Source organism: Streptomyces diastaticus subsp. diastaticus, from assembly GCF_011170125.1.
GTDB classification, from domain to species: Bacteria; Actinomycetota; Actinomycetes; order Streptomycetales; family Streptomycetaceae; genus Streptomyces; species Streptomyces diastaticus.
This window is the reverse complement of sequence record NZ_BLLN01000002.1, coordinates 169,563-225,352: the sequence shown is the minus strand read 5'-3', so window position 1 is coordinate 225,352 and position 55,790 is coordinate 169,563. Positions and strand designations below refer to the sequence as shown.

The following is a 55,790-nucleotide window of genomic DNA, read 5'->3' as shown; positions in this document are numbered from 1 at the left end:
CGTGAAGGACCTCCTCCCGCTGCTGGAGAAGGTCATGCAGTCGGGCAAGCCGCTGCTGATCATCGCCGAGGACGTCGAGGGCGAGGCCCTGTCGACCCTGGTGGTCAACAAGATCCGCGGCACCTTCAAGTCCGTCGCCGTCAAGGCCCCGGGCTTCGGTGACCGCCGCAAGGCCATGCTCGGCGACATCGCCATCCTCACGGGCGGCACGGTCATCTCCGAGGAGGTCGGCCTCAAGCTCGAGAACGCCGGCCTGGACCTGCTGGGCCGCGCCCGCAAGGTCGTCATCACCAAGGACGAGACCACCATCGTCGACGGTGCCGGCGACAGCGACCAGGTCAACGGCCGCGTCGCGCAGATCCGCGCCGAGATCGAGAACAGCGACTCGGACTACGACCGCGAGAAGCTCCAGGAGCGTCTGGCGAAGCTGGCCGGCGGCGTGGCCGTCATCAAGGCCGGCGCCGCCACCGAGGTGGAGCTGAAGGAGCGCAAGCACCGCATCGAGGACGCGGTGCGCAACGCCAAGGCCGCCGTCGAGGAGGGCATCGTCGCCGGTGGTGGCGTGGCTCTGCTCCAGGCGTCCTCGGTCTTCGAGAAGCTGGAGCTCGAGGGCGACGAGGCCACCGGTGCCGCCGCCGTCAAGCTGGCCCTGGAGGCCCCGCTCAAGCAGATCGCCGTCAACGGTGGTCTGGAGGGCGGCGTGGTCGTGGAGAAGGTGCGCAACCTCGCCATCGGTCACGGCCTGAACGCCGCGACCGGCGAGTACGTCGACATGATCGCCGAGGGCATCCTCGACCCGGCCAAGGTGACGCGTTCCGCGCTCCAGAACGCCGCGTCGATCGCCGCCCTCTTCCTCACCACCGAGGCCGTCATCGCCGACAAGCCGGAGAAGGCCGCCGCGGCTGCCCCGGGTGGCATGCCCGGCGGTGACATGGACTTCTGACCGGACCCGTATCCGGTCGGCCCGTCCGACACCACGCCCACCGGGGCGGTGTCCCTCCTCGGAGGGACACCGCCCCGGTGGCGTTGTCCGGCCCGCGGCCGGGATCGCCTCCGGCACCCGCGATGTGCGAGGGTGGACCCGGCCTCACGGCCAAGGGAACGTTCGAGAGAAAGGAGCGCGGTCATGTCCTCGAAGCGTCGCCGCAAGAAGAAGGCTCGCCGCAAGAACGGCGCCAACCACGGCAGCAGGCCGCAGTCCTGACTTCCGTGCGGCGGAGCTGAGGCCGGGGGAGACCCCTGAAGAGCCCGGCCCCGCCGGCACGCCCCCGTCACACCGCCACAGGCGGCAGGCGGGGGCGTCGTGTTTCTCAGCAGGGGCCGTCCTCGGCGGAGACGTGCAGGATCGACCGGTCGGCGGCCGTGTCGTGGCCCTCGTACACGTGGAGGCAGTACACGGCGGAGGTGCCGGAGCCGGTCACCGTGTAGGCGGTGCGGTCGGGGCCGGTGCCGCGGTGGACGGAGGCGCCGATGAACGGGGTGCCCGGCTGCCGGTCGACGGCGTCCTCCAGGGACCAGGCGTAGCCGAGGTCGGAGTTGTGGACGTGCGGGGCCCGGTTCATCTCCTCGGCGGCACCGTAGACCGCGCTCCGCAGTTCCTCGCGGCTCCAGCTCCCGCTGTCGTGGAGATGGAGGATGACACCGAGCGCGACGAGCGGCGCCAGCACCATCAGGGCGAGGCCGACCGGATTGCGGTGGTTGTAGACGTACCGGGCCCCGCCCAGGGCGGGCTTGAAGACCGGCTCGTACGGCTCGTCCGCCTCGTCGGGGCCGGTGCCGGGGCGGGTCGTGGTCATGGCGACCATCCTGCGGTACGCGGGTGTGCGGGGGCCCGGCGGGGGTGCGCGGGGTGGCTGTCCAACGCGCCGCGCGCGCCGTCGCCACCCCCCGGTGTGCCCGCCGCTACCCCCGGATGTGGGGAGGAGCGCCACTGTCGGGGGCCTCGGCGCGTTGAACACGCTGTGTGGGCAATCTCACTACAGAGCGTGGACGATGGAGAGGGAGTGAGCGCCGTGAACGGCACGGAGGCGCACGGCAGGAACACCGACCGGGTGGGGGCCGCCCAGGAGGCGGTGGACCGGCTCCGCGCCGGGCTGGCGGAGGCCGGGATCGTCCTGCCGTCGCTGCGGCTGGAGCCGGTGTCGAGCGCGGGGAACGACCCCGCGCCCCTCGTCGACCTCGGGCGGTGCAACGTCGAGACCGCCGACCGGCTCAGCTCCGTCCTGGAGGGGGCCCGGCAGCGATGAGCGACGACGATGCCTGTTGTGCGGACCGTGAGGAGCCGGAGGTGCCCGAGGTCGACCTGGTGGTCGGCGCCTTCGCCGTCGACGCGCGGGACGGCCGCCTCGGCCGGGTCATGGGCAGCGAGGGCCCGTACATCCAGCTCCGGCCGCCCGGCGGCGGCAAGGAGTGGGACTGCCCGCCGCGCGCGGTCCGGGCGGCCGACCGCAAGGAGGTGCTGCGCGCCAAGGTCCGGGAGGTCAACTGGGAGGGGCGGCTGCCCTGAACCGGCCGGGCACCGGTCACGGGGGACCGGCGCGCACGCACTCCGCGACTCCGCCCCGCGAGGTTCCCCGGGGAAGGGGTGAGCAGTGTGCCGCCGGTACGGGCGGTCCGCCCGGCACCGGCCGCGCGTGGCGGGAAGAGGCCGTGGGGAGCGGCGTCCGGGGGTCCCTCCCGGCGGCCGGGCGGGCCGGGTCGCGCCGGCCCCCGTGGACCGGCGAAGCCCGTCAGCCGTCCTGCCCGGCCTGCGGGCCGGATGCCGGGCGGGGCCGCCACCGCCTCCGGTCCGTGTGCCGTGCGTAGGGCTGGGGGTCCGGGTAGGTGACCAGTTCCAGGGTGCTGCCCCAGGGGGTGCGGAGGTAGGCGAAGCGGTTGGCGGGGCCCGCCTCCGGACCGGGGAGCGGGTGGGGCGGGGCGAGGGGGCGGGCGCCCGCGGCGACGGCGCGGGCGCGGGCGGCGTCGAGGTCGTCGACGTACAGGGCGAGGTGCTGCCAGCCGAGGTCGCTGGGGAGGGCGGGGGAGCGGCCGGGCGGCTCGTAGGCGAAGAGTTCGAGGCCCGGGCCGTCGGGGAGGGCCATCATGCGGATGGCGAGCTGGCGGGTGCCGGGCGGGACGCCGAGGCGCTGCTCGGTCTCCGGGCCGCCGACCGGTCCCTGGCCGGCCGGGAGCGTGTCGTACAGCACCTCGGCGCCGAGCGCGTCGACCAGGAAGCGGGTGGCGGCCTCCAGGTCGGGGACGGTGACGCCGACGTGGTCGATTCCTCGTACGGTCATCGCGCCATGATCCGGCGCCGGGGCGCGGCGGGGGCGGTGCCGCGCCGGGGAGCCCTCAGGCGGCGCGCGTCGCCGGCCGCGCCGGCGCGCCCCGCTCAGGCGCAGGTCGCCCGCACCGGGACGTTCTCCGCCGGGTGTGCCGGGTGTGCCGGGTTCCGGGTCCCGGGGACGGTGCGAGACCGCCGGGCAGGCGCATCGGGCGGAGATCGATCCCGGCGGACGGCCGGCGGCTCGCCGGCGAGCCGCCAGGTGCCCGGAGTCGAAAGCCGAGGGGCGGGGCGGAGGTGTGGTCGGGGGCTCGGGCAGGGCGGACGGCCCGCACCCGTCGGTGCGGGCCGCCCGCCGTGCGGGTTCAGCTGCTCGGCGCGGGGGCCGGTGCCGTGGCCGGGGGCGTTCCCGGGTGGCGGCCGGAGGGGTCGGCCGTGCCCTGGGGGCCGGGTCCCCCGGGCGTGCCGGCGGGCGCGTCGGCGGGCTCCGCCTCGGCGCGGGCCTCGCCGGACTCCCCGGCGTCGACGTCGGCGTCGAGGTCGGCCAGCATCTGCTTGCTGAAGCCGAAGAAGTACGTGGCGAGGAAGCCGACCAGGTAACCGGTGAGCAGACCGCCGCCGTAGACGGCGACGAGCAGGCCGAGGCTCTGGTTGCCCGCGAGGAGCGGGAAGAGGGCCCAGCCGGACGGGCCGATCGCGGTGGAGCCGACGGTGTCGCCGAGCATCGAGAAGGCGCCGATGAAGGCGCCGCCCGCCGCACCGCCCACGCAGGCGGTGATGAAGGGGCGGCCCAGCGGCAGCGAGACGCCGTAGATCAGCGGCTCGCCGACGCCGAGGATGCCCGCGGGCATCGCCGAGCGGATGGTCCGGCGCAGCGAGGCGTTGCGGCGCAGCCGCAGGTAGACGGCGACGGCGCAGCCGACCTGCCCGGCGCCGGCCATGGCGAGGATCGGCAGCAGCGCGGTGTAGCCCTGCGACTCGATCAGCGTGGTGTGGATGGGGATGAGCGCCTGGTGCAGGCCGAGCATGACCAGGGGCAGGAAGAGGCCGCCCAGCACGAGGCCGGCGAAGGCGCCGGTGTTCTCCAGCAGCCAGTCGGCGCCGGTGCCGATCCCGGAGGCGATCTGCCCGGCGACGAACATCAGGCCGAAGACGGTGACCAGACCGGCGACGAGCACCGTGACGGTCGGCGTGACCAGCACGTCCACCGCCTCCGGCACCCGGCGCCGGCACCACCGCTCGACGTACACCGCGAGGACCGCAGCGCCCAGCGCGCCCAGCACGCCGCCCTGCCCGGGTGAGAGCCGCGAGCCGAGGACCTCGACGTCGCCGACACCCGGGAAGACGATGATCGAGGCGACGGCCCCGCCCAGGATCGGTGTCCCGCCGAACTCCTTCGCCGTGTTGTAGCCGACGAAGACCGCGATGAGCGCCATGAAGCCCGAGGCGAGCGCGCCGAGCGCCGGGGTCACGCCCGGGGCCCAGCCGAGGTTGGTCAGCAGGCCGTTGACGCCCGCGACGATGCCGCAGCCGATCAGGGCCGGGATCAGCGGCACGAAGATGTTGGCGATGCGGCGCAGGAACAGCTTGAGCGGGGTGGCGTTGCGCGCCTTGCGGGCCGCCTTGAGCTCGGCGCCGCGCGCGGCCAGCTCCTCGGCGGTCACCGGGTGCGGCTCGGGAGCGGCGGCGGGCGCGGCTCCGGCGGCGGACCCGGGGGCGGGCGCGGCCGCTCGCTCCTCCTCCACCAGCGCCTCGAACTCCGGCGTGACCCGGGCGACCGTCCCGGGCCCGAGGACGACCTGGTACGTGTCGTCCTCGACCACGCCCATCACGCCGGGCACGGCCTTCAGCGCCTCGTCCTGGACGAGCGAGCGGTCCGCCAGGCCCAGCCGCAGCCGGGTCATGCAGTGGACGACGGTGGTGACGTTGGCGGCGCCGCCGACGAGCGGGAGGATCGCGGCGGCGAGGGCGCGGTTCTTGTTCTCAGCCATGGTGCGTGCTGCCTTGCTGTGCGGGGGTGGGGCGGTGGTGCGGTCAGGTGGTGCCGGGCCGGGCGGCGGCGAGCGCGTCGCGCAGATGGCCCCTGGCGTCGGTGAGCAGGCGGTCGGCGGTGGCGGCGTCGACGTCGCCGAGGAGGGTGAGGATGGCGTTCTTCACCTCGCCGCCGGTGGCGGTCAGCGCCGCCTCGATCTCCTCGTCCCCGGCGCCGGTGGCCAGCGCGACGATGCGGCGCGAGCGGGCCCGCAGCTTCTCGTTGGAGGCGCGCACGTCGACCATGAGGTTCCCGTACGTCTTGCCGAGCCGGATCATGGTGAGCGTCGAGATCATGTTGAGCACCAGCTTCTGCGCGGTGCCGGACTTCAGCCGGGTCGAGCCGGTCAGCAGCTCCGGCCCCACCACGACCTCGACGCCGTGGTCGGCGGCGGCCGCCAGCGCGCTGCCCGCGTTGCAGGAGAGACCGACGGTGAGCGCGCCCGCCCGCCGGGCGTACGTCACGGCGCCGACCGCGTACGGCGTGCGGCCCGAGGCGGAGATCCCGACCACCGTGTCGTCGGCGGTCAGCGCCAGCTCGGCCAGGTCCTCGGCGGCCAGTTCGGCGCTGTCCTCGGCGCCCTCGACGGAGGTGACCAGGGCACGGGGGCCGCCCGCGATGAGGCCGACGACCTCGGCGGGGTCGGTGTTGAAGGTGGGCGGGCACTCGCTCGCGTCCAGCACGCCGAGCCGCCCGGCCGTACCCGCGCCCGCGTAGACGAGCCGTCCGCCGCGCGCCATCCGCTCCGCGATCCGGTCGATGGCGGCGGCGATCCCGGGCAGCGCGGCGGCGACGGCGGCGGGCACCGTGGCGTCCTCCGCGTTCATGGTGCGGGCGATGTCCAGGGTGGGGAGCCGGTCGATCTCGGCCAGCTCGGGCCGGAACGCCTCGGTGGTCAGCGTCTCCAGTTGGGCACGGAGACCGCCGTCGGACGAGGCGTCTTCACGGGCGGTGGTGTCGGTCATCGGGCGGGCTCTTTCGGTGCGGTGTACGGGGTTCCGGGCGGGAGCGACGGGCGGTACGCGGTCAGCGGCGTCCGGAACGCGGGTCGTGGCGGTGCGCCAGCGCCTCGTACGAGGCGGACAGCGCGGGCGCCGCCGTCTCGTAGGTGCGCTGGGCGACGCCGACGAAGAGACAGTCGACGACGAGGAGCTGGCTGGTCCGCGAGGACATCGCGGCCGGCCGCAGCTCGCTCTCGCGCGCCGTGGAGGTGGTGAGCAGGTGGTCGGCGTACTGGGACACGGCGCCGTCGGGCCGCCCGGTCACCGCGATCGTGGTGGCGCCCCGCTCGAAGGCGGTGCGCAGCGGCTCGATCACGTCGCCGGTCGTACCGGAGTGGGTGATGGCGATCGCCACGTCACGCGGGCGCAGCTGCACGGCGTTGGTCACCGCGAGGTGCGGATCGGCGTGGGCGTGGGCGATCAGACCTATCCGCAGCAGCTTCTGCGCCAGGTCCTGCGCGACGAGGCCGGAGGCGCCGATGCCGTAGATGTCGATGCGCCGGGCCCCCGCGAGCGCGTCCACGCACGCCGCGAGCTGCGCGGTGTCGAGCCCGGCGGCGGTGTCGGCGAGGGTCTGCTGCTCGTCGTGGGCGAGCTTGGCGACCACCTCGGCCAGCGAGTCGTCCACCGCGATGTCGGCGGTGACGGCCGGGGACTGGCCCGACTCCTGCTGCGCGGCGAGTCCCGCCAGCGCGAGCCGGAGGTCCCGGTAGCCCGGGTACCCGAGCAGCCGGGCGGTCCGCACCACGGTCGCCTCGCTGGTCCCGGTCAGCTCCGCGAGCCCGGTCACGGTCAGGGCGGAACACCCCGCCGGGTCCCCGGCCACCGCCTCCGCGACGCGCTGCATCGACCGGGTCATGGACGGCGCCAACGTCCTGACCTTGGCCGCGAGCGCCGCAGGAGCGGGCGGCGATCCCTGCCCGAAACTTTCCTTCACGTTACTGGTCACCTCTGAAAGGTATTTTCAGGGCTGGGGTTTGGCAAGGGGTGGCGGCGCTCCGGGCACGGCGACGGCCCGCCGGACCGCCCGGGAGGCGGGGTGGCCCGGCGCGGGAGCCCCCACGCGCGGGGCGACGCCGGACGGTGCGGCGGCCACGCGGGAGCGGGCGGGACAGCCGAGGGCCCCTCGCTGGCCCGTCCGGACCGGGCCCGGGCCCCCGCCTCGTCCTCTCCCCGCGCGGCGCCGGCCGGCGAGGGCGCCGGGCCGCCGAGTGCCGTCGGCCGCGCCGGGATCCGGGCGGCCCGGTGTGCCGGGTGGCGTACCGGGGGAAGGGCTGGACGAGCGTCGCGCGGCGAGGCGATCCCGCCTCCGGTCACGAAGGGACCCAGCATGTCCACCCCTCACCCGCCTCTGCCCACCGTCACCCGTCTCGGCTCCGTCAGCGTCGTCCGGCACGGGGAGAGCACGGCGAACGTGCGGTACGCGCGGGCCAAGGAGAGCGGGGACGTGTCGGTGCCGGAGGGGCGGACCGAGGACACGCCGTTGACGGAGCGGGGGGAGCGGCAGGCGGCCCGGTTCGGCATGTGGCTGGCCGGCGCGATCGGGGCGGGGAACGGGCCCGGGCTGGTGGTGTGTTCGCCGTACGTGAGGGCGCGGCGGACCTGGGAGATCGCGGCCGGGGTCTGCGAGGAGCGGGGGCGGGCGGTGCCGCCGGTGGTGTACGAGGAGCGGGTGCGGGACCGGGAGAACGGGGTGTTCGCCCTGCACTCGGCGCCCGCGTGGCGGGCGGCCGATCCGCGAGAGTGGGCGCGGCGGGAGCAGAGCGAGGAGTGGACGTACCGGCCACCGGGTGGCGAGTCGCTGGCGGACGTGGCGCTGCGGGTGCGGGGGCTGCTCGGTGACCTGGACGCGGTGGCGGCGGGGCGGCGGGTGCTGATCGTCGCGCACGACGCGGTCGCGGTGGCCGTGGCGTACGTGCTGGAAGGGCTCGGTGCGCCGGTGCCCGACCGGCCCCAGGTGGCCAACGCCTCCGTCTCCGCCTGGCACAACGAGGGCGGCCGGCTGGTGCCGGGGGTGTGGAACGGCACCGGCCACCTCTAGAAGGCGGCTGCACCTCCCGCACGGCGCCCGCGGCGCCCGGCACGCACGCTCGCCGCACCGGCCGAAGGCCCGAGTGGCTCCGCCACCAGGACCGGCGGCCGGCAGGCCGGGAGCCCGCACCGGCCACGGCGGGCACCGCACAGGAGGTCAGGACACCCCCCCGGCCGAACCCGCCGAGCCGTGCCGGATTCCGCTGGTCCCCGGGGGCCCGGTCAGCTCTCGAGCGTGAACGCGAGGTCGTCGTAGCGACGTTCCGCGATCTCCTCGGGTGTGCCCGAGATGTAGGTGATGAGGTCGTCGCCGGAGACCGTGCCCCACGGGACGGCCACGAGGAGTACGTCCCCACGGTCCTCCAGCGGGTCGTGCCAGGCGGGGGAGTGGCCGCCGAGCTGGACGTCGTGGCCCCACCCCACGTCGACCAGCGACTCCACCTGCTCGATCAGGCGGTCCACGAGCCCGGCCCGCCCCTCGTCCCCCTCGGCGTAGTCGGCCGCTTCCGCCACGTGCGACCGGTCGAGCCAGCGGGGGCAGGTGGTTCCCGGTACGGCGTAGAGCGGGAAGGGTCCACGGCGCGTCTGGTCGTCGTCCCGCTCCGGGCGGTGGCGTTCGACGGTTTCCGTGCCCGTCGGCACGTGGAGGAAGAAGCCCCCGTCGTCCGTGGTCTCGGTCAGGACCGCCACGTGGCCCTCGGTGGGGAAGTCGACGTCGAGGACGCCGGTGGGCAGGGCGGCGCAGTCCAGGGTCAGCACGTGCGGGACGTAGTCGGGGACGTCCACGCCCTGCGGTATCCGGGCGGGGCCGCCCACCCGGGCGGCCGGACGGGCGTCCTTGCGCAGCTCTTCCGGCAGCGCCTCGTACGGGCAGAGGTGGACGCAGGGGCGCAGCAGGCGGGCGAACCCCTCGGTCACCGGATCGGGCAGGCCGAGGGCCCGCCCGGCATCGCGGACGGCATCGCGGACGGCTTCGTGCGTGGTCGCAGTCATGGTCGTCACCGTGCCATGCCCCGCCGACAACGCCCGTGCCGCGAGGGACAATGGGCCCATGAACGACATGGCGCGGACGGAACAGGCCCTGCACACCGCCCGGGCGGCGCTCCTCGCCGACCTCGGCGCGCGCTCCGCCGAGGAGGCCGACCTGGTCGAGGACGCGGTGGCCGGGCGGCGCTGGTGGGTCGAGCAGTGGCCGGAGGGCGCCGCGTACGTCACCGGGCTGGTCGCGCAGGACGTGCAGGACGCCCTGCTGGAGCGGGTCGGGCGCTGGCCGGTCTGCCCGGTCTGCGGGGACGAGGACCCGCACGCGCTGGACGTCGAGCCGGAGCTGGGCGAGGACCCGCACTGGGTGTGCGGCAAGGCCGGGGCCGTGATCGCGCCGGTCGGCTCGCTCGGCGGCGCCACGGGCTGACGCGGCGCCCGTGATCTACATCGACCCGCCGGCCTGGCCCGGCCACGGCCGCCTCTGGTCGCACCTGGTCAGCGACGTCTCCTACGAGGAGCTGCACGCCTTCGCGGCCCGGCTCGGGGTGCCGCCGCGCGCCTTCGAACGGGACCACTACGATCTGCCCGCCCACCGGTACGACGAGGCGGTGCGGGCCGGGGCCGCCGAGGTCTCCAGCCGCGAGGTGGTGGTGCTGCTGACCCGGGCGGGGCTGCGGCGGCGCAAGCGCTGGGGCGGCGCCCGGTAGCCGCCCGGCCCGGGCGGTGCCGCTCCCGGTGCGGGCGGTGGTGAGGCGGGGAGGCGACGAGGCACCGCGTCCCCAGGCCGAGAAGGGGCGGGACTCGGGGGCAAGGACAGTGCCCGGCGCCCCTGGCAGGCTTCCCTCTGCGCCCGGCGGGGGGCCGGGTCGCGGCGCGGCGCATCGGCGCCTCCCGGCGGGAGACGGGGAGGGGCCGGGGAGGGGCCGGGGCCAGGGCGCCGGCCGGAGCCCTGCTCACCCGCCCAGGTGCGCGCACTCCCGGCTGTCGTCCCCGCTGCGGCAGCCGGCCACGCCCGGCGCCGCCGGTGGCGGTTGGTCACGGGCGGCCCCGCGGGCCTCCAGGGTGGCGCCGACGAGGGCGGCGCCGATCAGCGAGGCGGCCATGAGCCCCTGTGTGACGGCCACGCCCCACTCCCGGCGGCGGCCCGAGGCGAACGCCGCCGCGCCCGCGCAGAGTCCGATCGCGGCGAGGGCGAGCAGGTAGGGGGTGGGGGAGACCTCGGGGGCGGGCGTCCCGGTGTCGAGGTGGAGGGCGGCGCCGAACCAGAACAGCAGCACGGCCGCCGCCGACGCCGTCTCCAGCACGACCAGCCCGAGCGCCACTCCGAACTGGGCGAGCGGGCCCAGCGGCGCATGGCCGGCGGGCCGGGCCGGAACGCCGCCGGACTGCGGTGAACTCGGTTTCATGACCAGTACCTTGGCGTGCCGGAGGGACGCGCGCACGAGTAGTGGTACTCAGCGCGCGCGGCCCGGCCCGGAGCCATCGGTGTCATCAGCCCCGCCGTTCGTACCGCAGGTCCACACCCTCGCCCAGGTCCTGGAGGACCGGAGGGTCGGCCAGGAGGAAACCGGCGCGGCGCAGGACGCCTTGGGAAGCCTGGTTGCCGGGGTCGACGCGGGCCCGCAGGGTGGGGGAGCCGGGCTGGCCCAGGCCCCACACGGCGAGGGCGCGCAGGGCGGCGGTGGCGTGGCCGTGGCCGCGCGCCCGCTCCTGGAGGCCGTAGCCGACCTCGGCGCTGCCCGTCCCGTCCGGCGGCCCGTGGAACCCGACCGTGCCGAGCGCCCGCTCGTCGTGGCGGCGGACGACCACGAAGGTGCCCCAGGCGGGCCGGTGCGTGCCGCGGGCGTAGGCCCGCGCCACCATCGCCCCCGCCGCGCGGCTGCCCTCGTCGGGGTCGCCGCCGAGCCAGGTGTGGCCGGCCGCGCCGCCGACGGCCAGGTCCATCGCGGCGGCCGGGGAGAGCTCGCGCAGCTCCAGCACGTCCGCGCCGTCCTCGACGGGGAGGACGATCGCGTTGTGCCAGTGCCAGGCGGTGACCCGGGGCCGTGCCGGGAGGTCGCCGCGGCCGGTCGCCCACAGCAGGGTACGGGCCGGGTCGGGGCCCGGCTGGACGTGCGGGAAGAGATGGGCCAGCAACGACCGGCTGAGCCGGGACGGCGGCAGCCAGTGGTCCACCCCGAGCCCGCGCGCGATGTCGTAGGTGTGCAGCAGCACCTCGGCGACGCCCATCCCCGCGAAGCCCGTCCGGTCCCCGGCCCCGTAGGCGAACGAGTGCCAGCCGCGCACCCCCGGCGGGGTGGTACGGACCACCGCCGAGAGCAGGCCGCCGGTCGCGGTGACGACGCCCACCGCGTCCTCGTTGCTCAGCCCCTCGTCGAGGGTGATGCCGTAGCCGACGTACCCGGAGGTGGCACGGCCGGTCAACTGCCCCGCGTAGGCGATGAGATCGTCCGCGACGTGCTCGACGGTGCACCGCACCGACCACTCCAGGGAGCCCGCCGGCACCGCCCAGTCGCGGTCCGCGACCGACCGCAGCAGCTCCGCGCACTCCGCGACCGCCTCGTCCACCTGATCCGCGCCCATCTCCAGCATGGACCGAGCGTAGGCGCCGCACCCGCGCCCTGCAGCGGTTTCACGCGGTGCCCGGCACCGGCGCGGCCTGCTGGTCGGGCGCGGACCGGCGGCGCGAGCGGGCCGCGACCCGGCTGCGCCCGCGGCCCCGGCCGCCGCCCTTGCCGAGCCGCAGCGCGAGCGCGACCGAGGCGATGCCGACCAGCAGCATGGCCGCGCCGGCCCAGGCCGTCGACGGGTAGCCGAGACCCGCGTCGATGACGGTGCCGCCGAGCCAGGGGCCGCCGGTGTTGCCGAGGTTGAAGGCGGCCGTGGTGGTGGCACCGGCCAGCGTGGGGGCGGCGCCCGCGACGTTGAACATGCGGGCGTTGAGCGCCGGGGCGGTGTAGAAGGCGGAGAGGCCCAGCAGGAAGGAGAGGGTGACGGCGAAGGCGGCCGTGGAGGCCAGCAGGGCCAGCGCGGTGAGGAAGACGGCGGAGGCCGCCATCCCGCTCAGCAGCACGCCGAACAGGTGCGCGTCGGCCACCCGCCCGCCGATCGCCGTGCCCACCAGCGCGCCCGCGCCGAAGAGCGCCAGCACCCAGGGCACCGACGACTCCGCCAGCCCCGCCACATCGGTGAGCAGCGGCGCCATGTAGCTGAAGGCGCAGAAGACGCCGCCCGCCGCGAAGGCCGTGGCGATGATCGCCAGCCAGACCTGCCGGTCGGCGTAGATCGCCAACTCCTCGCGCAGCACCGGCTTCTCGGCCGGACGCGGAAGATGCGGAACCCGCGCCACGACTCCGACCAGAGCCACCGCCGAGGCCGCCGCCACCGCCCAGAAGGCGGAACGCCAGCCGAGCTGGTCGCCGAGGAAGGCGCCCATCGGCACCCCGAGGACGTTGGCGACGGAGAGCCCGCCGATCATCACGGCCATCGCCCGCGCCCGCGAGGTGACCGGCACCATCGCGATGGCCACGGCCGCGCCGACCGCCCAGAACCCGGCGCAGGCCAGCGCGCTCACCACCCGGGAGGCGAACAGCACGGCGTACGAGGGTGCGAGGGCGCCCGCGACCTGGCCGAGGCCGAAGACGGTGATGAGCGCGACCAGCGTCAGCCGCCGAGGCAGCCGGAGCGTCGCCACCGCCAGCAGCGGCGCCCCCACCACCATGCCGACGGCGAACGCCGATATCAGCAGCCCCGCCTGCGGAATGGTGACGTCCATGTCGCGTGCTATCGGAGGCAGCAGCCCCGACAGCATGAACTCGCTGGTGCCGAGGGCGAAGACGGCGAGGCCGAGGACGTAGACGGCCAGAGGCATGGGCTCGCGGGAGGGGCGCGCGGCCTTCTCCGGGGCGGCGGCCGGCCGCGGCGCGGCGTCCGAGGCGGCGCCGGCGGGGTCGAGGGAGGCGGGGTCGGGCTCGCGATGCTGCTCAGCTGAATCGGACACGTGGGGGCAACGGCCTTCAGGGGAACGGCATTCCCCGGCTCACGCGCCCCCGGACCGGCGACACGGACGACCCGCGGCTCTCGGCCGCTGCGGACAGGGGCCTCCGCAGCCCGGGCCTGAACGGCAGACGGGGAGGGAGGAGAGTGGTCCGGGGCCCGGCGCGCCCGGCCGGCAGGTGCGTGGTGACCGGGCACGTCCCGACTCCCGGGCCGAGGCGAGGGCGGCGGCGCTGAAGGGCCGCGTCCGCGGTGACTGCGAGGTTCTGACGAGTTTCGTCGACGGCTGCGGCGCCGACGCCCACAACCCCAGAACCGGCAGACACCACGGTGGGAGCGGCGACACACAGGGCGAGACCACACGCGGTGCCATCGCCCGCGTCGGCGGTGGCCGGTGGATCACCCGGGTGTGCACGACACGCCAGGGAGGCTCTCCTCCTGCGCGGTGCCCGCGGTGCCCGCGGTGCCCGCGGTGAGAGCGCGTGCCGGGCGCCGGGGGCGCCGTTCCGGGTGCGAAGACCCCTGGCCCGCCCGGCCTCTCACATCACCAGCAGGTCCAGTTCCGTCCGCAGGTTCTGACGGGCCTGCTCCTCCCAGTGCCGGTGGCCGTACTCGGTGCGGAACAGGGCGGGGCGCTCCAGCATCTGGAGGAGCAGCTCGGCGCGGACCGCCCGGAAGGTCTCGCCCTCGACGAAGCCGTACTCGGAACGCACCGCCGAGGCGTACGCGGCGTACTCCTCGGGACTGCCGGCCAGCACCCCGAGGTCGGCGTCGCACAGGACGGCGCCGTTGCCGTCGGCGTCGGCCGGGTCGTGGCCGACGGTGAGGCGGACGAGGCGGACCACCTCGGCGACCTGGCGGTCGGCGAGGCCGAGTTCGCGCAGGGCGCGCTCGGCGAGGCGGGCGCTGCGCTCCTCGTTGTTGTCCCGCTCGGGCAGGTAGACGGCGTCGTGGAACCAGCCGGCGAGGCGGACCAGCTCGATGTCCTCGGCGTAGGAGTGCCCGGCGAGCAGGTCGATCCGGTCGAGCACCGCCGCCAGGTGCCCCACCGTGTGGTACGCGCGCTGCGGCTCGCTCCACCGGGCGAGCAGGTTCCCGGCGTACGGCTCGGGAGGCGGCCCCGCCCCGTCCGGCCCGCGTACGGCGTCGACGGTGGCCACCCAGCGGGCGACCAGGGCGGAGCGGGGATCGGCGGCCGGGGTGGTCCCGGCGGGTACGGAGGCCATGGCTCCATTGTGGCCGCCCCGCGGGCGCGGCGGCGGGGCGAGGCGTGCCCCGGCGCGGTCTCTGTTCCGGAGTCCGTCTGCCGTGGCGGCGTGGCGGCGCGTAGGGTGGTGCATTGGACTAGACCTATCGCGCCGCTTGCGGCACCCGGTGGTAGGCGACGTCCGCATTGTTCATACTTGAGTGGCTCCGCTGCTCAAGTCGGTCGTACGTCAACTTGTTCGTCATCTTGTGGTCCGTCATCGGCACAGGCATCGGTGGTCGCCGGAACCGGCGGTCGGAATAGGGGTCACCCATGAGCAAGCGCGCCCTCCTGGAGGTGATCGCCCTCGATGCGCGGGACGCCGTCGCGGCGGCCGAAGGCGGAGCCGACCGGCTGGAACTCGTCACCGACATGGCCGCCGACGGCCTCACCCCCTCCCTCGCCACCTTCCGCGAGGTCAGGGCCGCCGTCCCGCTGCCCGTCCGGGTGATGCTCCGCGCCTCCGACGGCTTCTCCGCCGGTACCCCCGCCGATCTGCTCGCCCTCACCGACACCGCCCGTGCCCTGCGCGACGCGGGCGCCGACGAGTTCGTCTTCGGCTTCCTCGACGAGACCGGCGGCCCCGACCTGCGGGCCCTCGACGCCCTCCTCGCCGTGCTCCACGACACGGCCGCCCCGGCCCCGGCCCGCTGGACCTTCCACCGCGCCATCGACCGGGCCGCCTCCCGCGAATCCCTCCGCAAGCACCTCGTCGACCTGCCCGGCCTCGACACCTACCTCACCGCCGGTTCCCCCGACGGCGTCACCGACGGCCTCCCCACCCTCCTCACCGAGGCCGCCCGCACCCACTCCGCCGAACCGGGGTACGAGCCCGTCCTCATGGTCGGCGGCGGCCTCCACCTCAGCCACGTCCCCCGGCTCCTCGGCGCCGGGATCACCGCCTTCCACATCGGCGGGGCGGCACGGCCGCAGGGATGGGCGGGGCCGGTGGCGGCTTCGGCGGTGGGCGAGTGGCGGGGGGAGCTCGGAGAGTGAGGCCGGCGCGAAGAGGCGAAGCCGCGGGCCGGACGGTGCGGCCCCGGACGGCTTGGCCGCGTCCCCGCGGAGGCGGCCACCCGTGAGGTGACCGCCGTGCTCGGCTACCCCAGCGTCTCCGCCAGCACCCGGGCCGCGTCCGCCACGAGGCCGTCGTCGCGGACGGCGTCCTCCTCGGGCTGGGTGGTGAGGACGGTCAGGACGATCGGGGAGCGGCCGGGGGGCCAGGTGACGCCCGCGTCGTTGTTGGTGCCGTGGCGGCCGGCGCCCGTCTTGTCGCCGAGGGTCCACTCCTTCGGCAGGCCCGCGCGGAAGCGGCCGCCGCTCGTGGTGTTGGCGAGGAGCCAGCCGGTCAGCAGGCGGCGGTCGCGCGGGTTCAGGGCGTCGCCGAGGACGAGACGGCCATAAGTTCCGGTGATGGCGCGCGGCGAGGTGGTGTCGGTGACGCGGCCGGGCTCGGCCGAGTTCAGCTCCGGCTCCCACCGGTCGAGCCGGGTGACGCGGTCGCCGAGCGAGCGGGCGAACCGGGTGACGGCGGTGGGCCCGCCCAGCTCGCGCAGGACGAGGTTGGCGGCGCAGTTGTCGGAGGCGGTGATCGAGACCTCGCACAACTCCTCGACGGTCATGCCGTTGGCCAGGTTCTCCTCCTTGCCCGTCTCGGGGGCTCCGCCGGCCCGCTCGACGTCCTTCGCCGTGTAGAAGATCCGGCGGGACAGGAACTCCCCGTCCCGGTCGAGGTCGCGCAGGACGGCGGCCGACGACAGCGTCTTGAACACCGAACACATCGGGAACAGCTCGTCCGCCCGGTACGCGACCGTCCGCCCGCTCCCGCTGTCGTACGCGTACACGCCGAGCCGCGCCCCGCTGGCCCGCTCCAGGCCGGCGAGCCGCCGGACGGCGTCGGAGGCGGCACCGTGGCCGCGCCCTGCGGAGGAGGCGTGCGCGGTACCGGGGACGAGTGTGGCGGCGGCGAGGGCGGCGCCCGCTGTGGCGGTCAGCAGGGTGCGGCGGGAGGGACGGGAGGTGCTGGGGCGCACAGGGTGGTTCCTCTCGATCAGGGCGTGAGGGGGGGCTCCGTACAGGGACGCCATGACCGAGGCCGCTGGTTTCACCGGGCTCGGCCGGGCACCTGGTGGCGCCGGAGGGACCGACCGCATCCGGCCCGTCCTCCCTCGTGCGGCCACCACTCCAGGACGGTAGCCCTCCTCCGGCCCGACGAGCCCGCCACCGCGCCACCGCGCCACCCCCGTCCTCCTCGACGACCGGGCCGGCATGACGACCGGGGCAGGGCCCCGTCCCCGCGCCCGAGGGGCGTGGCCCGGCCGTGGTGGCTCGCGACGGGGGTCCTTCAGTCCGGCGTCGTCACCGCCCCAGTTCCCGCGGCAGTTCTCCCTCATGCACCACGGTCAGCCCGGACACGGCGCGCGTGAGTGCCACGTACAACCGCCGCAACCCCGCTCCCCGGGTCGGCTCCGCCTCCACCACACCCCCTGGCTCGCCCAACACCACGTAGTCGTACTCCAGACCCTTGGCGAGTGAAGCCGGGACCAGGGTCAGCCGGGCGTCCGCCCGTGTCTCGTCGCCCGGTGCCAGCGGCGCCAGGCCGGCCCCCACCAGGGCCTCGCGGGTGGCCTCCACCAGGGGGTCGGGGACGAGCAGCCCCGTCGAGCCCTCGTGGGTGAGCGCGTCGTGGCACGCCTCCACCAGACCCGGCAGCAGGGCACCCGGCTCCGTCCGCACCAGGCGCAGCGACCCCGGCGACTCGCGGACCGAGCGGACCTCCCTCAGGCCGGGGGCGATGGCGGGGAGCAGCCGGGAGGCGTAGGCGATGACCTCGCGGGGGACGCGGAAGCCGGCGGTCAGTTCTTCCACGTGGGCCTCGGGTTTGCCGAGGTGGCGGAGGGCTTCCGGCCAGGCGGGGGTGGCCCAGGCGGTGGTGCCCTGGGCGAGGTCGCCGAGGACGGTGGCGGAGCCGGTGGAGCAGCGGCGGCCGACGGCGCGGTACTGCATGGGGGAGAGGTCCTGGGCCTCGTCCAGGACGACGTGGCCCAGCGACGGGGTGCGTTCGACCAGGTCGCGGGCCTCGTCGATGAGGACGGCGTCGGCGGGGGACCAGCGGGCCGACTTCACGCCGCGGTAGGGCTTGGGCCAGAGCAGGGCGGTGCGTTCCTCCTCGGTGAGCAGGTCCGCGGAGTGGGCGCGGAGGAAGTCGGCGTCGCCGAGGAGGCGCACGACCAGCTTGGCCGGGTCGACGGGCGGCCACACCTCCTTGACCAGGGCTTTCACGGCGCGGTCGCGGGCCACGGCGTTCTGGACGCGGTCGTCGGGGGCCTCCCCGGCCTGTTCCATGCGGAGCAGCACGGCGTGCGCGATGCGCTGGGGGAGGGCCTCGCGGGCGGCGCCGTAGCGGATGTCGCGGGCGAGGAGTTCCTCGATCATCACGGTGATCTCGTCGGCGGGTACGCGCCAGCGGCGCGAGCCGCGCACCACGACGAGGGGTTCGGTGGGACGGCCCACGTGGGAGCGCAGGGCGCGGCGCAGCACCTCGGCCATGCGGGCGTCGCCCTTGACGACCGCGGTCGGCGCCGGGTCGGTGGCGGTCACCGGCACGTGGGCGACGAGGGTCTCGACGGTGGCCTGCCGCACGGTCAGCTCGCCGAGGGCGGGGAGCACCTGCTCGATGTAGCGGAGGAAGGAGTCGTTCGGCCCGATGACGAGGGTGCCGGTGCGGGCCAGCCGCTCGCGGTGCGCGTACAGCAGGTAGGCGACGCGGTGCAGGCCGACGGCGGTCTTGCCGGTGCCGGGGCCGCCCTGGACGCAGACGGTGCCGGAGAGGCCGGCGCGGACGATCTCGTCCTGCTCGGGCTGGATGGTGGCGACGATGTCGCGCATCGGGCCGACACGCGGGCGTTCGATCTCCTGCTGGAGCAGGCGGCTGGTGCGCTCCCCGCCGTCGCCCCCGGCGGTCAGGTCCTCGTCCTCGTACGCGGTGATGTCGCCGCCGGTGCAGCCGAAGCGGCGGCGCAGCGCGACGTCCAGCGGGTTGGTGCGGGACGCCTGGTAGAAGGGCTGGGAGACGGGGGCGCGCCAGTCGATGACCATGGGGTCGCCGGCCGGGTCGTGGACGTGGCGGCGGCCGATGTAGAAGCGTTCGGCGCGGTACGGGCCCTCGGCGGTACCGCTCGCCTCGTCGGCGGCGACCTGGCGGACGTAGTCGAGGCGGCCGAAGAAGAGCGGGGTGTGCGCGAGGTCGGCGAGGGAGTCGATCCGCTCCTCGATCCGGGCGTTCAGGACGGCGGCGTTGACCCAGTTCGCCGTGACGTCGGTGAGGTCGAGCGATTCGACGTCCTCGCGCATGGCCCGCAGCGAGGCCCGGGAGGCGGCCAGATGGGCGCGTTCGCGGGCGAGCGGGTCGCCGTCGGACGGGACGCCGGCGGAGTGCGGGGTGCCGGGAGCGGTCTCGGGGGTGTCGTGCGGCGTGAGCACGGGCGCTTGCCTCCGTGGTGCGGTCTTCGTACGGACATCGTGCGGGCACGCGGGCGGGGCGCACCGGGCCCGGACGAGGTCGGGGGCGGGTGCGCGGCGGGGCGTACCGGGTGTGTGAGGGTCGGTCCGCCACGACGGGCGGTCACTTCACGACGCGCCGGCCGGTTTCCGTCCGGCCGACGGCGCTCCCCCGAAGGGGAGGCGGGCAAGGCGGCAGATTGTAGGCGGGAGGAGGGGGCGGGGGCCAATGGATTGCCCGGCGGCCCCGCGCGGGCGGTCCGTGCGCCCGCTCGCCGCGTCCCTCCCCGCGACCGGCGCCCCCGGCCGAGCCCGCGCCCGAGGCCCTGGAGGACGACCGGTCACCGGCCCGGCCGGAACCGTGCGGGCCCGCTTGCCGGGGCGCGACGATCCACTAATGTCGCGCGGGTGACACACCTGGCAGTGATCAAAAGGTCACCCGGTGTACGACTGGCGGCCGGTGTGCTGGCGCTCTCGTTCACCGCGTTCGTCGCCCTGTGCCTGATCCAGCACATCGCGATGGCGGACACCCTCGTCTACCGCGCCGAGGGCCGGGCCGTCGTCAACGGCAGCGACCTCTATGGCTTCACCGTCACCGAGTGGGAACTGCCCGCGACCTACCCGCCGTTCGCGGCGATCCTCTTCGTGCCGACGACCTGGCTGCCGATACCCGCGCTGAAGGTCTGCTTCATCCTCGGCAACACCGCGCTGCTCGCCCTCCTGGTCCACCTCTCCTGCCGCCTCGCCGCACGCCCCACCCGCGCCCCGTTCCTGCTGCTCGCGGTGGCGGTGGGGATCTGGCTGGAGCCGGTCTTCCAGACGCTGTTGTTCGGCCAGATCAACCTGGCGATCGTCTGCCTCGTCGTGTGGGACCTGACCCGCCCGGCCGGAGCCCTCGGCAAGGGGTTCGCCCTCGGCGTCGCCACCGGCGTGAAGCTGACCCCGGGCATCTTCATCGTCCACCTGCTGCTCACCGGGCGGGTCCGCGAGGGCCTGACCGCGCTGGCCTCGTTCTCCGGCACGGTGCTGCTGGGCGCGCTGGTCCTGCCGTCGGCCACCGTCGACTTCTTCACCCGCCGCCTCTACGAGACGGGCCGCGTCGGCCTCGCCTGGATCGTCGACAACCAGTCCCTGCAGGGCCTGATCGCCCGCGCGCTGCACACCGAACACCCGGGCCCGGCCTGGGCCGTGCCGACCGCCTTCGTCGGCCTCGCCGGGCTGTGGCTGGCCCGCCGGCTCGGTGGCGGGGGGCCGTGGCCGGTCCTGGTGACGGCGGTGACCGGGCTGCTCGTCTCGCCGATCAGCTGGTCGCACCACTGGGTGTGGTGCGTGCCGCTCCTCGTCGTCCTGCTGACGCGCGGGAACCGTCTGCTCGCCGCCGCCCTCACCGTGCTGTTCCTCGCCCGCCCGCACTGGATCCTGCCGCACCAGGGCGACCTGGACCTCCATTTCCCGTGGTGGCAGCAGCCGTTGGGCGCGCCCTACCCCGTCCTGGGCCTCGGCCTGCTCGCGGCCGCCACCTGGGCGGCGTACGGGTGGCGGCGGTACGGCGACAGCGGGCCGCGCGTACCCCGGCAGGGCGGCCGGGGTGTGGGCGGCGGCGCCGGGGAGCCCGTGGGGGACCGGGCGGGTTAGGGGTCGGGGCGCCGCTCCCGGCCCGGGCCGGCCGGCCCTCCAGGGCCTGTTGCGCGGGTCCCCTCCCCGCCTCGGTCGAGCGACGGGATCCCGGGCGCCAGGAGTACCAGCGACCCGGCGGCGCCCGTCAGACCGTGCCCGTCAGCGCGTTCTCCAGGAGGATCTCCGCGGCTGCCCGCGCGTGCCGGCCGTAGGCCGGCTCGCCCAGCACCATGGCGCGGCTGGCGGCACCGTCCGCGAGGGTCACGAGTTGCTCGGCGAGGAGGGCGGGCTCGCGGCAGCCCAGTTCCGTCACCAGGCCGGTCACCAGCCGCACCATCAGCAGTTTCTGTTCGCGGGCGTAGGCGTGGACCGCGTCCTGCGGGTCGGGGAACTCCACGGCGGCGTCGATGAACGGGCATCCGCGCACGGGATCCGTACCGGCCGGAGGCGGGTCGAACAGGGCGAGGACGCGCTCCCTGGCGGGAATGTCCTCGCGCGCCAGGGCACCTTCCAGGGTGCGCCCCGTCGAGGAGAGGTCCTCGAGGTGGGCGAGGACCAGCTCGTCCTTGGTCCTGAAGTGCGCGTAGAGGGTCCGCTTGGAGACCGGCGCCCGCTCCGCGATCTGCTCCATGCCGGTCGCGTTGATCCCCTGGGCCGCGAACAGCCCGGCCGCGGCGGCCAGGATGCGCTCCCGCCCTCCGCGGCCCTGCCGTCGAGTCGCCGTCGCCGTCGTGGTCATGGCGTGAGTATACGTTCTCGTTTACTTCGGAGGGGGAGGCTGGTTATAGTGCGTCTCCAGGTAAACGTCTCCGTTTACTTCAGTGATCTGAGGAGAGTGCCATGAACGGACCGGTCTTCACCCCGACGCGCACGAGCGAGGCGCCCGCCGGCGGGACGCGGACGGGCGGGGCGCGAACGCCGGAGTACACCGAGCAGCTGATCCGCGGGCGCCGCGCGATCCGCGCGTTCCGGCCCGACCCGGTACCCGAGGAGACTCTGCGCGGGATCTTCTCCCTGGCCGGCGCCGCGCCGTCCAACTCCAACGCGCAGCCGTGGCGGGTCGAGGTGGTGAGCGGCGCCCGGCGAGACCGCCTGGCCGACGCCCTGCGAACGGCCCACGCCGAGCGGCGCGTCACGGCCGACTACCCCTACTCCGAAAGCATGTACGCCCCCGTCCACCAGGAACGGCGGGCGGCCTTCGGCGCCGGCCTGTACGGAGCACTGGGCATCGGACCCGACGACCACCCGGCCCGCGCGGCCTACGACGCGGAGAGCCTGGGCTTCTACGGGGCGCCCCACGCCGCGTTCCTGTTCGTCACCGGCGACGGCGGGCCACGACTGGCCGCCGACGCCGGCGCCTACCTGCAGACGCTGCTGCTGGCCATGACCGGCTACGGCGTGGCCAGCTGCCCGCAGGGCCTCCTCAGCTTCCACGCCGACACCGTCCGCGGCCAACTCGGTGTGGACGAAGGGAAGCTGCTCGTGGGTGTCTCCTTCGGCTACGCCGACGAGAGCGCGCCGGTGAACCGAGTGGCGTCCGGTCGCGCGGCCTTGGAGGCAACCACCACGTTCCACGCCTAGGGCCGGCCCCGAAGGCGCTGGTCACCGGCCCGGACCCGGTCCGGTGCGCGGGCGCCCGCGACTCGTGCGAGGCGCGCGGACGCGTCTACCGCGGACTCCCCGTCCGGCCGGCCCTCTCAGCCTTCCCCCGCGCCCTCGGCTGCGGCGCGGGCCAACTGTGCACCGGCGCCCCCGTCGAACTCAGCTCCAGATACCGGCGTACCGTCGCCCGGTCGTCCGAGCCGAGCGCCCGGTGGGTCCGCCGCTGCCAGTGGGCGCCGGAGCGCCCGGTCAGTACGCGCCCCTCCACCACCCCCAGCCACCGCTGCACCTCGTCCTCGGAGACCCCGGCGCCGGCCAGTCCGGCGGCCGCGCGGGGCAGCAGGGCGCGGACGAGGTCGCGGGCGGCGAGGCGGATGGGGGCGGCCTTGCCCGCGGGCCACCAGAGGCGGGCGGCCATGCCGTCGCGGGCGGCGGTGTAGAAGTTCTCCCGGGCGAGGGCGAAGGGGAGTTCGCCGCCGGGCTCGCGGGCGGCGCGGTCGAGGACGAGGCCGGTCAGCAGGGCGGTGTTGGCGACCATGTCGGCGGGGGTCGGCCCGGAGGGCAGGGCCCGCAGCTCGATGCGCAGGTGACCGTCGCCGGCCGGGTCGTACACCGGGCGGTTCCACCACCACAGCGTGCCCAGGTGCAGGCGCAGCTCGTCCAGGGCGGGCGGGCCGCCCGGTCGCAGCGGCCGGTCCCAGTCGCCGTCCGAGCAGAGCGGGACCAGCGGCGTGTACCGGCGTACCGCCTCCTCGACCAGCTCCCGCACGCCCCCGCGCAGCCACCCGTGGCCGAAGCCGGAGCGCCGGTCGGCGGCGGCGACGCGGCGCCGGTGCTGGCCGAAGGCCTGCTCGTACCAGGGGATGCGGGACTCGTCCCAGGCCCGTCTGCCCAGCAGCAGCGGCGAGTTGGCGGCGACGGCGAGGACGGGGGCGATCATGAGCTGGGCGGCGTTGTGGACGCGGGTGAACTCCTCGGGCCGTACGGTCAGGTGGACCTGCCAGGAGCTGGCGGCGCCCTGCGCGCAGAAGGTGTCGGAGCGCATCCGCAACCGCTGCTCCCCGCTGACCCGCAGCCCGCGCCCGGCCCGCCCGAGGGCGTCGTCGATCACCGCGTAGCGGCCGCGCGGCGACATGTTGCGCCGGGTCAGGTCACCCGGGCGCAGGGTCGGCAGCAGGCCCGCGCAGTACGGCTCGGCGCCGAACGGGACGCCCGCCCGGCGGACCGTCTCCAGCAGGGCTTCGGCCTCTTCGTGCAGGGCGGTGAAGGGGCGGGGGCGTAAGGGGACGGGGGTGAGGTTGGCCTCCAGGTTGTAGCGGTTGACCTCCAGGACGAGGCGGGGGTCGGCGGCGACGCGGCGGACCTCCTCGTTCCGGGGGACGGGCACGCCGTCGCGCGTCACGAGGAACATCTCCAGCTCCGCGCCGAGCGTCGGCTCCCCGGTGCCGAACCCGGGCGAGGTGAGGAGCCCGTCGAGGAGGCCGAGCGAGGCCCGCAGCCGCGCCCCGAACCGTTCCCTGTCCTCGTCGGTGAAGTCGCGCTGGGGAAGATCACGTCCCATGGCCTGCTCCCGGCTGTCGTCAGGGCCGGCACAGGGCTGCCGCCGGGACCGGCCGTCGTCTGGGGGCCGCACGAGGGCCCGGCGTTGCTTGCCCGCGTCCGGGTCGCCCCACACCACGGCGAACGGCGGCTGACCGGATCCGGTGCCCCGGGCCGGGCGGGCCGGCAACCGGGCCGCGACCGCCGGGAATTCGGTTGCGGGCGCCCTGACGAGGCCCTCTAGGGTGACCGCATGGCATCGGTCAAGCAGGTCCAGATCACGTTCGACTGCGCGAGCCCGCGACGCGTCGCCCGCTTCTGGAGCGAGGCGCTGGGGTACGTCCTCCCGGACCCGCCGGAGGGTTTCGCCACGTGGGAGGCGTACGACGCGTCGCGGCCGGCCGAGGAGCGGGACACCTGGTCCGCCTGCGGCGACCCCACGGGCGTGGGCCCGCGGCTCTACTTCCAGCGCGTCCCCGAGGGCAAGGTCGCCAAGAACCGCGTCCACCTCGACATCCGCGCCGGAACCGGGCTGGTGGGCGAGGAGCGCCTGGCCGCACTGGAGGCCGAATGCGCACGCCTCGAAGCGCTCGGCGCGGTCCGCGGCACGCTGCTGCTCGCCGACGAGGAGAACGAGTCCTGCCAGAACATGCGGGACGTGGAGGGGAACGAGTTCTGCCTGGACTGAGCGGGTGGCCCGCCGGGCCACCGGCCCGCGTGGCGTGCCGGAGCGCCGGGGCCTCGACGGCGTCCCGGTCCGCCTCGACGTCCTCGCCGTCAGCCGGAATCGGCGGCTGTGCGCGCGGCACGGGCGCACTCGGGAGAGCGAGGACGCCCTCGACGGGTGCCCCGTACCGGAACCGGGTCGGTGCTCCAGGGCCGGCGCGGGCACCGGAGCGGCCGGGTGAGCCCCGGCTCCGGTGCCCGCGATCGTTCCCCCCTCTCGCGCCGCGAGGTCAGCGCGTGTTGGCGTACGTCTTGAAGGCGGCGATGGTCTGGGGGCCGACGACGCCGTCCTGGGCGCCGTCGTAGCCGTAGCTGCGCAGGAGGCGCTGGAGGGCCTTCACGGTGCCGCCGCCGACGACTCCGTCGATCGCGCCGGTGTAGCCGAAGTTGCGGAGGTTGCGCTGCATCGCCTTCCAGCTCGCGGTGCCGAGCTGGCCGTCGATGGCGCCCTTGTAGCCGTAGAAGTCGCGCAGGTAGAGCTGGACCCTCTTGGCCTGGGCGGTGCTCAGGCCGAGGTTGACGACCGCGAGCGGGGCGACGTCCTGGGTGCCGGCGGCTGCGGGGCCGTGCTGCGGGGAGGCGGCAACCGCGGTGCCCGCGGTGAAGCCGGAGGCGATGATCCCGGCCACGGCGATCACGCTGACGACGGATCTCTTGGTGGTACGCATGCTCTTCCACTCTTCCTCTCGTCTGACCAGGCCGACCGCGACCGGACGACCTGGGGAGAGATTGCGACGGGATGCCCAGCCGCCGCCACATTCCGGCGGGAGATGACGCATTTGTGGGTCGACCCACCCTCTGACCTGCGGAGACGGAGCCGCAGCGGAGCAGGGCCCCCGGGCGGGCCACCCGGGACCTCCGCCGGCCCGGCCCGGCCCGGCGGAGGTCCCGCACACGGAAGGACCGGGTCGTGGCGGTGCTCCCCGACGGCCACGCATCCGGGCGGGCGGCCGAACCCGGACGGGGACTCGGCCGCGCCGGCTCCGCCGGCAGGCGACGGCCGCTGACCCTCCTGCGGCGCCACCGGAACGCAGGCCACGCGGCCTGCGGTCGCTCCCGCCCGCCGGCCGCGCGGCCGCTCACCCCGCCAGCAGCTCGTCCGCGTCGACGATCCGGTACGCGTAGCCCTGTTCGGCCAGGAAGCGCTGGCGGTGGGCGGCGAAGTCCTGGTCGACGGTGTCGCGGGCGACGACCGAGTAGAAGCGGGCCTCGTGGCCGTCGGCCTTCGGACGCAGCAGGCGGCCCAGGCGCTGGGCCTCCTCCTGGCGGGAGCCGAAGGTGCCGGAGACCTGGATGGCGACGGTGGCCTCCGGCAGGTCGATGGAGAAGTTGGCGACCTTCGAGACGACCAGGACCGACAGTTCGCCGGTGCGGAAGGCGTCGAACAGCTTCTCGCGCTGGGCGTTGGAGGTGTCGCCCTTGATCACGGGCGCGTCGAGGTGCTCGCCCAGTTCGTCGAGCTGGTCGATGTACTGGCCGATGACGAGGGTCTGCTCGCCCTGGTGCTTGCGGACCAGGGCCTCGGTGACCTTCTGCTTGGACGCGGTGGTCGCGCAGAAGCGGTACTTCTCGTCGGACTCGGCGGTGGCGTAGGCGAGGCGTTCGCTCTCGGTGAGGTTGACGCGGACCTCGACGCAGTCGGCGGGGGCGATGTAGCCCTGCGCCTCGATCTCCTTCCACGGCGCGTCGAACCGCTTCGGGCCGATCAGCGAGAAGACGTCGGACTCGCGGCCGTCCTCGCGGACCAGGGTCGCGGTCAGGCCGAGGCGGCGGCGGGCCTGGAGGTCGGCGGTGAACTTGAAGACCGGCGCGGGCAGCAGGTGCACCTCGTCGTAGACGACCAGGCCCCAGTCCCGGGAGTCGAACAGCTCCAGGTGGGGGTAGATCCCCTTCCGCTTCGTCGTCAGCACCTGGTACGTCGCGATGGTGACCGGGCGGATCTCCTTCCTCGTCCCGCTGTACTCGCCGATCTCGTCCTCGGTCAGCGAGGTCCGCTTGATCAGTTCGCTCTTCCACTGGCGGGCGGAGACGGTGTTGGTGACCAGGATCAGCGTGGTGGCCTTGGCCTGCGCCATGGCGCCCGCGCCGACCAGCGTCTTGCCCGCGCCGCACGGCAGCACGACGACCCCGGACCCGCCGTGCCAGAACCCCTCGACGGCCTGCTTCTGGTAGGGGCGCAGCGCCCACCCGTCCTCGGCCAGGTCGATGGCGTGCGCCTCGCCGTCCACGTAACCGGCCAGGTCCTCGGCGGGCCAGCCCAGCTTCAGCAGCGCCTGCTTGATCTGCCCGCGCTCCGAGGGGTGCACCGCGACGGTGTCCGGGTCGATCCGGGCGCCGACCAGCGGCTGGATCTTCTTCGAGCGGAGGATCTCCTCCAGCACCGGGCGGTCGGTGGAGGTGAGGACCAGACCGTGCGCGGGGTGCTTGGTGAGGGTGAGGCGGCCGTACCGGTCCATCGTCTCCGCGATGTCGACCAGCAGGGCGTGCGGCACCGGGTACCGCGAGTACTCCACCAGTGCGTCCACGACCTGCTCGGCGTCGTGCCCGGCGGCCCGCGCGTTCCACAGGCCGAGCGGCGTCAGCCGGTAGGTGTGGATGTGCTCCGGCGCGCGCTCCAGCTCGGCGAACGGCGCGATGGCGCGCCGGCAGGCGTCCGCCTGCTCGTGGTCCACCTCCAGCAGCAGCGTCTTGTCACTCTGCACGATCAAACAGGACACCCGAACTCCTCCGTCTTACGCCCGTCCGCACCCGTTCCGTCCCGGCGGCCCCCACCGGGACGCACCGGGCCAGTCCTCCATGGTCGCGCATGGCGGGGCGTCGCGGGGGCGTGGCGGTGTCGGACGGGTCACGTCCGGGGTGCGTGGTACACGCCGCCCCCGGTACGCCGCCGGCCCGTCTCCGGCGCCGGAGCACCGCGTCCCGCTCGGGCTCTCCCCGGCCGGACCGGCCGGGGAGAGGGGCGGGGACGGCGCCGCATCGGGTCTCCCGGACGGAGGGCGGCGACACGGTACCCGGCCCCGCTCAAGCGGCGGCCGAGCGGGTTCCTGGGGGCGCCGCACCTCGCGACGGGGGCGGCTCCCGCCTCACGTGCGCACCGCGCCGCGTGCCGCCGCGTCGGCCGCCCCGCTCCGGCACGGGCGGCTCAGCGGGCCTGGTCGGCGCCGCCCGCCTCCTCCGCGAGTTCCGCGACGCCGGTGATGCGGTGCAGGGCGTAGGTGCGGACCTCGTCGGCGGTGTGGTCGTAGCCGGTGACGTAGCCGCCCTCCACGCGCAGCGGCGCCAGCAGGCGCTGCGAGGCGGCGCCCTCGGCGTTGACGTGGCCGATCCACAGGGAGTCGCCGGTCATCGCGGCCGCCTGGACGGTGGCGAGGGTCTCCGCCGCCGACGTACGCGGCAGGCCGCCCGGTGCCTCGGCGCCCGAGGCGTCCTTGCGCGGGGTCGTCGCCGCCCGGTCGCCCGCGCGCACCGCCCGTACCGCGGCGGTCAGCAGGGTGGCGTCCGGGGCCGGCGGGCCGTCGGGGACCGGCGCCGGAGGTGTGCGCGGGGGCGTGCGGTGGGCGTGCGCGCGGGCGACCAGCACGTCGCCCTCGGCGGACTCGGCGGCCGGGGCGAACCCCATCGCCCGCAGCCCCTCGATGAGGGTGCGCGGGTCGGTCCGGGCGGCGACGACCGTGGGCGCCAGGCGGCGCGGCCGCAGGGCGGCGGCCCGCCGGTCGGCGAGGATCTCGTCCAGGACCGCCTCGTCGTCACAGCGGACGTACGAGGAGGCGGCGCCGACCCGCAGCAGACCGTGGCGGCGCGCCACGTCGTCGATCAGGTACGTCAGCGGCTGCGGCACCGGGGTGCGGGAGTGCTGGGCGAGGAAGGTGTGCAGCTCGGTGGCGCTCCGCCCGGCGTCCAGGGCGCGGCGCACCGAGCCCGGAGTGAACCGGTAGACCGTCGCCCCGCCCGTCGACTCCACGTCGGCCAGGACCGCCAGCGCCTCGGCGAGCGGCCGGACCAGCGGGCCGGGGGCGACGGCGGTCAGGTCGGCCTGGAGCAGCACGTGGTCCAGCGGCTCGGGCAGGAGCGGGGCGAGCAGGGCGGCCACGACAGCCGCCCGCGGGGGCTCGGCCCCGGACCCGGCGGCCGCGGTGCCCGCGCCGGCCCCCTCGGACCTGCCCGCCGCGCCGAGCAGCGCCCGGCCGTGGGTGGTCAGGGCGCCGCGCCCGGACACCCCCAGCATCTCGGCCTCCAGCAGCGCCCACTCGGTGAGCCTGGTCCGCAGGGCCTCCGGGTTGTTGGCCTCGACCCCGCCGCCGTACGCGGGGCGCGCGCCGGTACGCGGCGGCGCGGGAGGCTCCCGGCGCGTCCCCGCCGAGCGCAACGGGCGCTCCCAGCGAAGCCGTTGGAGGAGCGACGCCGGGTCGGGCGCCTCGCCCGGCTCCAGCTCCGCCATCAGCTCCAGCACCCTGCGTCGCACCTCGGGCGCGGGGGAGCGGTCCAGGCCGGGGCCGAGCGCGGACAGGGTGCGGTCACGGCCGTCACGGCCGCCGATCAGGCCGGGAGTGCGGGTACCGGGCAGCCACGCCTCGGCCAGCCAGGCCCAGCGCTCGGCGGGCGGCAGGTCACGCCAGGCGTCGTACTCCGGGGTGGGGGCGTAGTGCTCGGCCTCGCCGGTCCGGCGGCGGGGACGGGCCTCGCGGCCCCCCTCGTCGTCGGCGCCGTCGGCCTCGTCGTCCCGGGCCCGGTCGTGGCGCTCCTCCAGGTACCCGCCGTCGGCGGCGATCAGCCCGGCCCCGTACGCCAGCTCCACCCAGAACGCGGCGACCGGCTCAGGGACCTCCAGGGTGCCCGCCGTCCGCTTCAGGTCGCGGATGCTCAGCCCGCCCGCGCGCAGCACGGCGGGCCCGCCCTCGTCCCAGGACCGCAGCAGCTCCTCGACGGTGGCCAGTGCCGCCAGCGCCTGCCCGCCCGCCGCCGCGTCCACCACCCGCGGCTTCCGCTCGGCCGCCACGGCCACCCGCGGCCGCGTCGGCTCCGGTACGCGGTGGGCGCGGCCCCCGCGCAGCGACAGCGCCGCCTCGCGCGGCAGGACGACCGTTCCCGGCGTGGTCGGCAGCAGCAGCCCCCGGTCCAGCAGCCAGCGCAGATGGGCCGCCGGCTCGGCCGTCACCTGGCCGTACGGAGGGCCCCACACCAGCCGCCCCAGCACCTCCCGGGAAGCCTCGGGAGCCTGGTCCAGCAGCTCGGCGACGCGCTCGCGGTCGGCGAAGAGGGCGCTGAGGGCGGCCACCGCCGACACCGCGTCGTGGGTGCCGGGCAGTCCGGCCGCCGCCAGGATCGTCTGGATCCGGCCCGGCGACATGCCCGAGGTCGCCTCCGCCACCGACGGGCCGAGCCCGGTCGGCGAGGAGTGCGAGGCCGACGGCGCCAGCAGCTCCCGGGCGGTCCGCACCAGCCGCAGCCGGTCCGCGCCGCCCCACACCAGGGCCCGGTCCCGCAGCAGTGCCACCGCGGCCGGCAGCGCCCCGGCCACCTCCTCGTCACCGTCGTCCCCGGCGAGCAGGCCGAGCAGCTCCTCGTACGAGGCCGGGTCAGGCGCGACCGCCAGCGCCTCGGCCGCCTGGAGCGAGAACCGGTCCAGGTGCTCCAGTGCCCGCAGCACCGAGGCCCGCGTCCCCGCCCGGGTCGCCAGCTGCGTCACGTCGGCCGGCACCGGATGGAGCAGATCGGGGCGGGCCCGGAGCAGGGCCGCCAGTGAGGCGTCGTCGCGCTCGCGCAGAGCCTGCGCCAGCGACCTCGGTCCCGGGTCCGCCGCCTGACCGTCCCTGTGCTGCTGCTCAGCGCTCATCCAGCCCACGGTAGCGGCCCGCACCCACTCCCCGCGCCGACCGGCACGAACCGTCACCGGGTCGGCAGCGGACGACCCGGTGAGGGAGCGGGGCCGCGAGCGTCAGCAGGGCGGGGGACGCCCGGACAGGAGAGCCGGACCGGCTCGGGCCGGGGCCGGTCCGTGGCCGGCGGCGCCTTCTCCACGCGGCCGAGGAAGGCGCGGCTCGCGACGCGTCACGCCCCTCGTGCCCGGTCTGCCGGACCGTGCCCGCCTCCCGGGGGTGTGCCCGCCGCCCGGCATCGTGCCCGTCTGCCGGCGCGGCGCCCGTCTCCCGGGCCGTGCCCGCCTCCCGGCATCGTGCCCGCCTCCCGGCGCGGCGCCCGCCTCCCGGGCCGTGCCCGCCTCCCGGGCCGTGCCCGCCTCCCGGCGCCGTGCTCGCCTCCCGGGCCGTGCACGACTGAGCGGCCGCCCTGCCGCCCCCGGAAGCGGACGACCGGGCGGGCCCGCGCCCTCGGCGCCGGTGCGGCGAGCGGAAGGGGCGAGGAAGGCGGCAGGGCGATGCGGGGAGGCCCGCCCACCCGGCACCAACGGCCCCGCCACGCCCCGGTGATGCGTACCGTTGGACCCGGCAGCGACCAGCCGGCCGTCGAGCGGAGTGAGGGGCAGCGTGGGGATCGAGAGCGATCAGCTCGTCTTCGACTATCTGAGCCGCGTCGGCGACCTCGCGCAGCAGCGGCACGTCCCGGCGGCCGAACGCATGAGGCTCATCACCGAGTTGCGCCGCGACATCGACCGGCGCAGGGCCCGGCCCGGCGGCGACAGCCCCGCCGCGGTACGCCGGACGCTCGGCAGACTCGGCAGCCCGGCCGAGGTGGTGGCCGGGGCCGGCGGTGCGGCCGGTGCCCCGGCCGCGCCCGAGCCGCCCGCGCACACCCCCGTACCGCCGCCGCGCCCCGCCGAGCCGGAGGCGGCGCCGGAGCCGGAGAGGCCGAGCCTGCGCAAGGTGTTCCCCGGCGCCCGGGAGCGTGCGGCCGAGGCGGACCCGGCGCCCCCCGAACCCCGGCGGATCCCCGGCCTGGAGGACGTCGGGCGCGGGGTCTCCGGCCCCGACCTGGCGGGCGCCTCCCCCGACTGGTGGCGCGTCGAGTCCACCCCCGAGGGGCTGGGCGGAGGGGGCGGCGCCGGGACCTTCGGGAGCCGGCTGCCCGGGCAGGTCGCCGGGTTCCAGGGCGGCGTGGAGATCCCCGAACTCCTCAACCCCGGCCTGCGGTGGGACAAGCCAGCCCCGGCGGACGCCGCCGCCGGCGGCGGCGAGGCGCGGGTCGCCGGCGAGGTGGAGGAGGAGGCCGCCGCCGAGGAGGCCGTGGCCGAGCCGGCCGGCGCCGGCGCCGGGGCCCGGCGCCGCAGGTTCTCGCCGCGCGCCCTCGTGGGCGGCGGCCTCGGCAGCCCCCTGCTCCTGCTGGCCGCCGCCCTGCTCGTCGCCGGGGCGGTGCTCGGCAACGTCTTCTGCCTGCTGTTCGGCTGGGCCACCGCCTACCTCACCAAGCGCCTCACCCCTCTGCAGGCCAAGTTCGCCGCCCTCGGCATCCCGGCCCTCACCCTGCTCGGCGGCGCCGTCTGGCTGTGGGGCCGCACCGAGGGCCGCTGGGGCGAGGTGGTCCCCGAGGCGGGCATGGCCGACGCCGTCACCGACCTGTGGCCGGTCCTGCTCCGCACGGCGGCCGTCGCCTCGGCGGTGTACCTGCTGTGGCGGGCGCGGCGGACGAGTTAGGGGCGGCGTCCCGCTCCGGGCCGCTCGCGGCGGCCGGGGCCCTCGCCTCGCCGATGTCCAACAGGTGTCCGAACACGGCGTGTTGTAATGCTCCTGTGAGCATCCCCCGGCAGCGCCGCGATCACGTCTGGACCCCCTCGCCCGGTGATACGATCATCGGACTTTCAGCAGACTGACGGTGCGTGAGATAGCGCGCTACGGGGGGCAGTCGCGACGGCTCCATCGTGGAGGAGCGGGTGTGGTCCCCCCAGTGAGGTCCGTATGAGGCGGCCCGCGGCCTTGGCCTTCCGTGCGGAGGGAGCCCGCAGCGCTCGCCGCGGGCTCCTTCGGCCGCCCGCAGCTCCGACGCGATGCGACTTGAAGAGAGTCTCATGACGTCATTCATCCAGGAGCCACTGTTGTGGGTCCTGCTTGTTGTTCTGGTCGCTGCGGCGCTCGCAGTGCTGAGTGCCCGCAGAACCAACCTCGCCCTGCGGCGGGGGAAAGGGGAGCTGGAGAGGAGCCTCGCCGAGGCCCGCGGTGAGATCGGCCGCCTGCACCTGCGTCAGCAGGAACTGGGCGCCCGCCACGCCCACGACGTGGCCGACGTGCGCGCCGACGCGGAGTCCGCCACCAAGGCCGTACTGAAGTCGGCCATGGGTACCCTGCAGTCCCTCGCGGAGGAGCAGCAGCTCCTCCTGGACGGGCTGCTCAAGAAATACGGCAACGACGCCGAGGTCCTCGGCGACCTGATGTCCGTCGACCACACCGGCAGCCAGTTCTCCCGCCGCGCCAAGGGCATCTCCGTCCTGTGCGGCGGCTGGCTCGGCCGCCGCGACGGCACCGCCACCGTGTACGACGTGGCCCGCAGCGCCCAGGGCCGCATCAAGGACTTCGGCCGGGTGAGCGTCCACTCGCAGGTGAACGTCGCCGTCACCAGCAAGGCCGTGGAGCCCGTCGCGGTGGTCCTCGCCGAGCTGCTGGAGAACGCCACCAACTACAGCGCCCCCGGCACCCCGGTCGAGGTCAACATCCAGGCCGTACCCAGCGGCGTCTGCTTCATCGTGGACGACGCCGGTCTCGGCATGGACCAGGAGACGAAGGACCGCGCGGCCATGCTGCTGGCCACCGACGGGACCGTCGACATCACGAGCCTCGGGGACCCGCCCCGGGTCGGATTCGCCGTCAGCGGCATGCTCGCCGCCCGCTACGGCTTCGCCGTCTCCGTCGGGTCGGTGTCCCCCTACGGAGGTGTGCGCGCGGTGATCCGTGTTCCGGAGGAACTGCTCACGACGGACTTCGCCGAGCCGGCCCAGCCCCCCGCCCGCGCCGAGGTGCCCGCGCCCCAGCCGACGCACCACCTGACGGCCGTACCCGACACCCCCACCTCGCACGTCGTGGGCACCACCACCGGCGGCCTGCCCAAGCGGCGCAGGCGTGCGGCCGAGGTGGCCGCCGCGGGCGCGCCGAGTGAACCCGCCACCACCGCGGAGACGCCGGCCGCCGACAGCGAGATGACCGCGTCGCGACTCGGGGCGTTCGCCCGCGGGACGCGGATCGGCCGGGACACGATGACCACGGAAGGACCCGAGTACCAGTGACAACCGATCTCTCGTGGGTGCTGAACGACGTGCTGGAGGTGCGCGGCGCCCGTCATGCCATCCTCGTCTCGGGTGACGGACTCCTCCTCCAGAGCTCGGACGGCATCGAGCGCGGCGAGGCCGAGACCAACGCGGCCGCCATGAGCTCGATGCAGTCCCTCAGCCGCGCCGTCGCCGGCTTCGTCGGCCTCGGCCGCGGCGTGTGGAAGCAGACGCTGATGGAGTACGACGGCGGCTGGATCTTCCTGATCGCCGCGGGCCAGGGCGCCTACCTGGCGGTCTCCGCGGCCGTCGACGTCGACATGGAGTCCATGTCGATCCGGATGCAGAAGACGGTGGCGTCGCTGAGCAGAGCGATGGGCGTGGCGCCACGCTCGAACAACGGTGTGAACGTATGACGAGGCCCGGCGAGGAAGCTTCCGTCACCAGCGACTTCGTCCGGTCCTACGTCATCACCGGCGGGCGCACCCTGCCCGCCGGCGACCAGCTGGCACTCCAGACCCTGGTGACCATCGCCCCCGACCGGACGCTCCCCCTGGGGGCGTCCCCGGAGGTGAAGGCCATCTGGGACCTGCTGGGCGGGGGTTACCTGTCCGTGGCCGAGGTGGCCGCCCACGTCGCCCTGCCGGTCGGCGTGGCCAGGCTGCTGCTCATCGATTTACTCGACCAGGGCCACCTGCTGCGCCGTGCCGAACCGCCGCGGGCGCAGAACGTTGAGAGAGACACTCTTGAGAAGGTTCTGAATGGACTCCAATCCCTCATCGGCTGAGACGGCTCAGGGACCGCTCTACGTCTCCGAGGCGGTGACCACCGCGGCCAAGATCCTCGTGGTGGGGCACTTCGCCGTCGGCAAGACGACGCTCATCGGCGCGCTGTCGGAGATCAAGCCGCTGCGCACCGAGGAGAAGATGAGCCAGGCGTCGGTGCAGTTCGACGACCTGAGCGCCGCTCCCGACAAGCGCACCACCACGGTGGCCCTGGACTTCGGACGGCTCACCCTCGCCGACGACCTGGTCCTCTACCTCTTCGGCACCCCGGGGCAGCAGCGCTTCATGCAGTTGTGGGAGGACACGGCGCGCGGCGCCCTCGGGGCGCTGCTCCTGGTCGACCCCGCCCGGCTGGAGGAGACCTTCCCGGTCATCGACCTCATCGAGAGCTACGGCCTGGACTACACCATCGCCGTCAACAGCTTCACCCCGGAGCAGAGGTACGGCGAGGACGAGGTCCGCGAGGCTCTCGACCTGCTGCCGGACACCCCGGTCGTCTACTGCGACGCCCGCGACCGCGAGTCCTCCGCCCGCGCCCTGATCGCCCTCGTGCGCCACCTCCTCACGCGCGAGCGCGTCGCCTGACCGACCCCCGCCCCGCCCTGGCCCGCCCCCGACGGGACACCCTCCAGGACCCCCCGCCCGCCCGGGACGCCCGGGACACAGAGAGAGACCCCATGGAAAGCCACCCCCCGTACGCGTCGGCGACCGGCAGATGCCCCATGCACGACGCCAACTTCGCCGCCGACCCCCAGGCGGTCTACGACCAGTTGCGCGCGCAGGGACCGGCCGGGCCGGTCGAGCTGGCGCCCGGAGTCGACGCGACGCTCGTCGTGGGGTACGAGGCGGCGCTGCGCGTGCTGCAGAACCCGACGAGCTTCCCCCGCGACGCCCGCCGATGGGCGGCGCTGAACGAGGGCCGCGTCCCGATGGACAGCCCGGTCCTGCCGATGATGGCGTACCGGCCGAACGCCCTGTTCACCGACGGCGCCGTGCACCTGCGGCTGCGCAAGGCGGTCACCGACAGCCTCGCCAAGCTCAACATCACCCGCATCCGCCGGGACGTCGAGCCGATCGCCGACTACCTCATCGACCAGTTCAGCGAGCGAGGCCGCGCCGACCTCCTCGCGGAGTACGCCAAGCTGCTGCCGCTGCTGCTGTTCAACAAGCTCTTCGGCTGCCCGGCGGACATCGGCGACACCCTCACCACCGCCATGTCGGCGATGTTCGACGGCAAGGACCCGGTGCGGACCAAGGCCCAGATCGACTCCTGCCTGATGCAGCTCATCGCGATCAAGCGCCGCGAGCCGGCCGACGACGTGATCTCGTGGCTCATCCAGCACCCCGCCGGGCTGACGGACGAGGAGCTGAAGGACCAGCTCGTGATGTTGATGGGCGCCGGCATCGAGCCGGAGCGCAACCTCATCGGCAACGCCCTGCTGGAACTGCTCGCCGGCGGTGAGGGCGGCCGGGGCGCCGGGATGATGGTCGAGGAGGCCGTCGACCACGTGCTCTGGCACCGCACGCCGATCGCCAACTACGCCGCGCACTACCCGGCCCAGGACACGGACTTCGGCAACGGTGTCATAGCCCCCGCCGGCAGCCCCGTCCTCATCTCCTTCGCCGGGGCCAACAGCGACCCGGCCCTCGCGGAGGCCCGCCACAGCGCGGGACGCGGAGCCCACCTCGCCTGGGGCGCGGGCTCGCACGCCTGCCCGGCCAAGGACCCGGCGCAGGTCATCGCGGTCACCGCGATCGAGAAGGTCCTCAACGCCCTGCCCGACCTGGTGCTCGGCGTCCACGAGGAGGAACTCCAGTGGCGGCCGGGCCCGTTCCACCGGGCCCTGGTCTCGCTGCCGGTCGCCTTCAGCCCGACCCCGGCCACCCGGATGGCCGCGGCCCTGCAGAGCCGGGGCGTCCCCCAGCAGCAGTCGGCGCACGGGACGCCGCAGCCGCAGCACACCGCTCAGCCGGCCTCGGAAGGCGGTCGCAGGAAGGGCTTCTGGAGCTCCTTCCTCGACATCTTCCGGGTGTGACCACCCGGGCGGACGCCCGTCGGGGCCGCCCCGACGAAGGTCCGCCCGGGTGGCCCGCGACGAAGCGGAGAGAGACGGCCCGCCGTGTACGCACACGGCGGGCCGTCTCGCGTCACGCCGCGTTCCGCTCGCTCTCCGCGACCGCTTCCAGACGGGTCTCGGGCCGGGCGTCGGGCAGGCCGGCGGGGTCGCTCCCCGGCAGCTCCTCCGGCACGAAGAAACGTTCCACCAGGGCGAGGGCGTGCGGCTCCAGGGACGCCACCACCCGCTCGATCTCGTCGGGCAGCCGCCGCACCTGCTCCGCCGTCAGCCGCTCCCCGGCCAGCAGTTCCCCGCTGTGCGCCGCCACCTGGCGCAGCGCGAACAGCCGGTGCAGGTCGTGGAGGCGCTCGGCCTCCTCGGCGGCGACCCGGTCGGTGGCCTCCAGCAGGGCCTCGCCCGCCAGCCGGTGCGCGTGGGCCCCGACCAGCTCCAGCGCCGGCGTCACCGCGCCGTTCCAGCGGACCATCGGGTTGCCCCGGGTACCCGGGGCGCGCAGGCGGGTGCGGGCCCGCTCGTGCCAGACCCGCTCGATGTCGGCCATCAGGTCCTGGAGGTGCGCGCCGTCACGCAGGGACCGCTGCTCGGGGGCGGTCTCGCTGGGGGGCTTGGGGGTGAACCCGCCCATCAGCAGCTCACCGGCGGCCTTGACCCAGATGACCTGGTTGTCGCCCTCGGCGGTGATCGTGCCCTCGTTGGCGGCCAGCTGCCCCGCGATGCCCTGCGTCAGCAGCAGCCCCTTGGCGCCGCACCGCTCGCGGCAGGTGGTCATGGTCTCCCGGGCGGCCCAGGTGATCCAGCCCTTGGTCACGGCGACGAGGCGCTCCACCTCCTCGCGTTCGGCGGTCCCGGCCACCTCCCACTGGCGTACCACCGAGCGGTGCAGCAGTGTCGCCGCGTACGTGGTGGCGAGGGCGTCGAGCAGCGGCTCGTGGTGGCTGCGGTGGGCCATCAGCGGGACCCGCTGGCCTCTGGTCATGCCGGCGGTCAGCCGCGCGGCGCCGTGCCGCACCGCGACGGCGACGGCCTGCCGGGTCGCGCCCAGGCTGTACCCGGACATGCAGAGCTTGCCCATGCCCACCCGGCCGATGGAACGCAGGAACCGCATCCGGGGGCTGCCCAGGGAACTGGTGAACTCCCCGTCCGGGCTGAGCCGCCCGTGGTCGCCCTGGAGCATCGCGCTGTGCGGCAGCGAGACCTGCTCGAAGGTGGTCGCGCAGTGGTCCACGGGGGCGCCGGAGGTGTGCGGCAGCCGCTCCACGCGCACGCCGGGCAGGTGGCCCCGCTCGTCGCTGAGCGGCGTGAGGAAGAGGAAGACACCGTGGTCGTGGCCGTCCACCAGCAGCCGGGCGGCGACCACGGCGTCCTTCGGGCCGCCGGTCAGTGAGGTGTTGGGCATCCACTTGGCCGCCCCCGGGCCCGGGGTGTCGAGGACGAACCGGCGCGAGTCGCGGTGGTACTCGGCCGTCGTCTCCATGTTCACGGCGTCGTTGCCGTGCTCGGCCTCGGTGCACAGGAACGTCCCGATCCTGTCCATCCGGACGTACGGCTCCAGGTCGCGGTCCTCGTGGTCGTGGTCGAGGAGGCTGCCCAGGAAGAGGTTGTAGTGGATGGAGGCCAGCGTGGCCATGCCGGGGTCGGCCGGGCCCGCCCACTCGTGGAGCGCGGTCAGCGCCGACGCGCTCCGGGAGAGCGCGCGGGCGTCCGGTATCGCCTCGGCGACGGTACGCAAGCGGCGATAGGACAACTCGACCCGCTCGTGATGGGCCAAGTCCCGGTGACCGAATTCCTGTGTGCTGAATAGCTCGCGCCAGCGCCGGTGGTCCTCGCTCCGTGTCGCGAACAGCAGGGCGTCGGAAGCGGAGGAACGGCGGAGCGGAATCTCTCGTTCAGTAATCACACCCCGTAAAGTATCGGTGGTCAGGGAGTTATGACCAGGGCCCAACTGATCATGTGTCATATGTCAAGTGGGCAGTTCCGGCCGTATGCTGACAGGGCGTATGCCCAATGTGGGGGAATACGTCGCGAATACTCGCGAGGATGGCGCGATGTCGCCGTCAGCGCGGGGGCGGGGCGGCGGGGTCGCCGTCCGCCGGGTCCTCCTCCCGCTCCACCCGGCTCAGCTCCGCCGTGAACTGCGCGCCCAGCAGCAGCGCCACGTTGGAGAGCCACAGCCAGATCAGGAAGACGACGATGCCGGCCAGCGAACCGTAGAGACGGCTGTACGTGCTGAGCACCGAGGCGTAGAGGGCCAGCCCCGCCGAGGCGGTCAGCCACAGCGTGGCGGCCAGGGCCCCGCCGGGGAGGCTGTACGCGCGGCGGCGGGCGGCCGGTGGGCCGTTCCGGAAGACCACCACGACCAGGCAGGCGACCAGGCAGGGCAGCAGCGGCCAGCGCAGCACGCTCCACGCCCACGCCACCCCGGCGTCCAGCCCGAGCAGCCGCCCGAACGACTCCGCCACCGGCTCGGTCAGCATCAGCAGCAGCGAGCTGACGACCAGCAGCGCCAGCAGGGCCAGCGCGGTCGCCACGATCCGGTGCGCCTTCTGCCACGGCGAACGCCGGTCCGGCACCCCGTGCATACGGTGCAGGGCCCGCCGGGAGACGGCGAGATAGCTGGAGGCCGACCACAGGGCGCTCGCCCCGCCCGTCACCAGCAGCGTCCACGCCGTCGAGTCGACCCGCACCACCCGGGTCAGCACGTCGCGCAGCGGGGCCCCCGAGTCGCCCGGCGCCCACGCGGTCACCTGTGCCACGAACCGCTCCGCCGTGTCCGGGCTGACCAGGCCGAAACCGATCACCACGACCAGCAGCGCGGGCAGCACGGCGAGGATCGCGTAATAGGTGAGCGCCGCCGCGTAGTCGGAGACGTCGTCCCGCCAGAACGCGCCGGGCGTGCGCCGCAGCGCCTGCCACCAGCCCGCCGGACGCCTCGGCCCGGTGCCCTCCGCCGGGCGGCCCGCCTCCGTCTTCGCCGGCCGGCCGTCCTCGGCCACGGCCGCGCCCGCCGCACGGGGTGGGTGCTCCATCGTTCCTCCTCGCGGTGTACCGGGGCGGTACGGGGTTCCGGTGCCTGCCCCGTCCGGCGGTGCGTGCGGGGAGTGGCACGGTACCCCGGCCCGGTGCGGCGGGCCGGGGCTACCGTGGTCGCCGGTGAGCGGGCCCGGGGGCCCGCGACAGTTACGGAAGGGGGCGCCGTGGGCGACACGTGGACCGGGGAGAAGGTGCGGCTGCGAGGGGTCGAACCCGAGGACTGGCGGGGCTTCCGTGACCTGGCCCGGGACCTCGACGGGGTCCGCGCCGCCGACCTGGTCCAGCCGCCGCGCTCCGACGAGGGCTTCCGGGCCTGGACGGCCGAGCGGGCCGGGCGGCCGCCCGGGGGCGAGGCGTTCCGCCTCGTCGTCGAGGTGGTGGCGGACGGGAGCTTCGCCGGGGCCGTGACGGTCGGGGAGACCGACCGGCGGGCCGGGCGCTTCCGGATCGGGGTCGAGATCGGGCGGGGACACCGGCGCCGGGGGTATGCGGCCGAGGCCGTCTCCCTGCTCCTCGCGTACCAGTTCGGCGAGGAGCGGCTCCACAAGTGCGAAGTCGAGGTGTACGCCTTCAACGAGGCGTCCCTCGCGTTGTTCCGCGGGGTGGGCTTCGTCGAGGAGGGCAGGTTGCGCGACCACGAGTTCCTCGCGGGCGCCCACCACGACGTGGTCCTCCTCGGGATCACGGCCCCCGAGTACCGGTCCGCCGCCACCGGCTGAGCACCGCTTGCCCCTGCCGGACGCCGATGGCGCCGAGCGCCGGCCGGGCTGTGGGTTCGCGGCCCCCGCGGTGCGTGCACCAGCGCCCCGCCCGGCCCGGCCGCGAACGGTCCGCGCCCCCCGACGGACCGCGCGGCGGGGCGGTGCCCCGGCAGGGGGTGGCCGAGTCGCGTCAGCCGGCGAACTCCGTGAGCCAGGCGGGGAACTCGGCCAGGCCGGCGAGGACCACGTCGGCCCCGGCGTCGCGGAGTTCGGCGGGCGTGCACCCGCCGGTGGCGACCGCCACGGAGAAGGCCCCGGCGGCCCGAGCCCCGCGCACGTCCCCGAGGTGATCCCCCACGTACACGGAGGCGCCCTGCTCGCGCAGCGCCACCCCCTTGGCCTCGGCCCAGAGGCCGCCCACCACGAGGTCGGCGCGGAGGCCGAGGTGGTCGAGGTGGAGCCGGGCGTGCTCCTCGTACTTGGCGGTGACGACGAGGGAGCGCCCGCCGTGCGCCCGGACCGCCTTCAGCGCCTCGGCCGCGCCGGGCAGGGCGAGCGACGGGGTGATCGCGGTGCCCGGGTACAGCTCGCGGTACCGGGCGGCGACGTCGGGCACCTGGTCCGCCGGGTACCAGGCGGCCAGCTCCGTCTCCAGCGGCGGCCCGAGCCGGGAGACGACCAGGTCGACGTCGATCGGGACGCCGGTCTCGGCGGCGAGGACGCGGTAGGCCGCGCCGATGCCCGGCCGGGAGTCGATCAGCGTCATGTCCAGGTCGAACCCGACGACGGGGCCGGACGTGCCGGGCGACGGGCGGGCGGCCGGGACGGCGGCCCCGGCGGGACCGGAGGCGGCGGGGGCGCTGGGAGAGGTGAGGTACTCGGGCATCCCCCCATTGTGCCGCCCCGGGCGGCCGTACACTTAGCCAAGCCTAAGTACGGGCGCAGAGCGGGCCATTGGGGCCTTCGGCTCCCATTTCGCCATGCCGCCATGGCGTCGTGCCCCGGCGTACGCCCCTCCCCGGCCGACGACGCGAGAAGGACCCGATGGCCCCCGCACCACCCGCCGCCCCACCTCTGGAGAAGACCCCGGCCGCCCCGCCCCGGCCCCGCCGGGACCTGGCCGCACGCCGGGTGGGCTGGACGGTGGTCACGCTGGCGGCGCTGCTGGCCGCGGTCGTCCTCAGCCTGGCCGTGGGCGCCCGGACGGTCGCGCCCGGCACCGTCCTGGAGGCACTGTTCCAGGGCGCCACCGGCCCGGACGCGGAGGTGGTGCGGGAGATGCGGCTGCCGCGCACCCTGACCGGCCTCATGGTCGGCGCCGCGCTCGCCGTGGCCGGTACCGCGCTCCAGGGCATCACCCGCAACCCCATCGCCGACCCCGGTGTCCTCGGCATCAGCCAGGGCGCCTCGGTCGGCGTGGTCCTCGCCATCGCCTTCGCGGGCGTGCACACGCTGGCCGGGTACGTCTGGTTCGCGTTCGCGGGGGCGGGGCTCGCGGCGGTCGCCGTCTACGCGGTGGCGGCGGGTGGCCGGGGCGGCGCGACCCCGGTCAAACTGGCGCTGAGCGGCGCCGCGATCAACGCGCTGCTGGTCTCCGTCACCACCGCCGTGCTGACGACCAGCTCGGGCGCCCTCGACGAGTTCCGCTTCTGGAACGTCGGCGCCCTCCAGGGACGGGACGCCGCCGTCGCCTCGCAGGTGTGGCCGTTCCTGCTGGCCGGGCTGCTCCTGGTGGCGTCCGCGGCCCGGGGACTGGACGCCCTCGCGCTGGGGGAGGACGTGGCCAAGGGGCTCGGGCAGCGGGTCGCGGCCGTACGGATCACGGCGGGCGCGGGGGCGGCCGTGCTGACCGGGGTCGGGGTCGCCGCGGCCGGGCCGATCGCCTTCGTCGGCCTCGCCGTCCCGCACCTCGTCCGCCACCTGGTCGGCGGCGACCACCGCTGGGTGCTGCCGCTGGCCGCCCTCACCGGTCCGGTCATGCTCCTCGCCTCCGACACCGTCGGCCGCGTCCTCTTCCCGCCGGGCGAGGTCCCCGCCGGGGTCATGACGGCCCTGGTCGGCGTGCCGTTCCTGGTCGTGCTGGTACGGGGCAGGGCGGTGAGCGCGTGAGGACCGCCGCCACCGAGCCGGTCGCCGCCCCGGTACGCCCCGCCGGCCACGCCGCCGTACGCCTGGGACCCGTCAGCCTGCTCGTACCCGTGCGGGCCGCCGCGACCGCCCTCGTCCTGGTGGCCGTGCTCGGTGCCGCCTGCGTCGCCTGCCTGAGCTTCGGGGAGGCTTTCGTCGCTCCCGGGTCGGTGGTCGACGTGCTCCTCGGCCGCCCCTCGCCGGACGCCCTGGTCGTGGGGGAGCTGCGGCTGCCGCGGCTGGTGGCGGGGCTGGCCGTGGGGGCCGCGTTCGGGCTCGCGGGCGCGCTCATCCAGACGGTCGCCCGCAACCCGCTCGCCAGCCCCGACCTGATCGGCGTCAGCCAGGGCGCGAGCGCCGCCACCGTCGCCGCGCTGACCTTCGGCGTCACCTCGTACACCGTGCTGCCCTGGATCTCGGTGGGTGGCGGCCTGTTCGCGGCGCTGCTCGTGTACGTCTTCGCCTGGCGGGGCGGGCTCAAAGCCACCCGGTTCGTGCTGGTCGGCGTCGGCTTCGCGGTGGCCCTGCGCGCGCTCACCACCCTCTTCCTGACCAAGGGCGACCAGACCGTCGCCCAGCAGGCCCAGGTGTGGATGAGCGGTTCGCTCAACGGCCGCGCCTGGCCCGAGGCGGCCCTCGTCGGCTGGACCCTGCTCGCCGCCCTGCCCGCCCTCGTCTGGGCCGCCCGCGCCCAGCGCACCGTCACCCTGGACGACGCCACCGCGACCGGGCTCGGCGCCCGCCTGGGCCGCACCCGCCTCGGCCTGGTCCTGATCGGCGTGGTCCTCGCCTCGGTCGCCACCGGCGCCGCCGGACCCGTCGACTTCGTCGCCCTGCTCGCCCCGCAGACCGCCCGGCGCCTGACCCGCACCGCGCAGATCCCGCTGGTCTGCTCCGCCCTGACGGGGGCCGTGACCGTGGTCGCCGCCGACCTGCTGGCCCGCCGCCTGTTCGCCCCCACCGAACTGCCGGTGGGAGTGCTCACGGCGGCGGTCGGCGCCCCGTACCTGATCTGGCTCCTCGCCACCCGACACGGCCCCCGCGCCACCGGAGGCACCTCATGACCCGCACCGCTCCCGCCCGCCTCACCGCCCGGGGCCTCACCCTCGCCTACGAGGACCGCACCGTCGTCCCCGGCCTCGACCTGGACATCCCCGACGGCAGGGTCACCGTCATCATCGGGCCCAACGCCTGCGGCAAGTCCACCACCCTGCGGGCGCTCGGCCGGCTGCTGCGCCCCGCCGGCGGCGCCGTCCTCCTCGACGGCACCGAACTGGCCCGGCTGCCCACCCGGCGGATCGCCCAGCGCATCGGCCTGCTGCCGCAGACGCCGGTGGCACCGGAGGCGATCACCGTGGCGGACCTGGTGGCCCGCGGCCGCCAGCCCCACCAGCGGTGGTGGCAGCAGTGGTCCCAGGAGGACGAGCGGGCGGTGACCGACGCCATGGCCCGCACCGCCACCACCGAGCTGGCCGGCCGGCCCGTCGACGCGCTCTCGGGCGGCCAGCGCCAGCGCGTCTGGATCGCCATGGCCCTCGCCCAGGAGACCGAACTCCTGCTGCTCGACGAGCCCACCACCTACCTCGACCTGGCCCACCAGGTCGAGGTCCTCGACCTGGTCCGCCGCCTCAACCGCGAGCAGGGCCGCACCGTCGTCCTCGTCCTGCACGACCTCAACCAGGCCGCCCGCTACGCCGACCACCTGGTCGCGCTGCGCGAGGGCCGCGTCGTCGCCGAGGGCACCCCCGCCGACGTGGTCACCGCCGGCCTGGTCCGGGACATCTTCGGCCTGGAGTGCGTCGTCGTCCCCGACCCCGTCACCGGCTCCCCGCTGGTCGTCCCGGGCGCGCCCTGGGGGGCGCCGCCCGGGCCGGAATCCGCCGTACCCGCCGTCCCCACCCGAGAAGAAAGCAGGGCCACCTCATGACGCGTCGCCCCCTCCTCGCCGCCACCGGCGCCCTCACGCTCACCCTCCTGCTCACCGCCTGCGGCTCCGGCGAGGACACCGCCGCCTCCGGCAAGGACGGCGGAGCCACCCGCACCGTCAGGACGGCGATGGGCGAGGTGGAGGTCCCGGCCGAGCCGAAGCGGGTCGTCGTGCTCGACACCGGCGAACTGGACTCCGCCCTCACCCTCGGCGTCACGCCGGTCGGTGCCGTCCGCTCCGACGCCGCCCGCGGCTTCGCGAGCTACCTGCCCGAGGACGAGGTGGCCGGGATCGAGAACGTCGGCGTCATCGCCCAGCCCAACCTGGAGGCCGTCGCCGCCCTCAAGCCCGACCTGATCCTGACCTCCAAGGTCCGCGACGAGGCCCGCTACGCCCAGCTCAGCAAGATCGCCGCCACCGTGATGTCGGAGAACACCGGTCACCCCTGGAAGGAGAACTTCCGGCTGCACGCCGAAGCCCTCGGCAAGCAGAAGGAGGCCGACCGCGCCATCGCCGCGTACGAGAAGCGGGCCGCCGAGGTCACCGAGGCGGCCGGCGGCCCGGCCAAGGCGCGGAAGACCGAGGTCAACGTGGTCCGCTTCGTCGAGGGCGCCGACATCCGCATCTACGGCAGGAAGAACTACATCGGCACCATCCTCGCCGACGTCGGCCTCGGCCGCCCCGCCGTCACCGACAAGGCCGCCGACGGCTTCTCGTACGACGTCAGCCCCGAGAAGATCGACCTGGCCGACGCCGACGTCCTGTTCACCGCCACCTACGGCGATCCGGAGAAGGCCAAGGAGACCGAGACCACCGAGTCCGCCCTCTGGCGCTCGCTGACCGCCGTCAAGTCCGGTGCCGTCCACCGGGTCGAGGACGAACTGTGGCTCCAGGGCATCGGCTACACCGCCGCCCAGCAGATCCTGGACGAGCTGGAGGAGGCCCTGACCGCCTGAGCGGGCCCCGCGGCCGGGCGCGGGCCCGGCCGGCTCAGCCGGGGGAGACCATCGCGAGCACCCGGTTGACGCGCGTCGACCCCGTGCCGGTCCAGGGCGCCGCGCGCCGGGAGCGCCCGTCCTCAGCCCTCCACGGCCGCCCGCGTCTCCCGCCGCTGCGCGCTGACCGAGCGGACGAGGCCGGCTCCGGCGATGAGGAAGCCGACGCCCATCAGCATGGAGACGAGATAGGCGGCGGTCGGGAACGGGTCGGAGCCGAGGAAGAGCGGCGCGACGGTGACGAGGGTCGCCAGGGCGCCGATGATGAAGACGACGCCGCCGGTCTTCACGAGGCGGTCGCCGGGGGCGGGGGTCTGCTGGGTGGTGTCGGACACGGGTCCAGGGTAGTTCCCCGGCGTCCCCGATCTCCGCGCCGGGGTTCAGCGGATGGGATAGCTTCGCCGTGGGTACATCCCCCCTGATATGTGACCAGGACACTGCGGCCGAAGGGCGGCAGGGCGAGAAGGGACAGTGCTTTGCCGACTGGCAAGGTCAAGTGGTTCAACAGCGAGAAGGGCTTCGGCTTCCTCTCCCGCGACGACGGCGGCGACGTCTTCGTGCACTCGTCCGTGCTGCCCGCCGGCGTCGAAGCCCTCAAGCCCGGCCAACGGGTGGAGTTCGGGGTGGTCGCCGGGCAGCGCGGCGACCAGGCGCTCTCCGTCACGCTCCTCGACCCGGCGCCCTCGGTCGCCGCCGCGCAGCGCCGCAAACCCGACGAGCTGGCCTCCATCGTCCAGGACCTCACCACCGTCCTGGAGAATGTCAGCCGGCAGTTGGAGCGCGGCCGCTACCCGGACCGGGCCTCCGGCGCCAAGGTCGCCGGGATGCTCCGCGCCGTCGCCGACCAGCTCGACGTCTGAGCGACCCACCCCGCCCGTGGACGACGAGACCGCCGGGTCCCGCCCGGCGGTCTCGTCGTACTCCGGCCGCTACGGGAAACGCAGCGCGTCCGGGGCCGGCGGCGGGACCAGGCCCTCGGCCGCCGCCCGGGTCAGCAGACCGCGTACGGCGGCGTAGCCGTCCTCGCCGAGGTCGGCGGTGAACTCGTTGACGTACAGGCCGATGTGCTGGTCGGCGACGTCCGCGTCCATCTCCTGCGCGTGCGCCAGGACGTAGGGGCGGGAGGCCGCCGGGTCGTCCCAGGCCATCCGCACCGAGGCGCGCAGGGCGTCGGCCAGCGCGGTCAGGCGCTCGGCGCCCAGCGACCGGCGGGCGATGATCGCGCCGAGCGGGATCGGCAGGCCCGTCGTCGCCTCCCAGTGCTCGCCCATGTCGGCGAGCTTGTGCAGGCCGTGGTTCCGGTAGGTGAAGCGCGCCTCGTGGATGACCAGCCCCGCGTCGACCTTGCCGTCCCGCACCGCGGGCATGATCTCGTGGAAGGGCATGACCACGGTCTCCCCGACGCCGCCCGGCACCTGGTCAGCCGCCCAGAGCCGGAACAGCAGGTACGCCGTCGACCGCTCGCTCGGGACCGCCACCGTCCCGCCCGCCAGCGCGCCCGGCAGGGCCGCCTCACGGGTCAGCACCAGCGGACCGCAGCCCCGGCCGAGCGCACCGCCGCACGGCAGCAGCGCGTACTCGTCGAGCAGCCAGGGCAGCGCCGCGTAGGAGACCTTCAGGACGTCGTACTCACCGCGCTCGGCCATGCCGTTGGTCAGGTCGATGTCGGCGAAGGTGACGTCCAGGGCAGGGGCGCCCGGGACGCGGCCGTGGGCCACCGCGTCGAAGACGAAGGTGTCGTTGGGGCAGGGGGAGTAGGCGATGCTCAGCCGTCCCGCGCCGCCCGCCCCGGTCCCCGCCCCGCCGTCCGTGCCGTTCTCCGCCATGTCGCCGCCCTCGCCTTCCCTGCCACCGCTTCGAGTGTCGCGTGTGTGCGTACTGCCACCGCTCACGGTACGAGCCGGGCCCGGGCCAGCGCGAAGGGGCTCCCCGCCTCGGCCGGGGCGAGCCGGACGAAGGCCGAGGTCAACGCGGTCAGCGCGGCGGGAATCCGCCAGGCGTCGCGGTCGCGGGGGCCGATCGCGTTGGAGACCGCGCGGACCTCCAGCACGGGCACGCCGTGCGCGGCGGCCGCCTCGGCGACGCCGAACCCCTCCATCGCCTCGGCCACCGCCGAGGGGTGGCGGGCCAGCAGTTCGGCGGCGCGCGCGGCACTGCCCGTCACCGTGGAGACGGTGAGGACCGCGCCCGGCAGGAGCCCCGCCTCGCGGGCCGCCCCGACCAGCGCGGCGGGCGGCAGGTGGACGTCCGTACCGAAGCCCAGGCCGGTCACCGGGACGAAGCCGTCCGGGGTCTCGGCTCCCAGGTCGGCGGCGACGATCCGGTCCGCCACCACCACGGCGCCCAGTGGCGCCCGCTCCGCGAAGCCGCCGCCGATCCCGGCCGAGACGACGAGGTCGTACGGGTTGCCCGCGAGCCGGGCCGCCGTCAGCGCCGCCGAGGTGGCGCTCGCGGCGGCCGCCGGGCCGACCCCGGCGGCCAGCACGTCGGCGCCCGGGGTACGCAGCAGCACCACGCCGGGCAGGGCCGTCTCCTCCGGCGTCCCGGACGCCCCGAACGCGCGCGCCACCGCGTCCCGCTCGGGCGGGACAGCGGTGGCGACGAGGAGCCGCACGGCGGGCGTGGGCAGGCGGGTCAGGAGTCCTTCTCCAGCTTGAACGACCACAGGCCGGTCGCGGCGCTGCCGTCGTTCTCCAGGATGGAGAGCACGGTGGAGTTGCCGGACGCGCCGTACTGCTGGTTGAAGAAGACGCTGCCGGGGATGGTGCGGTACGTCTTGTTGGAGGCGTCGGTCAGCGGCTGCCCGTTCATCAGGATCGTCCAGCCCTTGTCGGCGATCTCCGGCTCGACACCGATGTGGACGTCGGCCTCGGTGTCGACCTTCACGGTCTTCACCTCGGCGTCGTCACCGGAGCCGCCGTCGCCCTTGTCCTGGAGGCACTCCTGGAGCTTCTTCTCGTCGATCTTGGAGCCGCCGTTCCAGCACGTCGCCTCGGAGTTCACCGACTCGGTGCCGATGGTGACGGTGGCCACCGCCGTGGGCTTGTCGCAGGCGGACAGGACGAGCAGGCCGGCGGACACCGCGCCGAGAACGGCGAACCCGCGGCGCGTGGCCGGGCTGAACTGACGTGCGGCTCCGCCGCGGGGCAGGGATGTCATGGGCGAAGGCTATCGGGCCCGTTGGAGGGTCACGCCACGCGGGGGTGCGGCGCGCCGCGTCTGGCCGACGCCAGCAACGCCCGTACGGTCGCCAGCCAACCGAGTGCCACGATCAGCGCGCCCACCGTCAGCCCCAGCGGCCCGCGTAGCGGCAGCGCGATCCCGACGGCGCCGCCCACCACCCAGGCCATCTGCAACAACGTCTCCGAACGGGCGAACGCCGAGGTCCGCACCAGCTCCGGCACATCGCGCTGGATCAGCGCGTCCAGCGACAGCTTGGCCAGCGCCTGCGTGAACCCGGCCACCGCGCCCAGCACCGCGACCACGGCCGCGCCGAAGAACACCGCGGCCGCCACCGCCACCGCCACCAGCACCCCCATCACCGTCACGATGATCACCTCCGGCGCCCGGGACCGCAGCCACGCGCCGACCGCCGTGCCCAGGGCGTTGCCGGCCCCGGCCGCCACGCCGACCACCGCCAGCGACACCGCCGCGCTCTGCCCCGTCAGCGGATGCTCCCGCAGCAGGAACGCCAGGAAGAAGATGAGGAAGCCGCTCAGACCGCGCACGCAGGCATTGGCGGCGAGCGCGTGCGTCACCGCCGGGCCGACGGTCCGCAGCCCCGGCCCCTTCCGCCTCCTCTCCCCGCCGCCGTCCTTGCCGCCCTCCTCCCGTACGGCCTCGGGTGCCGGCCTCTGCCGTACCGGACCGGGCGCCGCGTCCGGCCCGGGCTCGGCCACGGTGTCCCAGCGGGCGTCCACCGCCGCCGCCAGGTGCTGCTCGTCCGCCGCCAGCAGCGCCCGCCGTTCGCCGCGCGCCGAGTCGACCTTCGGCGGCAGCCGGAAGGACAGGAAGGCGCCGGAGAGGAAGAGGACGCACGCCCCGTACAGCGGCCAGCCCGGCCCGATCATCTGGAGCCCGGCCCCGGCCGGCGCCGCCACCCCGGTCGCCAGCAACCCGCCCAGCGTCACCCGCGAATTGGCCTTGACCAGCGAGAAACCCCGCGGCAGCAACCGGGGCACCACCGCGCTGCGCACCACCCCGTACGCCTTCGACGCCACCAGCACACCGAGCGCCGCCGGATACATCTCCAGGCTCCCGGTCGCCACCGCCCCCGACAGCACCAGCGCCAGCACGGCCCGCGCCAGCATCGAGCCGGCCATCGCCGCCCGGCGCCCGTGCGGCAGGCGGTCCAGCAGCGGGCCCACCACCGGGGCCAGCAGCGTGAAGGGCAGCATCGTCACCGCGAGGTACAGCGCCACCCGGCCCCGCGCCTCGTCCGTCGGCACCGAGAAGAAGACCGTCGAGGCCAGCGCCACGGTGACCATCACGTCCCCGGCGCCGTTCACCCCGTGCAGCTCGATCAGCCGCCCGAGCCCCGACTCGCCCGCGCCCTGCGCGTGCGTCACCTTGCGGATGCCGCGCGCCGGGCCCGTCACGGGTGTCCGCAGCGCGCGGCCCACAACCCGGGCGGCCCTGCGCACCGGGCCGCGCTCCACGCGTGGCGAGCCTGAGGCGGTCACGTGGTCATAGTGCCCCCTGGTGGGCCGAGTATGACCCGATGCGTCCCGAGCCAACCCCTGTGGCGGAAGCCGGGCCGCACCGGGGCCCCGACGGGCAGCTCACGGGGCCTTCGCGACGCGCCGCCGAGGCCCCTGAGCGGCCCGGCTTCCCACGTCGGTGTGGGAGACGAGGCCGCGAGAGGGTAGCGTGCACTCACGCGCCTGCGGCGGTAGCTCCTGGCCGCGCGCCTCTTCGCGATCCCCCGGAACGGATCGCGGGGGCGTGCCCTGGACGGCCGGGCGCGGACGTCGACGCGGCCCCTCGGTCCGCTCCGTCCGCTCCCCGTCCCCGCCGCATGCGACTCGTGAGACGGCGTAGGAGAGAAGCGATACCTGTGAGCGCAGCGACAACGCGAAGCCGCACCCCCGACCGCTTGTGCGCCGAGGCGGTCGACCTCGCCCGGGCCGTGGCCGAGGAGACCGCCGCACCCGGGGTGGTCGGCGAGCACCTCGCGGTCACCGCCGACGGGGACCGCGTCGCCACCCACTACTTCGCCTGCCACGACCCCGGCTACCGGGGCTGGCGTTGGGCCGTCACCGTCGCCCGGGCCTCCCGCGCCAGGTACGTCACCGTCGACGAGTCCGTGCTGCTGCCCGGTCCCGACGCCCTCCTCGCCCCCGAGTGGGTGCCGTGGAGCGAGCGGCTGCGCCCCGGCGACCTCGGCCCCGGCGACCTGCTCCCCACCGAGGCCGACGACCTGCGCCTCGAACCCGGCTGGATCGCCGACGAGGAGCCGCCGCCCAACTCGGCCGTCTCCGCCGACATGGCCGAACTGGCCGAGGCCGAGGACGCCTCACTCTCCGCCGGCCCGCCCGCCGACCTGCCACTCGCCCCCGAGCGCGGCACCGTCACCTCCGTCGCCGAGGAACTGGGGCTGCGCCGCTCCCGCGTCCTCTCGCGCTACGGGCTCCTTGAGGCGGCCGAGCGCTGGGACGCGGAGTACGGGGCCGAGTCGGCGATGGCCCAGGCCGCGCCGGCACCCTGCGTGAGCTGCGGGTTCCTGCTGCCGCTGGCCGGGTCGCTCCGGCAGGCCTTCGGGATCTGCGCCAACGCCTACTCGCCCGCCGACGGGCACGTCGTCTCGCTCGCCTACGGGTGCGGGGGCCACTCGGAGGCGGCCGTCATGCCCACTCCTCCCCGCCCGCCGGCTCCTGCCCTGGACGAGACCCGGCTCGACGCGCTGCCGCTGGACTAGGGCCTGTCCGGCGGATCCTCGTGGCACAGCCTGCGGCGAGAGCGCGTGCCAGGCGTCGCGGGCCCGCGAAGATCCGTCGGCAGGCCCTGGCCAGGGGGTCTTCACAGTCCGGCACGGCCACCCGCGGTGCCCGGCACGCACGCACCGCACCGGCCGAAGGGCGGGGCGGCTCCGCCGCGAAGCCCTTCGGCCACCGCGTCGAACGTCACGCACCGAGGTCGTGGACACCGCGCACGAGGGGCGTCCGCCCGGTCAGGCGCGTCGGCGGCGCTACGGGTCAAGACGGCTGAGGAGTCTCCCCGAGGAGGACGCCGAGGCCGTCGAGGAGGCGGCGGAGGCCGAACTCGAAGAGCGCGTCGAGGTCGAGTTCGAAACCGGTCGTGGTGAGGCGGGACAGCTCGGGGAAGCCGCCGCCGGCGAGAATCGCCATCAGTGCGGGCTCCTGGGTGTCCATCCACTCCTCGCTGCCGAGCCCGCTGTCCGCCTCGGCCTCCCGTTCCGTCTCCAGGTGGATGGCGGTGCCCCGGGCGTGGTTGAGCAGCATGAGGTGCGCGGTGAAGGCGGTCCGAGGGTCGAGCCCCTGTTCGTGCAGGGTGGCGAGGACCCACTCGCTGTACGGCAGCGCCGTGGTGATCATCTGCGGGCGGGTCACCGACAGTGCCGCTGCGAGCCACGGGTGCCGGCGGAACAGGTCCCAGAACTGCCGGACCGCCAACTCGACCGCCTCCCGCCAGCTCTCCGGGCGGTCGGAGGGCAACGGACGTTCCGCGACGACCCTGTCCATCATCCGCGTCAGCAGGTCGTCCTTGTCGGCCACGTGCCGGTAGAGCGACATCGTGGCCGCCCCGAGCTCGGCCGCCACCCGGCGCATCGAGACCGCGGCCAGCCCCTCCGCGTCGGCGACCGTGACAGCGGCGGCGACGATCCGTCCGAGCGTGAGCGCCGCCGGGTCGGAGGACGCCCCGGACGGTCCGCCCCGGTGGGGCGGGGCCGCGGGGCGGGCGGGACGGGCCGGGCGGTCCCGGGGCGCCACGACGGTCCCGACGCCGGGAACGGCGCGGACCAGGCCCTCGCGGCGCAGCTCGGTGAGTGCTTTGGTCGCGGTCGCCATCGCGACGCCCCACCGCCGGGTGATCTCGCGGGTCGAGGGCACACGATCGCCCGGCGCGAGTTCACCCGTCTCGATCCGCCGCCGCAACACGGCGGCGATCCCGCTGTAACGCGGCGCGCTCTGTCCGCCCACGGACACCCCTCCGTACTAGTGCGCTTGGCCGCCCTCATCCTAGTGGTCGGAGTCGGGAGATCTTCACGAGCGGGGTCTCCACGTGGGCTCGGTGCACTAGTGCGTAACACCGCAACAAGCCTCGTGCGGGCGGCCGTTGAGGCTTGCGCACTAGGTGCGTACGGCGTACCTTCGCGCCATGCGGAACGACGAGATACTCATCTGCGGCGCCGGGATCGCGGGGCCGGCGCTGGCGTACTGGCTACGCGAGGGGGGCTTCGCGGTCACGCTCGTGGAGCGCGCGCCGGAGCCACGGCCGGGCGGGCAGACCGTGGACCTGCGCGGCGCCGGCCGCACGGTGATCGAGCGGATGGGCCTGATGGGCCGGGCCAGGGCGATGAGCGTGGACCAACGCGGCTTCGCGCTGGTCGACGCGGCCGGCCGGATCACCGCGCGGATGCCGGCCGACAGCTTCGGTGGCGAGGGCATCGTCTCCGAGATCGAGATCCTCCGCGGCGATCTCGCCCGTCTCCTGTACGAGGCCACCTCGCCGGGGACGGAGTACCTGTTCGACGACACCGTCACCGGGATCGAGCAGGAGGCGAACGCGGTCACCGTCACCTTCGAGAAGGCCGCCGCGCGCCGGTTCGGGCTGGTGGTCGGCGCGGACGGACCGCATTCCGTGATCCGCGCGCTGGCCTTCGGCCCGGAGCGGGAGTCCGTCCACCCGCTCGGCCTGTACACGACCTGGTTCACCGCCGTCGACGACCTGGACCTCGACGGCTGGTACCGGATGCACAACGCCCCCGGCGGCCTGGTCGCCTCCGCACGGCCCGGCCGGATCCCCGGCGAGATCAAGGCCGGACTCAGTTTCCGCTCGCCTCCGCTCAGCTACGACCGCCGCGACACCGCCGCCCAGCGGGAACTCGTGGCCGAGCGCTTCGCCGGCGTCGGCTGGGAGGCACCACGGCTGCTGCGCGCCATGCGTGGCGCCACGGACTTCTTCTTCGACTCGATGGGCCAGGTGCGCCTCGACCGCTGGTCGCGCGGGCGTGTGGCGCTCCTGGGCGACGCCGGCTACTGCGCGACCCCGCTCACCGGCCTCGGCACCAGCCTGGCCCTGGTCGGCGCCTACGTCCTCGCCGGTGAACTCGCCGCCGCCGGGGGCGACCACCGCACGGCCTTCGGCCGCTACGACGAGGTCATGCGCCCCTACGTGCGCCGGGCCCAGCGGCTCCCGCCGGGCGGCACCTCGGGATACGCGCCCTCGACCCGGCTGGGCATCCGCCTGCGGGACCTCTCCATGCGGCAGATGCAGCGCCGGCCGATGCGTGACCTGCTCGCCGCGCAGTTCAGCAAGGCCGAAGACGTCGCCCTGCCCGCGTACGGTCTCAGCGCCGGCGGGCGGTGAGCAGCGGCCCGGCCGTGCGGCGGCTCCCGCCCGGTGACCGGGTGCCGGCGTGAACCGGGAGCCGAGCGGGCCGCGCCGGGCGGGATTCCGTCACCCGGACGGCCACGGGGAAAGCGCCCCCTCATTTGGAGCGCCCCCCGCTCCCGAGGCACGCTTGCCCCGATCAGCAGGCGCAGCCCAGTCCCCGAGGAGCGACCGTGACCCACCCCACCCCCGCCCAGGAGGGCACGGACCCCTTCGGTACCGCCCGCCGCCGGCGGACCGTGCTGGACTCGTGGGCCGCCTCCCCGGCCAGGTTCCGCGAGGACGCCAACGCCGAGGAGGACCTGGTCCTCGGCGGCTACCGTGACCGCCTCGTCGTGGAACTGGCCCAGAACGCCGCGGACGCGGCAGCCCGCGCGGGCGTGGCGGGCCGGCTGCGCCTGACCCTCCACGAGAGCGCGGACACGCACGTCCTGGCGGCGGCCAACACGGGCGCCCCCCTCGACGCCACCGGCGTCGAGTCCCTGTCGACGCTCCGCGCCTCCGCCAAGCGCCCGGGCGCCGAGGCGCGGCCGAGCGTCGGCCGGTTCGGCGTCGGGTTCGCCGCCGTCCTCGCGGTGAGCGACGAACCGGCGGTCCTCAGCCGCACCGGCGGCGTCCGCTGGGACCTGGCGCAGGCGCGTGAGGCGGCCCGCGAGGTGGCCCGGCACAGTCCCGGCCTCGGCGACGAACTGATCCGGCGCGACGACCACGTCCCGCTGCTCCGGCTCCCCTTCGCCGCCGAGGGCGGCCCGCCCGAGGGGTACGACACGGTGGTGGTGCTTCCGCTGCGGGACGCGGCCGCCCACGACCTGGCCGAACGGCTGCTCGCCGCCGTGGACGACTCGCTGCTGCTCGCCCTGCCGGGCCTGAGCGAGATCGCGGTGGAGACGCCCGGGGGGACGCGCGTGCTGCGCCGCCGCGACGAGCCGCCGTACGTCGTGATCGAGGAGACGGCGGGGGACGCCACGAGCGCCGGGACCCCCGGCGAGACGCGTCGCTGGCGCACCGCCGCCGCCGACGGGCCGCTCGACGCGGCCCTGCTGGCCGACCGCCCCGTCGAGGAGCGGCTGCGGCCGTTCTGGTCGGTGGTGTGGGCGGTGCCGGTGGACGCCGAGGGGGCCCCGGCCCGACCGGCGACCGCCCCCGTCGTCCACGCCCCGACGCCCAGCGACGAGCCGCTGGGCGTGCCCGCCCTGCTCATCGCCTCCTTCCCGCTGGACACCGCCCGCCGCCACGTCGCTCCCGGCCCGCTCACCGACTTCCTGGTGGCGCGCGCCGCCGAGGCGTACGCCGGGCTGCTCGGCGCGTGGCGCCCGGTGAGCCCGGACGTCGTGGGCCTGGTGCCGGGCCCGCTGGGTCAGGCCGCCGTGGACGGTGCCGTACGCGCCGCCGTACTGGAGCTGCTGCCGCGCACCGCCTTCCTGGCGCCCGCGCTGCCGCCGGCCGGGCCGCGGGAGGAGGCCGACACCGACGACACCGACGTCCCGCTGCTGCGGGCCGACCGGCCGGAGGCGCTGCGGCCGATCGAGGCCGAACTGGTGGAGGGGGCCGGGGAGGCGACCGTACGCGTCCTCGCCGAGGTCCTGCCGACGCTGCTGCCCGCCGGGCTGGAGCGCCGTCCCGAGCTGCGCACCCTGGGCGTCGGCCGTCTGTCGCTGGGCGAGGCGATCGACCGGCTGGCCGGGGTCGAGCGCTCCCCGGCGTGGTGGTACCGCCTGTACGACAGCCTCGCCGGGGTCGACCCCGACCGCCTCCAGGGGCTGCCGGTGCCGCTGGCGGCCGGGGCGACGGCCGGCAGCCCGCGGCAGGTGCTGCTGCCGGGCCCGGCCGAGGACGGGCCGCGGCCCTCGGCGCTGGCCCGTCTCGGCCTGAAGGTCGCCCACCCCGAG

52 protein-coding genes (2 of these 52 cut by a window edge) are annotated in these 55,790 nt (G+C 75.4%); 26 read left to right on the top strand and 26 right to left on the bottom strand.

Annotation, left to right across the window (positions count from 1 at the left end):
• Together groL and Sdia_RS30670 are read left to right on the top strand one after the other, a co-directional pair.
• A protein-coding gene (gene groL / locus Sdia_RS02765; protein WP_100456270.1) for a chaperonin GroEL crosses the window boundary here: on the top strand, window positions 1–943 show its 3' portion. The gene continues 680 nt to the left of window position 1, outside the view; 943 of the gene's 1,623 nt are visible here — the last part of the coding sequence; its start codon lies off the left edge, out of view; the stop codon is at window positions 941–943.
• Between the two features lie 183 nt (window positions 944–1,126).
• A complete protein-coding gene (locus Sdia_RS30670; protein WP_370443954.1) occupies window positions 1,127–1,204 on the top strand; it encodes a 50S ribosomal protein bL37 in 78 nt (25 codons plus the stop codon).
• Between the two features lie 106 nt (window positions 1,205–1,310).
• Here the strand turns inward: Sdia_RS30670 and Sdia_RS02760 are convergent, their stop codons facing one another.
• Window positions 1,311–1,796, bottom strand: coding sequence for a hypothetical protein (locus tag Sdia_RS02760; RefSeq protein WP_100456269.1), 486 nt, complete (start codon window positions 1,794–1,796; stop codon window positions 1,311–1,313).
• A gap of 207 nt (window positions 1,797–2,003) precedes the next feature.
• Here Sdia_RS02760 and Sdia_RS02755 point away from each other — a divergent pair, with 207 nt between their 5' ends.
• Window positions 2,004–2,246 carry a hypothetical protein gene (locus Sdia_RS02755; protein WP_185393286.1) on the top strand — a complete coding sequence of 81 codons (243 nt, stop codon included), beginning with the start codon at window positions 2,004–2,006 and terminating at the stop codon, window positions 2,244–2,246.
• Window positions 2,243–2,506 (top strand): hypothetical protein, encoded by a 264-nt coding sequence (locus Sdia_RS02750; protein ID WP_100456267.1) that lies wholly within the window; start codon window positions 2,243–2,245, stop codon window positions 2,504–2,506. Before Sdia_RS02755 ends, Sdia_RS02750 begins: the two co-directional genes overlap by 4 nt.
• A 223-nt stretch (window positions 2,507–2,729) precedes the next feature.
• Here the strand turns inward: Sdia_RS02750 and Sdia_RS02745 are convergent, their stop codons facing one another.
• The 4 genes from Sdia_RS02745 to Sdia_RS02730 form a co-directional block, all read right to left on the bottom strand.
• Window positions 2,730–3,275 (bottom strand): VOC family protein, encoded by a 546-nt coding sequence (locus tag Sdia_RS02745; RefSeq protein ID WP_100456266.1) that lies wholly within the window; start codon window positions 3,273–3,275, stop codon window positions 2,730–2,732.
• Window positions 3,276–3,627: 352 nt separating this feature from the next.
• A complete protein-coding gene (locus tag Sdia_RS02740) occupies window positions 3,628–5,253 on the bottom strand; it encodes a PTS transporter subunit EIIC (RefSeq protein WP_100456265.1) in 1,626 nt (541 codons plus the stop codon).
• Between the two features lie 43 nt (window positions 5,254–5,296).
• The gene (murQ, locus tag Sdia_RS02735; protein WP_100456264.1) at window positions 5,297–6,259 is read right to left on the bottom strand and encodes an N-acetylmuramic acid 6-phosphate etherase; all 963 of its coding nucleotides are present in this window, start codon (window positions 6,257–6,259) and stop codon (window positions 5,297–5,299) included.
• A gap of 61 nt (window positions 6,260–6,320) precedes the next feature.
• A complete protein-coding gene (locus tag Sdia_RS02730) occupies window positions 6,321–7,244 on the bottom strand; it encodes a MurR/RpiR family transcriptional regulator (RefSeq protein ID WP_124287555.1) in 924 nt (307 codons plus the stop codon).
• A 381-nt stretch (window positions 7,245–7,625) separates the two neighbouring features.
• Here Sdia_RS02730 and Sdia_RS02725 point away from each other — a divergent pair, with 381 nt between their 5' ends.
• Window positions 7,626–8,336, top strand: a complete 711-nt coding sequence (locus Sdia_RS02725) for a histidine phosphatase family protein (RefSeq protein ID WP_115067761.1) — start codon at window positions 7,626–7,628, stop codon at window positions 8,334–8,336.
• A gap of 212 nt (window positions 8,337–8,548) precedes the next feature.
• Here Sdia_RS02725 and Sdia_RS02720 read toward each other — a convergent pair whose 3' ends face one another.
• Window positions 8,549–9,319, bottom strand: a complete 771-nt coding sequence (locus Sdia_RS02720) for a hypothetical protein (RefSeq protein ID WP_100456261.1) — start codon at window positions 9,317–9,319, stop codon at window positions 8,549–8,551.
• 58 nt (window positions 9,320–9,377) lie between these two features.
• Between Sdia_RS02720 and Sdia_RS02715 the strand changes: the two genes are divergently transcribed.
• Together Sdia_RS02715 and Sdia_RS02710 are read left to right on the top strand one after the other, a co-directional pair.
• Window positions 9,378–9,737, top strand: coding sequence for a DUF8819 family protein (locus Sdia_RS02715; RefSeq protein ID WP_100456260.1), 360 nt, complete (start codon window positions 9,378–9,380; stop codon window positions 9,735–9,737).
• A gap of 10 nt (window positions 9,738–9,747) precedes the next feature.
• Window positions 9,748–10,017, top strand: a complete 270-nt coding sequence (locus tag Sdia_RS02710) for a DUF4031 domain-containing protein (protein ID WP_100456259.1) — start codon at window positions 9,748–9,750, stop codon at window positions 10,015–10,017.
• A gap of 246 nt (window positions 10,018–10,263) precedes the next feature.
• Here Sdia_RS02710 and Sdia_RS02705 read toward each other — a convergent pair whose 3' ends face one another.
• From Sdia_RS02705 to Sdia_RS02690, 4 genes are all read right to left on the bottom strand, one after another.
• Window positions 10,264–10,716: a DUF6234 family protein gene (locus tag Sdia_RS02705; protein WP_185393287.1), complete on the bottom strand. Its 453-nt coding sequence runs from the start codon at window positions 10,714–10,716 to the stop codon at window positions 10,264–10,266.
• Between the two features lie 85 nt (window positions 10,717–10,801).
• On the bottom strand, window positions 10,802–11,902 hold the full coding sequence (locus Sdia_RS02700) for a GNAT family N-acetyltransferase (protein ID WP_100456258.1): 1,101 nt from the start codon (window positions 11,900–11,902) through the stop codon (window positions 10,802–10,804).
• Between the two features lie 40 nt (window positions 11,903–11,942).
• On the bottom strand, window positions 11,943–13,181 hold the full coding sequence (locus Sdia_RS02695) for a Cmx/CmrA family chloramphenicol efflux MFS transporter (protein WP_115068209.1): 1,239 nt from the start codon (window positions 13,179–13,181) through the stop codon (window positions 11,943–11,945).
• A 664-nt stretch (window positions 13,182–13,845) separates the two neighbouring features.
• Complete coding sequence (locus Sdia_RS02690; RefSeq protein ID WP_100456257.1) at window positions 13,846–14,532, bottom strand: HD domain-containing protein; 687 nt, start codon at window positions 14,530–14,532, stop codon at window positions 13,846–13,848.
• 293 nt (window positions 14,533–14,825) lie between these two features.
• Here Sdia_RS02690 and Sdia_RS02685 point away from each other — a divergent pair, with 293 nt between their 5' ends.
• Window positions 14,826–15,548 carry a copper homeostasis protein CutC gene (locus tag Sdia_RS02685; protein WP_185393288.1) on the top strand — a complete coding sequence of 241 codons (723 nt, stop codon included), beginning with the start codon at window positions 14,826–14,828 and terminating at the stop codon, window positions 15,546–15,548.
• Between the two features lie 104 nt (window positions 15,549–15,652).
• On the opposite strand, the gene bla is transcribed toward Sdia_RS02685, so the two are convergent.
• Entirely contained in the window at window positions 15,653–16,585 is a 933-nt protein-coding gene (gene bla, locus Sdia_RS02680; RefSeq protein ID WP_100456255.1) for a class A beta-lactamase, read from the bottom strand.
• Between the two features lie 325 nt (window positions 16,586–16,910).
• The gene (locus tag Sdia_RS02675) at window positions 16,911–19,034 is read right to left on the bottom strand and encodes a HelD family protein (protein ID WP_100456254.1); all 2,124 of its coding nucleotides are present in this window, start codon (window positions 19,032–19,034) and stop codon (window positions 16,911–16,913) included.
• Window positions 19,035–19,514: 480 nt separating this feature from the next.
• Here Sdia_RS02675 and Sdia_RS02670 point away from each other — a divergent pair, with 480 nt between their 5' ends.
• Window positions 19,515–20,687 (top strand): glycosyltransferase 87 family protein, encoded by a 1,173-nt coding sequence (locus tag Sdia_RS02670; protein WP_185393772.1) that lies wholly within the window; start codon window positions 19,515–19,517, stop codon window positions 20,685–20,687.
• A 127-nt stretch (window positions 20,688–20,814) separates the two neighbouring features.
• Here Sdia_RS02670 and Sdia_RS02665 read toward each other — a convergent pair whose 3' ends face one another.
• Window positions 20,815–21,408, bottom strand: a complete 594-nt coding sequence (locus Sdia_RS02665) for a TetR/AcrR family transcriptional regulator (RefSeq protein ID WP_115067765.1) — start codon at window positions 21,406–21,408, stop codon at window positions 20,815–20,817.
• Between the two features lie 101 nt (window positions 21,409–21,509).
• Between Sdia_RS02665 and Sdia_RS02660 the strand changes: the two genes are divergently transcribed.
• Window positions 21,510–22,250 (top strand): nitroreductase, encoded by a 741-nt coding sequence (locus Sdia_RS02660; protein ID WP_100456251.1) that lies wholly within the window; start codon window positions 21,510–21,512, stop codon window positions 22,248–22,250.
• 85 nt (window positions 22,251–22,335) lie between these two features.
• On the opposite strand, the gene Sdia_RS02655 is transcribed toward Sdia_RS02660, so the two are convergent.
• On the bottom strand, window positions 22,336–23,832 hold the full coding sequence (locus tag Sdia_RS02655; RefSeq protein ID WP_100456250.1) for a glutamate-cysteine ligase family protein: 1,497 nt from the start codon (window positions 23,830–23,832) through the stop codon (window positions 22,336–22,338).
• 231 nt (window positions 23,833–24,063) lie between these two features.
• Here Sdia_RS02655 and Sdia_RS02650 point away from each other — a divergent pair, with 231 nt between their 5' ends.
• Entirely contained in the window at window positions 24,064–24,498 is a 435-nt protein-coding gene (locus Sdia_RS02650; protein WP_100456249.1) for a VOC family protein, read from the top strand.
• 268 nt (window positions 24,499–24,766) lie between these two features.
• On the opposite strand, the gene Sdia_RS02645 is transcribed toward Sdia_RS02650, so the two are convergent.
• The 3 genes from Sdia_RS02645 to Sdia_RS02635 all read right to left on the bottom strand — a co-directional run bounded on the left by Sdia_RS02645 (window position 24,767) and on the right by Sdia_RS02635 (window position 30,369).
• A complete protein-coding gene (locus tag Sdia_RS02645; RefSeq protein WP_100456247.1) occupies window positions 24,767–25,204 on the bottom strand; it encodes a peptidoglycan-binding protein in 438 nt (145 codons plus the stop codon).
• A gap of 411 nt (window positions 25,205–25,615) precedes the next feature.
• Window positions 25,616–27,253 carry a DNA repair helicase XPB gene (locus Sdia_RS02640; RefSeq protein WP_124287556.1) on the bottom strand — a complete coding sequence of 546 codons (1,638 nt, stop codon included), beginning with the start codon at window positions 27,251–27,253 and terminating at the stop codon, window positions 25,616–25,618.
• 425 nt (window positions 27,254–27,678) lie between these two features.
• Window positions 27,679–30,369, bottom strand: a complete 2,691-nt coding sequence (locus tag Sdia_RS02635; protein ID WP_189500123.1) for a helicase-associated domain-containing protein — start codon at window positions 30,367–30,369, stop codon at window positions 27,679–27,681.
• Between the two features lie 649 nt (window positions 30,370–31,018).
• Between Sdia_RS02635 and Sdia_RS02630 the strand changes: the two genes are divergently transcribed.
• From Sdia_RS02630 to Sdia_RS02605, 6 genes are all read left to right on the top strand, one after another.
• Window positions 31,019–32,122 carry a hypothetical protein gene (locus tag Sdia_RS02630; protein WP_115067768.1) on the top strand — a complete coding sequence of 368 codons (1,104 nt, stop codon included), beginning with the start codon at window positions 31,019–31,021 and terminating at the stop codon, window positions 32,120–32,122.
• 371 nt (window positions 32,123–32,493) lie between these two features.
• Window positions 32,494–33,702, top strand: a complete 1,209-nt coding sequence (locus Sdia_RS02625; RefSeq protein WP_181843936.1) for an ATP-binding protein — start codon at window positions 32,494–32,496, stop codon at window positions 33,700–33,702.
• Entirely contained in the window at window positions 33,699–34,100 is a 402-nt protein-coding gene (locus Sdia_RS02620; protein WP_100456243.1) for a roadblock/LC7 domain-containing protein, read from the top strand. Before Sdia_RS02625 ends, Sdia_RS02620 begins: the two co-directional genes overlap by 4 nt.
• Complete coding sequence (locus Sdia_RS02615; RefSeq protein ID WP_100456242.1) at window positions 34,097–34,471, top strand: DUF742 domain-containing protein; 375 nt, start codon at window positions 34,097–34,099, stop codon at window positions 34,469–34,471. The genes Sdia_RS02620 and Sdia_RS02615 overlap by 4 nt, the downstream gene beginning before the upstream one ends.
• Window positions 34,446–35,054 (top strand): GTP-binding protein, encoded by a 609-nt coding sequence (locus Sdia_RS02610; protein WP_100456241.1) that lies wholly within the window; start codon window positions 34,446–34,448, stop codon window positions 35,052–35,054. Before Sdia_RS02615 ends, Sdia_RS02610 begins: the two co-directional genes overlap by 26 nt.
• Before the next feature lie 137 nt (window positions 35,055–35,191).
• Complete coding sequence (locus Sdia_RS02605; RefSeq protein WP_100456240.1) at window positions 35,192–36,505, top strand: cytochrome P450 family protein; 1,314 nt, start codon at window positions 35,192–35,194, stop codon at window positions 36,503–36,505.
• Between the two features lie 112 nt (window positions 36,506–36,617).
• Here the strand turns inward: Sdia_RS02605 and Sdia_RS02600 are convergent, their stop codons facing one another.
• Together Sdia_RS02600 and Sdia_RS02595 are read right to left on the bottom strand one after the other, a co-directional pair.
• Entirely contained in the window at window positions 36,618–38,504 is a 1,887-nt protein-coding gene (locus tag Sdia_RS02600) for an acyl-CoA dehydrogenase family protein (protein ID WP_229830935.1), read from the bottom strand.
• A 97-nt stretch (window positions 38,505–38,601) separates the two neighbouring features.
• Window positions 38,602–39,573 carry a YihY/virulence factor BrkB family protein gene (locus Sdia_RS02595; RefSeq protein ID WP_229830932.1) on the bottom strand — a complete coding sequence of 324 codons (972 nt, stop codon included), beginning with the start codon at window positions 39,571–39,573 and terminating at the stop codon, window positions 38,602–38,604.
• Window positions 39,574–39,741: 168 nt separating this feature from the next.
• Between Sdia_RS02595 and Sdia_RS02590 the strand changes: the two genes are divergently transcribed.
• Window positions 39,742–40,296, top strand: a complete 555-nt coding sequence (locus tag Sdia_RS02590; protein WP_100456238.1) for a GNAT family N-acetyltransferase — start codon at window positions 39,742–39,744, stop codon at window positions 40,294–40,296.
• Between the two features lie 172 nt (window positions 40,297–40,468).
• Here the strand turns inward: Sdia_RS02590 and Sdia_RS02585 are convergent, their stop codons facing one another.
• A complete protein-coding gene (locus Sdia_RS02585; protein WP_189500122.1) occupies window positions 40,469–41,164 on the bottom strand; it encodes an HAD family hydrolase in 696 nt (231 codons plus the stop codon).
• 158 nt (window positions 41,165–41,322) lie between these two features.
• On the opposite strand from Sdia_RS02585, the gene Sdia_RS02580 reads away from it, so the two are divergent.
• From Sdia_RS02580 to Sdia_RS02565, 4 genes are read left to right on the top strand one after another with little or no spacing between them, the layout of a single operon-like run.
• Entirely contained in the window at window positions 41,323–42,387 is a 1,065-nt protein-coding gene (locus Sdia_RS02580) for a FecCD family ABC transporter permease (protein ID WP_115067770.1), read from the top strand.
• Entirely contained in the window at window positions 42,384–43,469 is a 1,086-nt protein-coding gene (locus tag Sdia_RS02575; protein ID WP_100456236.1) for a FecCD family ABC transporter permease, read from the top strand. Before Sdia_RS02580 ends, Sdia_RS02575 begins: the two co-directional genes overlap by 4 nt.
• On the top strand, window positions 43,466–44,332 hold the full coding sequence (locus Sdia_RS02570) for an ABC transporter ATP-binding protein (protein ID WP_100456235.1): 867 nt from the start codon (window positions 43,466–43,468) through the stop codon (window positions 44,330–44,332). The genes Sdia_RS02575 and Sdia_RS02570 overlap by 4 nt, the downstream gene beginning before the upstream one ends.
• Window positions 44,329–45,288, top strand: a complete 960-nt coding sequence (locus Sdia_RS02565; protein ID WP_115067771.1) for an ABC transporter substrate-binding protein — start codon at window positions 44,329–44,331, stop codon at window positions 45,286–45,288. Before Sdia_RS02570 ends, Sdia_RS02565 begins: the two co-directional genes overlap by 4 nt.
• 122 nt (window positions 45,289–45,410) lie before the next feature.
• Here Sdia_RS02565 and Sdia_RS02560 read toward each other — a convergent pair whose 3' ends face one another.
• Window positions 45,411–45,662 carry a hypothetical protein gene (locus tag Sdia_RS02560; RefSeq protein WP_100456233.1) on the bottom strand — a complete coding sequence of 84 codons (252 nt, stop codon included), beginning with the start codon at window positions 45,660–45,662 and terminating at the stop codon, window positions 45,411–45,413.
• 141 nt (window positions 45,663–45,803) lie between these two features.
• On the opposite strand from Sdia_RS02560, the gene Sdia_RS30530 reads away from it, so the two are divergent.
• Window positions 45,804–46,187 carry a cold-shock protein gene (locus Sdia_RS30530; protein WP_100456232.1) on the top strand — a complete coding sequence of 128 codons (384 nt, stop codon included), beginning with the start codon at window positions 45,804–45,806 and terminating at the stop codon, window positions 46,185–46,187.
• Window positions 46,188–46,256: 69 nt separating this feature from the next.
• On the opposite strand, the gene Sdia_RS02550 is transcribed toward Sdia_RS30530, so the two are convergent.
• The 4 genes from Sdia_RS02550 to Sdia_RS02535 all read right to left on the bottom strand — a co-directional run bounded on the left by Sdia_RS02550 (window position 46,257) and on the right by Sdia_RS02535 (window position 49,970).
• Window positions 46,257–47,153, bottom strand: a complete 897-nt coding sequence (locus Sdia_RS02550) for a 1,4-dihydroxy-6-naphtoate synthase (protein WP_181843937.1) — start codon at window positions 47,151–47,153, stop codon at window positions 46,257–46,259.
• Between the two features lie 62 nt (window positions 47,154–47,215).
• Entirely contained in the window at window positions 47,216–47,941 is a 726-nt protein-coding gene (locus Sdia_RS02545; RefSeq protein WP_100456231.1) for a futalosine hydrolase, read from the bottom strand.
• Window positions 47,942–47,961: 20 nt separating this feature from the next.
• Entirely contained in the window at window positions 47,962–48,486 is a 525-nt protein-coding gene (locus Sdia_RS02540) for a DUF2771 domain-containing protein (protein ID WP_100456230.1), read from the bottom strand.
• Between the two features lie 29 nt (window positions 48,487–48,515).
• Entirely contained in the window at window positions 48,516–49,970 is a 1,455-nt protein-coding gene (locus Sdia_RS02535) for an MFS transporter (protein ID WP_189500134.1), read from the bottom strand.
• Between the two features lie 413 nt (window positions 49,971–50,383).
• Here Sdia_RS02535 and Sdia_RS02530 point away from each other — a divergent pair, with 413 nt between their 5' ends.
• Window positions 50,384–51,244 carry a DUF3027 domain-containing protein gene (locus Sdia_RS02530; protein WP_100456228.1) on the top strand — a complete coding sequence of 287 codons (861 nt, stop codon included), beginning with the start codon at window positions 50,384–50,386 and terminating at the stop codon, window positions 51,242–51,244.
• Between the two features lie 277 nt (window positions 51,245–51,521).
• Here Sdia_RS02530 and Sdia_RS02525 read toward each other — a convergent pair whose 3' ends face one another.
• Window positions 51,522–52,487: a TetR/AcrR family transcriptional regulator C-terminal domain-containing protein gene (locus tag Sdia_RS02525; protein ID WP_115067773.1), complete on the bottom strand. Its 966-nt coding sequence runs from the start codon at window positions 52,485–52,487 to the stop codon at window positions 51,522–51,524.
• 178 nt (window positions 52,488–52,665) lie between these two features.
• Between Sdia_RS02525 and Sdia_RS02520 the strand changes: the two genes are divergently transcribed.
• Together Sdia_RS02520 and Sdia_RS02515 are read left to right on the top strand one after the other, a co-directional pair.
• Entirely contained in the window at window positions 52,666–53,877 is a 1,212-nt protein-coding gene (locus Sdia_RS02520) for an FAD-dependent monooxygenase (RefSeq protein ID WP_100456227.1), read from the top strand.
• A gap of 197 nt (window positions 53,878–54,074) precedes the next feature.
• Window positions 54,075–55,790, top strand: partial view of a sacsin N-terminal ATP-binding-like domain-containing protein gene (locus tag Sdia_RS02515; RefSeq protein WP_189400227.1) — the 5' portion only. Its footprint extends 1,488 nt past the window's final position; 1,716 of the gene's 3,204 nt are visible here — the first part of the coding sequence; the start codon lies at window positions 54,075–54,077; its stop codon lies beyond the right edge, outside the window.

Coding starts and splice junctions, on each gene's coding strand:
- Sdia_RS02695 (WP_115068209.1), bottom strand. CDS start 13,181: ATGCCTCTGGCCGTCTACGTCCTCGGCCTCGCCGTCTTCGCCCTCGGC.
- Sdia_RS02550 (WP_181843937.1), bottom strand. CDS start 47,153: ATGGCGGAGAACGGCACGGACGGCGGGGCGGGGACCGGGGCGGGCGGC.
- Sdia_RS02720 (WP_100456261.1), bottom strand. CDS start 9,319: ATGACTGCGACCACGCACGAAGCCGTCCGCGATGCCGTCCGCGATGCC.
- Sdia_RS02540 (WP_100456230.1), bottom strand. CDS start 48,486: ATGACATCCCTGCCCCGCGGCGGAGCCGCACGTCAGTTCAGCCCGGCC.
- Sdia_RS02570 (WP_100456235.1), top strand. CDS start 43,466: ATGACCCGCACCGCTCCCGCCCGCCTCACCGCCCGGGGCCTCACCCTC.
- Sdia_RS02685 (WP_185393288.1), top strand. CDS start 14,826: ATGAGCAAGCGCGCCCTCCTGGAGGTGATCGCCCTCGATGCGCGGGAC.
- Sdia_RS02740 (WP_100456265.1), bottom strand. CDS start 5,253: ATGGCTGAGAACAAGAACCGCGCCCTCGCCGCCGCGATCCTCCCGCTC.
- Sdia_RS02690 (WP_100456257.1), bottom strand. CDS start 14,532: ATGGCCTCCGTACCCGCCGGGACCACCCCGGCCGCCGATCCCCGCTCC.
- Sdia_RS02635 (WP_189500123.1), bottom strand. CDS start 30,369: ATGAGCGCTGAGCAGCAGCACAGGGACGGTCAGGCGGCGGACCCGGGA.
- Sdia_RS02750 (WP_100456267.1), top strand. CDS start 2,243: ATGAGCGACGACGATGCCTGTTGTGCGGACCGTGAGGAGCCGGAGGTG.
- Sdia_RS02580 (WP_115067770.1), top strand. CDS start 41,323: ATGGCCCCCGCACCACCCGCCGCCCCACCTCTGGAGAAGACCCCGGCC.
- Sdia_RS02760 (WP_100456269.1), bottom strand. CDS start 1,796: ATGACCACGACCCGCCCCGGCACCGGCCCCGACGAGGCGGACGAGCCG.
- Sdia_RS02660 (WP_100456251.1), top strand. CDS start 21,510: ATGAACGGACCGGTCTTCACCCCGACGCGCACGAGCGAGGCGCCCGCC.
- Sdia_RS02645 (WP_100456247.1), bottom strand. CDS start 25,204: ATGCGTACCACCAAGAGATCCGTCGTCAGCGTGATCGCCGTGGCCGGG.
- murQ (WP_100456264.1), bottom strand. CDS start 6,259: ATGACCGACACCACCGCCCGTGAAGACGCCTCGTCCGACGGCGGTCTC.
- Sdia_RS02615 (WP_100456242.1), top strand. CDS start 34,097: ATGACGAGGCCCGGCGAGGAAGCTTCCGTCACCAGCGACTTCGTCCGG.
- Sdia_RS02665 (WP_115067765.1), bottom strand. CDS start 21,408: ATGACCACGACGGCGACGGCGACTCGACGGCAGGGCCGCGGAGGGCGG.
- Sdia_RS02600 (WP_229830935.1), bottom strand. CDS start 38,504: ATGACACATGATCAGTTGGGCCCTGGTCATAACTCCCTGACCACCGAT.
- Sdia_RS02625 (WP_181843936.1), top strand. CDS start 32,494: ATGACGTCATTCATCCAGGAGCCACTGTTGTGGGTCCTGCTTGTTGTT.
- Sdia_RS02610 (WP_100456241.1), top strand. CDS start 34,446: ATGGACTCCAATCCCTCATCGGCTGAGACGGCTCAGGGACCGCTCTAC.
- Sdia_RS02585 (WP_189500122.1), bottom strand. CDS start 41,164: ATGCCCGAGTACCTCACCTCTCCCAGCGCCCCCGCCGCCTCCGGTCCC.
- Sdia_RS02650 (WP_100456249.1), top strand. CDS start 24,064: ATGGCATCGGTCAAGCAGGTCCAGATCACGTTCGACTGCGCGAGCCCG.
- Sdia_RS02700 (WP_100456258.1), bottom strand. CDS start 11,902: ATGCTGGAGATGGGCGCGGATCAGGTGGACGAGGCGGTCGCGGAGTGC.
- Sdia_RS02715 (WP_100456260.1), top strand. CDS start 9,378: ATGAACGACATGGCGCGGACGGAACAGGCCCTGCACACCGCCCGGGCG.
- Sdia_RS02705 (WP_185393287.1), bottom strand. CDS start 10,716: ATGAAACCGAGTTCACCGCAGTCCGGCGGCGTTCCGGCCCGGCCCGCC.
- Sdia_RS02565 (WP_115067771.1), top strand. CDS start 44,329: ATGACGCGTCGCCCCCTCCTCGCCGCCACCGGCGCCCTCACGCTCACC.
- Sdia_RS02725 (WP_115067761.1), top strand. CDS start 7,626: ATGTCCACCCCTCACCCGCCTCTGCCCACCGTCACCCGTCTCGGCTCC.
- Sdia_RS02655 (WP_100456250.1), bottom strand. CDS start 23,832: ATGGGACGTGATCTTCCCCAGCGCGACTTCACCGACGAGGACAGGGAA.
- Sdia_RS30670 (WP_370443954.1), top strand. CDS start 1,127: ATGTCCTCGAAGCGTCGCCGCAAGAAGAAGGCTCGCCGCAAGAACGGC.
- Sdia_RS02520 (WP_100456227.1), top strand. CDS start 52,666: ATGCGGAACGACGAGATACTCATCTGCGGCGCCGGGATCGCGGGGCCG.
- Sdia_RS02595 (WP_229830932.1), bottom strand. CDS start 39,573: ATGGAGCACCCACCCCGTGCGGCGGGCGCGGCCGTGGCCGAGGACGGC.
- Sdia_RS02745 (WP_100456266.1), bottom strand. CDS start 3,275: ATGACCGTACGAGGAATCGACCACGTCGGCGTCACCGTCCCCGACCTG.
- Sdia_RS02605 (WP_100456240.1), top strand. CDS start 35,192: ATGCACGACGCCAACTTCGCCGCCGACCCCCAGGCGGTCTACGACCAG.